Raw genomic sequence first — 56229 nt, forward strand, 5'->3', positions numbered from 1 at the left:
GCCGTCCGGCATCAACCCCTTGCCCTGGGTCGCGCGGATCGCGGTGCACAGGTTGGTCTTGCCGCTGAGGCACGACTTACATTGGCGGCATTCCGGCGTGTAGAGCGGGATGACATGATCGCCGGGCTTTACGCTGATCACGCCCGCGCCGACCTCGCGCACGATCCCTGCGCCCTCGTGACCCAGCACCGACGGGAAAAGCCCTTCGCTATCGAGCCCATCGAGCGTGTAGGCGTCGGTATGGCAGATGCCTGTCGCCATGATCTCGACCAGCACTTCGCCCGCTTTCGGGCCCTCGAGATCGAGCTCAACGATTTCCAAAGGTTGCTTTGCCTGGAACGCAACGGCGGCACGGGTCTTCATGGCATGTCCTGTGCGAATGAGAAGGATTGGCGATGACGCTGGCGACGGCAAAAGGCAAGGCGATGCGCGCTTGCCGGGGGAGCAGCCCTGTGCTGCATGTGCGCACGTGATTCAGGCCGCGCTCCATCATGTCACTTCCTACCGGTACGACCGGCCGATCATGCTGGGGCCCCAGGTCATCCGCCTGCGCCCGGCACCGCATAGCCGCACTGCGGTTCCCAATTATTCGCTGACGATCCTGCCCGAACAGCATTTCATCAATTGGCAGCAGGATCCGCACGGCAATTGGCTGGCGCGCATCGTCCTGCCGGAGCCGACGCGCGAATTCCGCGTGACGGTCGACCTGATCGCCGACCTGACCGTGATCAATCCGTTCGACTTTTTTGTCGAGGAATATGCGACCGAGCGGCCGTTCGACTATCGCGCCGACCTGAAGGCAGATCTCGCGCCCTATTTTGAGCTGGAGCCGCAGGGCCCCCGCTTCGAGGCGCTGTACGAACGCTTCCGCGACGTCCGAATGGGGACGATCGACTTCCTCGTGGAGATCAACCGCGCGGTCAACGAGACGGTCGGCTACGTCATCCGGCTCGAACCCGGCGTGCAATTCCCGGAACAGACGCTCGAAATCGGCACCGGATCGTGCCGCGATTCCGGCTGGCTGCTGGTGCAATTGCTCCGTAGGCTCGGCTTCGCGGCCCGTTTCGTGTCGGGTTATTCGATCCAGCTGACACCTGATGTCGTGCCGATTGAGGGGCCGAAGGGGGTCTCCCGCGACGTGTGCGACCTGCATGCCTGGGCCGAAGTTTACATTCCCGGCGCAGGCTGGATCGGCATGGATCCGACGTCGGGCCTGTTCGCGGGCGAGGGGCATATCCCGCTCTGCGCCACCCCGCATTATCGCTCGGCCACACCGATAGAGGGAATGCTGCTGGAACCGGCGCAGACCGAATTCGGCTTCGAGATGGACGTCCAGCGCATCGCCGAGGCGGTGCGGATCACCAAACCCTTTACCGACGCGCGCTGGTCGGCGCTCGATGCGCTTGGGCGCCAGGTCGATGGCGATCTGGCGGCGCAGGACGTGCGCCTGACCATGGGCGGAGAACCCACCTTCCTGGCGGCGGACGATCCAGAGGCGCCCGAATGGAATGCCGACGCGGTCGGCCCGACAAAGGCAGGCTATGCCGACCGCCTGATCCGCCGGATGCGGGACAAATTCGCTCCGGGCGGGCTGATCCACCATGGCCAGGGCAAATGGTATCCGGGCGAAAGCCTGCCGCGCTGGGGCTATTCCGTTTATTGGCGGCTGGATGGCGTGCCCGTGTGGCGCGATACCAGTCTGATCGCGATCGACGGCGGCCATGACGTCACCCAGCTCGACGTCGACGAGGCGGAGCGGTTTCTGAAGGAAATCGCGACCCAGCTCGACGTGCCGTCCGATTTCGTCCAGCCGGCGTTCGAAGATCCGGTGCAATGGTCGATCAAGGAAGGCGAATTGCCCGCCAACACCGATCCGACCGATCCCAAGATCGACGATCCGGAAGTGCGTGCGCGCATGGTCAAGGCGTTTGAGCATGGGCTGTCGCGCCCGGTCGGCTACGTGCTGCCGATCCAGGCGTGGCAGGCGGCGGCCGCGCCCGAGCCGCGCCGGTGGAAGAGCGAGCAGTGGCGCGTACGCCGCGGCCGCCTGTTCCTGGCCCCCGGCGACAGCGCGATCGGCTACCGCCTGCCGCTGGGCTCGCTGCCCTACGTTCCGAAATCCGATTATCCGTTTCTGCATGTGCGCGACACGACCGAGCCGCGCGGACCGCTGCCAGATTTCCGCGAACAAGGCCCGGCGCCGGCGGCGGCCAGCGACGGGCACCTTCAGCGGAGCGAGGCGGTGGCGGCGCTTCCGGGTGGCCATGCCGCGCAGGAACGGACCGAGCAGGTGATCATCGAGGGCGCGGTCCGCACCGCGATGACGGTCGAGCCGCGCGGCGAATATGTCGCGGTATTCCTGCCGCCGACCGAGCGGCTGGAAGATTATCTGGAGCTGATCGCCGCGATCGAACGTACCGCCGAGGCGACCCGCATTCCTGTGCGCATCGAAGGCTATGCGCCGCCGCCGGATCCGCGGCTGCAAGTGCTTAAGGTGACGCCCGACCCGGGCGTGATCGAGGTGAATATCCAGCCGACCGCGACATGGGACGAGACGGTCGATCTTACCACCAGCCTCTACGACATGGCGCGCGCGGAGAAGCTCACCGCCGACAAGTTCCTGATCGACGGCCGTTCGATCGGCACGGGCGGCGGCAACCATATCGTGATCGGTGGGCGATCGGTGAATGACAGTCCGTTCATCCGCCGGCCGGACCTGCTCAAGAGCTTCGTCCTCTATTGGCAGCGTCATCCCTCGCTCTCCTATCTCTTCTCCGGCCTGTTCATCGGCCCGACCAGTCAGAGCCCGCGGATCGACGAAGCGCGGCATGACGGGCTCTATGAGCTGGAGATCGCGCTGGCGCAGGTCCCCAATCCCTTCGCGCCCGGCGCGGAGACGCCGCAGGCGTGGGTGGTGGATCGGCTGTTCCGCAATCTGCTGGTCGACGTCACGGGCAACACGCACCGGACCGAAATCTGCATCGACAAGCTGTTCTCGCCCGATGGCCCGACCGGCCGGCTCGGCCTGGTCGAGTTCCGCGGGTTCGAGATGCCGCCCGAGGCGAAGATGAGCCTGGCACAGCAATTGCTGATCCGCGCGCTCGTCGCCTGGTTGTGGCGCGAGCCGCAGGACGGCGGGCTGGTGCGCTGGGGCACGACCTTGCACGATCGGTTCATGCTCGGCCACTTCGTCTGGGCGGATTTCCTCGAGGTGCTGGGCGATCTGCGGGCTGCCGGCTACGACTTCGATCCCGCCTGGTTCGAAGCGCAGCGCCAGTTCCGCTTCCCTGTCCATGGCACGGTCACCGCGGGCGGCGTCAGTCTGGAGATCAGCCACGCGCTCGAGCCATGGCCGGTCCTGGGCGAAACCGGCGCGATTGGCGGTACCGTGCGCTATGTCGACAGCTCGACCGAGCGGTTACAGGTGCGTGCGACCGGCCTGGTGCCCGGCCGCCACATCGTTGCCTGCAACGGCCGGCGCGTGCCGATGACGCCGACCGGGAGCCCGGGCGAGGCGGCCGGCGGCGTGCGGTACAAAGCGTGGGAGCCGGCCAATTGTCTCCACCCGCGCCTGCCCTCCAACGCGCCTTTGACCTTCGATTTGCTCGACAGCTGGAACGAGCGCTCGCTCGGCGGCTGCGTTTACCATGTCGGTCATCCGGGCGGCCGCAATTACGATCATGTGCCCGTTAATGATTATGAGGCGGAATCCCGCCGCAAGGCGCGCTTCGTCGAACATGGCCACACGCCCGGGCAGATCGCGATGCCGCCCGAGGAGCATGCGGGCGACTTCCCGATGACGCTCGATCTGCGCCGGCCAATTGGGCTGTGATGCATCCTCACAAACCCTGTATGATCTCCGCATTCGCAGACGGGCAGGAGTGGCAGACCCCCTCCTGCAAGCAGGGGGGAAGTTAGGATATGGCGCCGGGGGGCACCAACATGGCGCAGCTGCCGGGCATGCCCTCCTGGGGGCAGGGCTGGCTGGAATCCTACGTTTCGCAGACCAATGCGGGCGATGTGGTGCGCGACGATATGGGGCGGGGCGCACGCTGGTGGCACCATCTGTTCGATGGCGTCGCCGGCCTGACCGAAGGGCGGCTGCAGCGACTGCAGGATAGGATTGGCCGCCAGGTTGACGAGATCGGCACGGCCTTTCGGCTGCCGGGGGATCCGTCGGAGCGACCCTGGCCCTTATCTGCTTTGCCTTTGCTGATCGGCGAAGATGAATGGGAAAGCATTGCGCAGGGGGTGGCCCAGCGCGCCGAGCTGCTGGAGCGCGTGCTGGCTGATGTCTATGGCTCGGGCAGTCTGGTCGCCGACGGCCACTTGCCGGCATCCCTCCTCACGGGATCACGGCATTTCTGGCGTTCGATGATCGGGATGGAGCCGCTCGGCGGCCATCGCCTGCACATCTATGCCGTGGATCTGGGCCGAGGGCCGGATGGAGAATGGCGCGTCCTGGCGGATCATGTCCGCGCGCCGGTGGGCGCGGGATATGCGCTGGAAAACAGGCTGGCGGCGAGCCGCGTGATGGGCGCCCTGCAGACACGGCTCAACCTGCAGCGGCTGGCGCCCTTCTTCGCCGGGTTCCGTGAAGGGCTTGCCGCCGCCTGCAAGCGGTCCGATCCCCGGATAGGCCTGCTGACTCCTGGCCGCTTCAACCAGAGCTATCCGGAACAGGCGCATCTCGCCCGCTATCTGGGGCTGCTGTTGGTGGAGGGCGACGATCTCGCCGTGCGCAACAACCGCCTCTACGTTCGCACCATCGAAGGCCTGAAGCGGGTGGACGCCTTGTGGCGACGAATGGATTCGCGCCTGCTCGATCCACTGGCATTCGATTCGACGTCGCAGATCGGCGTTCCGGGTTTGATGGATGCGATTGCGTCGGGAGAGGCGGTCATCGCCAACGCCCCCGGTGTCGGCGTGATCGAATCCGCCGCATTCGCCGCTTTCCTGCCCGCGCTGTCGCGAAAATTGCTGGGCGAGCGGCTGAAGCTGCCGAACATCGCGACCTGGTGGTGTGGTCAGGAAGGGCCGTGTCAGCAGATGCTGGCGAACCTGGATACGCTGCTGATCAGCCCGGCCTTCGCCGATCCGGTCCTGGGTCTGCCCGGAGGTTCGTTATTGGGGGCAAGCCTGGACGCTGCCGGCCGGGCCGCCCTGGAGGTGGCCATGAAGATCCGCCCCGAAGATTATGTAGGACGCGAGGTGGTACGCCTTTCGACCATGCCGATGGCCGTTGATGGTCGCCTGGTTGCGCGTCCCTTCACCTTGCGCGCCTTTGCGGCGCGCGATGGCGATGGGCGCTGGATCGTGATGCCGGGCGGTTTTGCCCGATTGGGCAATGTGGCCGACGAACGCGCGACGATCATGGGGGAAGGGTCTTTCTCGGCCGACGTCGGGATTGTCTCGCTCCATGCGCAGGACCCGATCTCGCTCCTGCCGCAGCATGTCGCCGTCCGGCGCAATCCGGGCACGTTGCCAAGCCGCGCTGCCGACAATCTCTTCTGGCTGGGGCGCTATCTGGAACGCGGCGAGGCGACGTTGCAGCTCGTACGCGCCACTCTGGGTGGAACGATCGACGCGGACAGCGGGGCGAGCCTGGTGCCCGTCACGCTCGACCGCCTGGCGACGATGCTCATCTCCAGCGGCGCCGCACGGATCGACGAGGATCCCGATGAAGAGGATGACGACGAGGATGAGGATCCCGGCGCGATCCGGGATCTTGCCGAGCTGGCCGAAGCTGCGCTCGATGGCCGCGGCCTGGCCAGCATCCGCACGTTGTTCCACACGGTCCACGGCATTGCCCTTGGCATCCGCGATCGCCTGTCGGCCGATGTGTGGCGGCTGATCGATATGCCGCTGCCGGCAGGGCCTGGCGGCGATGCCACGGCCATGCTCACCCGGGTCGGCCAGTTGCAGGAGCGGTTCGCCGCACTCGCGGGATTGGCGGCGGAGAATATGGGGCGGACCGCCGGCTGGCGTTTCCACGATCTCGGGCGTCGGCTGGAACGCGGCCTCGTCGCCTGCCGGCTCACGCGGATCTTCGCGAGCGAGGCCGCGACGGCCGATGATCTGACCACCCTGCTCGACTTGATGGACAGTCAGATCAGCTATCGGGCGCGCTACATGACGGGGCTGGCGCTGGTGCCCGTGCGCGACCTTGTCATGCTCGATCCCTATAATCCGCGCAGCCTGAGCTTCCAGGTCGCGCGGATGCGGGAACATCTGGCCGCCCTGCCGTCCTTGCGGGACGATGGGCTGGAGGAAGATCAGGTATCCCTCGCCAACGAGCTGGCGCTGATGGTGACTACGGTGAAACCCGAATCGCTGTCGCCGGCCACCTTGCTCGGCATCGAGAATCGGCTGGCGGCGCTGAGCGATGCGATCGCCGCGCGCTTCTTCCTGCAGGGTGCGGAAACGGTGCGCGCTGCCGCGATGACATTGGCGTAACCGGCAGGGAAGATGCGCTACGCCATCACCCATCTGACGCGCTTCCGCTATGCCTTTCCGGTGCGGTTCGCGCGATGCAACCTGCGCCTGAAACCGATCGCCTGGGATGGTCAGCGCCTGGAGGATCACGCGCTCGTGATCCATCCCGCGGCGGCCGAAGATGCGGGGCGCGGCAGCGGCTATCCGGTCAACACGACGCGGATCGTGGTGATGAAGCCCTCCACTGAATTACGGATCGAGAGTCGCGCCCGTGTCCTGGTCGATCGGGTGGCCCCAGTCGCTGTGGCCGGAGATGTCAGCGTGGCCGAGGCAGGCCGCCTGGCGCGCGACGTTCGTGATCTCAGCCCGATCGCACCGGCCAATTATCTGTTCCCGTCGCCGCTGATCGCCGCTTTTCCCGAAATCGCCGCCTGGTGTGCGGCGGAACTGCGGCCCGATCGCGGCGTGGTTGAAGCGGCTCTGGCGCTCGCCAAGGCGATCAAGGGGCAATTCCGCTATGATGGCAGTGCGACCCAGCTGGATACGAGCCCGGCCGAGGCCTTCGCCAAGAAACATGGTGTGTGCCAGGATTTCGCCCAGATCATGATCTCAGGCGCTCGCTCTGCCGGCCTCGCTGCGGCTTATGTCTCCGGCTATCTCAGGACGCTGCCGCCGCCAGGGCAGGCGCGGCTGGTCGGGGCCGATGCGACCCATGCCTGGGTGCTGATCTGGTGCGGGCCCGATCGCGGATGGATTGGCTTCGACCCTACCAACGGTGTCGCCATGGGCGCGGATCATATCGTGATGGCGATCGGTCGCGATTATGCGGACGTGGCCCCGATCGACGGCATCTTCCTTGGCCGCGACGGCCAAAAGATCGATGTCGCCGTGGATGTCGAGCCGCTCGACTAGGCGCATCTTTTCCGGCGTTCCGGCCCATCATCGGCATATGGCAACCCCGCCGCGTGCTACGCGTTGTTGCCGTTCCTAGAGAAAGGGCTGTCCATTGACTCATTCGCCGCCAGTGCCGCCGGGTAACCAGTCTCCCTATCCGTTGCAGGAGCCGCCCCACGACACGTCGTCAGCAGCACCGACCGATGTGGCAACCACGCCGACGGATAAGCAGGACGGATCTGGGGTGAGTGGTGCCGCGCTCGGCATCGGGCTTGCCATCGGTCTGGGTTCGGCCGCTCTGCTCGCCGCCTGGTTCTTTTCGGGCAGCGAAAAGGCCAAGCCGCAGCGGGCCGCCGCGCGTAAGCCGCGCGCCAAAACGACCGGCGCCAGCCGCCGTACCAAGTCATCCGGTCGAGGGTCTTCAGGCCGATCGACGGCGACGCGACGTCGCAGGACGACCACCGATAAGTCGTAAGGGGCAGCCGGCGGTGCAGCGCGCATCGCCGGTCCTATGACGTCGCTTCCGATCATCGGAACTGCCGGCTGGTCCATCCCGGCTGCAGCGCGTGACGCCTTCCCGCCAGGGGAATCCGCACTTTCCCGCTATGCCGCGAGATTTGCGGGCGTAGAGATCAATTCTTCCTTTCACCGCCGCCATCGCCCCGCGACGTGGACGAGCTGGGCGGAAAGCGTGCCCGCTGCGTTTCGCTTCACCGTCAAGCTGCCGAAGGAAATCAGCCACCAGCGCAAGCTGGTGGCATGCGACGATCTCCTGGCATCTTTTCTGGCGGAGATCGCCGGACTGGGCGAAAAGCTGGCTACTCTGCTGCTGCAATTGCCACCCAAGCTTGATTACGAGCCGACGATTGCGGTTCCTTTTCTATCCCTTCTGACGCGTAGCACCGCGGCACGCATCGCCTGTGAGCCACGTCATCCGAGCTGGTTCGGCACCGAGGCCGATCGGATGATGGCGGACCTTGGAATAGCCCGCGTCGCCGCCGATCCTGCGCCGGTCGCCGCTGCCGCGGAGCCCGGCGGGTGTCCTCATCTGCGCTATTGGCGGCTGCACGGGTCGCCCGTTATGTATCGCTCTGCCTATGGCAGCGATCGGCTCGAGCCCTATGCCGCTCGGATGCGTGCGGAGGTCGGTGCCGCGCGCACGGTTTGGTGCATGTTCGACAATACCGCCTCGTCGGCTGCGGCGAAGGACGCGCTCATCCTGCGCGGCATGATCTAACGCAGCTCCCTCGTCAGCACGGCGATAAAGTGGCAAGGAGCCGGCGATTACAGGAAGACAGATATGATACGTTCGTTCATCGCAGCCGCCTTGATGGCGGCGCTTGCCGCTCCGCTCGGCGCCCAAACCGTCGATCAGGACGTGAAGTGCGCCGTTGCCAGCAACTTCTTCATGAAGGAAGAAAAGGATCCTGGCGGTCAGCAACTCGCCAAGGCGGCGTCCTTTTACTATCTCGGCCGCCTCGACACGCGGCTCTCTGTGCAGCAGCTGAATGCGGCGCTATTGGCGCAGGGCCGGACGATGAAAACCGCGGAACTGGCCCCGACCATGACAGCATGCGCGTCGCGCTTGGCCAACAAGGTTAAGGCACTGCAAGTCTCGGCGGGGCCGGCGCCAAAGCCCGGCGCGCCGAAGACGCCCACGCCCAAGGCCAAATAGCTGATCTGGAACGATGTTACATTCTGCCGTACCCCGCTTGCATCCACCCATCAGGATCGCGGCGCTCTATCATTTCACCCGCTTCCCGGATCCTGCGGCGTTGCAGGCGCCGCTCGCGCGGCTGTGCGAGGAAGAGGGCGTGAAGGGCACGCTGTTATTGGCTGGGGAAGGGGTTAACGGTACCATTGCCGGCCGCGATGCGGCGATCGAACGGGTGCTGGATCATGTCCGCGCGCTGCCGGGGTGCGCCGACCTCGCCTATAAGGAATCGCGCGCAGAGACGCTGCCCTTCCACCGCATGAAAGTCCGCATCAAGCGGGAGATCGTGACGATGGGCGAGCCGGACATCGACCCGGTTGCCAATGCGGGCGAATATGTCGCGCCAGAAGATTGGAACGCTCTGATCGACGATCCCGGAACGATCGTCATCGATACGCGCAACGATTATGAGGTTGCCATCGGCACCTTTGCCGGCGCGATCGATCCCCACACCCGCACCTTCCGCGATTTCCCTGCATGGTTCAGGGCGCATCGTGAAACCTTGTTGGGCGACACGCCGCCGAAGGTCGCGATGTTTTGCACCGGCGGCATACGCTGCGAAAAAGCGACGGCCTTTTTGAAGAGCGAGGGCGTCGACCAGGTCTATCACCTGCAAGGCGGCATTCTGAAATATCTGGAGACGATCCCGCCGGAGCATAGCCGGTGGGAAGGCGAATGTTTCGTGTTCGATCAACGCGTCAGCGTTGTGCACGGGCTGGAGCAGGGGGAATGCGAACTGTGCCATGCCTGCCGCATGCCGATCCGGCCGGAGGATCGCGCTTCGCCTTTGTATCAGGAAGGCGTGAGCTGCCCGGCTTGTCACGCAGACCGCACGGACGAACAGCGTGCGGGTTATGCCGAGCGCGAGCGGCAGACCCGCCTTGCCGCCGCACGCGGCGAAACGCATGTCGGCGCGACGCACCCGCAGGCGCGTGGCGACTGACCCAATCCTCTATAGCTTCCGCCGCTGTCCGTTCGCGATGCGCGCGCGCATGGCGCTACTGGTCAGCGGTACCACATGCGAGATCCGCGAGATCAAGCTGCGGGACAAACCGCCCGAGCTGCTTGCCGCGTCGCCCAAGGCGACCGTACCGGTGCTGGTGGCCGCCGATGGCGGCGTGATCGATCAGAGCCTGGATATCATGCGCTGGGCACTCCGCCGGAACGATCCGGAAGATTGGCTGGCTGGCGACGACCTCCCGCTGCTGGGCGCCAATGATGGTCCGTTCAAACATCATCTCGACCGGGCGAAATATCCGGGCCGCTACGAAGAGAGCGGCGATCATCGCGGGGAAGCGCTACGCTTGCTGGAGCCGTTGGAGACGCGGCTGCAGCGTACCGCTTATCTATGCGCAGATCGGCGCACGCTGACCGATATCGCCCTACTGCCTTTCGTGCGGCAATTCGCGCAGATCGACCGGCCTTGGTTCGATGCGCAGCCATATCCGGCCCTGCAGCGTTGGCTGCAGACATTGCTGGCCTCGCCTTTGTTCGAAGCGGCGATGATACGGCTGCCGGTCTGGCGGGCCGGCGATCCGCCGACCTTGTTCCCGGCCGCGTGAGAGGAGGATACCTTGGCTGACGACACGATCATCCAGACGCCCGATGGGCCGATGACCTGGGCGGAATGGAAGAAGAAGAACCCGCTTCAGGTGCCCTCGCGCCGAACCAAGGGCAAGGACCTGCCTAACAAGATCAAGCGGCGAACCGACGAAGGGTAATCAGGCGGGTTTCTTCGCCAGCCAGATGATGTGGCGCGCACCGCGCCCGGCATTGGTGCGCACGACCTGCTCTTCCACTTCGAAGCCTGCATTTTCCAGCCGCTGCGCGAACACCGCATGGGGCGACACCGACCAGACCGCAAGTATGCCGCCCGGTTGGAGCGCGGCCAAGGCGGTGCGAACGCCGCTACGATTGTAAAGCCTGTCGTTCGAGTTCAGCGTCAGCCCATCCGGGCCATTATCGACGTCCAGAAGGATGGCGTCATATTGGCCCCCGGCTTGAGCGATCAAGGAGCCGACATCGGTCAGGCGTACGTCGACCCGCGGATCGTCGAGGCTGCCCGCAAACAGTTCGGCCAGCGGCCCGCGCGCCCATTCGATCACCGCCGGCACGACTTCGGCCACCACGATCACCGCGCCCGGCCCGACGACGTCGAGCGCCGCACGCAGGGTGAAGCCCATGCCGAGCCCCCCGATCAGGATACGTGGGCTTTGGCCGCCGGGCATCCGCGCGGCCGCAAGGGTCGCCAGCGCCTCTTCCGAGCCTTTGACGCGGCTGTTCATCAGCTCGTTGCTGCCGAGCATGATCGAATATTCATGCCCGCGCTGCATCAGCCGCAGCGTGTCGCCCCCGGGGATCTGGGCGGTGTCGATCAGGGTCCGCGCGAGCATGACGCCTTCGAGGTCAGCCGCGACCCTGGCGTGCTTTCCGTGCGGCATAGCGCGCGTCGCGGGCGGCCTTCAGCTCCGCTTCCGTCTTCTGCGGTGCGAATTTGGCGGCAAGCCGCGCGGCATCCGCCTCCGCGGCGGCGCGCGCTTTCTCGGCCGCCCGGGCGTGGCGTTCGGCCTTCTCCTGTTCGCGCGCCTCGCGCTTCAGGCGGCTCTTCTCCGCTTCCGCCGCTGCGCGCGCCTCGGCTGCCGCACGCCGTTCCGCCACAACCGCATCATCAACCGGCGCCTTCGTCCGCAGCTTTTCGAGCGCCTTCATCTTGGCGTCGCGAGCAAGCGAGGCACGTTCGTGGAAACCGGGGTCTTTGAACGGAGGCATAAACGAGCAGAATCCTTGGTAACGGTGGAGGGTTGGGAAAGACGGCGTCGCTAGCAGAAAAAATCCGTGCCTGCAGCCGCTTCGGGTAAACTCTTCCTAAACCCTACATCAAAGTCCGCAAGGAGAGGATGAAACGCCACTTGCGCCTGTCTTCATAGAAGACCGGATTGTTGAAGCCGCGCGCCGCCTCCACCTGTACCATCGTGCGGTTTAGCAGCGCGATGCGGGCGCCCCCACCCCAGGATCCCAAATGGCTTTCGCTGGCGGCGAACCCGTTGCGGCTGCGATAGCGTACGCTGCCACGATCGACGAACATGTAAAGCTCGCTGCCATTGAACAGCTGCGGAACCTTGGTGGGATGGAAAGCGAGCTCGCCGGACACGCCGTAGCCGGTATCGCCCGAGATCAGCGCGGTCTCGTAAGCGCGCCCGAATTCATCGCCGCCGAGCGTGAATTGCTCGGTGGAGGGAAGGCGGTCGCTGGTAAGCTGAGCCGAACCGTTCAGGCGCAGGATCCATGTTTTGCCGATCAGCTTGTTGTCCGACAGGCGCAGGTTCGTCTTGCGAAAGCCCAGTTGCGATATGGTCGGGTCGAGCAAGCGGGCACCCAGCGCGTCGAGCCCGAAGCTCTGGGTCGCGCTGGCCGAAAATTGATTGGTCTGGCTGCTGAGCGTCAGCGATGCCGCGAGCCGCAGCGCACGCGTGCGCTCGTTCGAGAAGGTGAAGCCCAGGAAGGCGTTGTCGCTATTCACGCCGTCGAGCCCGGCGCTGAGCACGAGATTGGTATCGTAACTGCGGATCGCGGCGTAGCTCAGCTGCGCACCGCCGCTCGTCGCGGTACCCTTGAGCGGAAGGTCGCGCGGCCGCGTGCGCAATCTGCCTGCATTCAGTTGCACTGTCAGGCCATTGGCGTTCAGTGGCACCGAATAAGCACCGCTCAAGGACTGGTAATAAGGCGCTCGTACGGGGCGCGCATAGCTCAGCCTTACCTGATCGCCGCCCAGAAGAAGGCTATTGGCGTACAGATCGAGCTGTGCCTGGGCCTTTCCCAACAGCGCCGTACCGCGATTGTTGATCCCGAAGCCGAGCTGAAAAGGCTGCGGCTTGGCAGCAATGACCAGCTTCACGGCGCCGGGGCGTCCGCCGCGCTCGAAATCCACCGTCGGATTGAGGCCTGGAATATCCCGGATAAGCGATACGTAACGCTGGAGGCTGCGCTTCTGCAGCGGCTTTTCCTGCATCAGCGGTGCCACGTAGCGGCCGACGAGCCGTCGCATCTTGGCACCGGCGCCGCGGATAACGGCACTTTCGATATGGCCCTCCACGGCCGTCAGGCGCAGCACCCCCCCGGCATAATCCTGGTCGGGCGCGAGGATCGTGTACAAGGCGACGTCGGAGCGGCCATAAATCTCGCCGATGGCATTGATGATCGCCTGCATTTGCGTGGCATCCACCGGAGTGCCGATGAACCGGGCATAAGCCGGCGCGAGCTCGGCGGCGGGCAGGGTGGACCCTTCGATCGTCACAGCGGTCAGCGTGAAGCGCTGCACGGGGGCAACTTCGCGTTGCGGCGGCAGCTGTTGGATCGCGCGGCCGTGGCCGGGCCGTGCTGTCGGGCGTCGATCGGGACGATCCGGCGGCACGATGCCGCTGCGCGGATTGTCCTGCGCATGAAGAACGGCAGGCATGAGCAAGGCTGCAATGGCGAACAGACGAAGGTGCTGCATCGGCGCCTTAGCAGCAGCGCCGGCCGAGCGCCGCGGCGATCGTGGCTAGTACGGGATTGCTGGGGGTGCGCACGGAGGCCGCGGGAGGTGGAGCGACCGAACCGAGCACGGAGGCGACGGTTGTGAGCGATTGGTTGACCGCGGTCGTTACCGGCGCGCTAACGGCCGCAGGCGCCGGTAACGTAACGGCCGTCGTCAGCGCTCCCGATGCGACCGGTGCCGCTACCGAAGCCACGGGGGCGAGCGCCGTCGTGACCGGCGCCAAGGTCGAGGTCACGGGGGCAGCGATCGCAGTAACCGGCGCGAGTGCGGAGCCCGCCTGGGCGACAGCCGTCGTAACCGGCGGTGTCAAAGCAGGGGAATTGCTAGCGGCTAACCCGGGCAGCTCGGCACCCAGCGACAATTTGATCTGACCGGCCAGGTTCGCGTTCAGTCCGAGCTGCGCGGGCGATACCGCCAATGACGCTTCGCTTGGACCTAAGCTGGCGAGATTGGACACTGCGGCGAGCGTTGGCGCGGGCTTGACCGCGGACACGGGAAGAAGCGCATTTCCGCCGAGCAAAGCATAACCCGGCACACCCGATTGGATCGTGCCGGCCTCGGCCAGCGCTTGGACCGTGCCATCCTGTGCGGCGGCAATCTCATAGGCGCCATCGTCCGTCAGCACGAAGCTCAGCGGTGCCTGGGATATCGAGAGGCTGGAACCCGTCGCGCAGCCGGACAGCGAGACCAGAGCGGCAGCGAGGAGCGCAAGGCGTGGACGGGCAAGCATGATGATCATCGAGCGTTTCTTGCCGCGGCCGGAATGGAGCACGAGCCGCTCGATCTGTCGATCGGCGGCTCGCTCAATCCATTGGCCTTAATGGGGAAGCGCACCGGGCGCATTGCCCACCCCGGACAGGATGGGACGCTGGGTGGGGTTGCGCACCGAAATGCTGTTCGGACTATTCACCCCACCGGGGCCGTCGACGCCGACGATCCGGGCATTGTTGGCAACGCTGACCGACGCGGTCGAGCCGAAATGGTCGACCTTGCCCGATCCGACGCCGACACCCACGGCGGGACGCCCCTGCGACTGGACATCGACCACGGACGCACCCTGTTTCGTACCCGTGCCGACGGCCACGCCTGCCAGATTTTGCGTTGTACGCGCCGTCACGAGATTATTGGTCGCGGAAGCAAGTTGAGCGTTAGCTGAGCCGACCATTCCCACGCCGGCTATACAGCTGAGCGCCAACATCTTGTAAGAGAGAGCTTTACGCATCGAACATCTCCAAAGATTACATGCTCAAAACCTTTGTAAGATCAGTCACGTTCCGCATTTACTCCAAAAAATATGTCCATTTTGAAGAATTGCTGCGGTGCAAACTGAACATCGCCAGATTGTCGGGCGCGGCTGTTCCCAATAGGGCGGTTCATCGAAGGAACGGATCCCTGGATGCCGTTGCGGGATGGTAGAGCCCATAGGTTGAGTCCTGTCATCCTCTGGCAGCCGGATATAGGAAGGCTCCTGCTGGTCAGTAACAACCTGCCTGCAATGTGCGATATCTAGAGCAAAAGGAACGATGCTCCCTCTGCTCTTGCGGCGACAACACGCAACACTTCACGCGTTGCTGCGGTAGGAAATGCGCGCCGCTGGCGGCTCAGGCCGCTTCTTGTTCGGCGCGCTCGCGCTCTTCCCGACGGGCTGGAACCTTCGGTGCGATGTCGCCTTGGCCCGCCCGTTGCAGCAGCCGATTGATATAGTCGATCTTGGTGATGACGGTTGGCGACAGCTGGAAGGGATAGAGATCCGGCTGGCCCATGCTGCGATTCACTGCGTTCTCGGCAAAGGCGAACGGTCCCCATTCCTGCACGAGCTGGTTCGTATCCGCGCGATAGGGATTGAAGTCGACGGACGGTTCCTCTTCCTGCCACTTCCACTTGGTCATGCGCATGCCGAAGCCGTCCAGCGTCGCCAGCGCATCGATGATGTGCATGACATGGGCGAAGGTCTCGGCGAAATCTTCCCAAGGATGCATGGTGGCATAGGCGGAGACATAATCGCCGGACCAGCCGCCGCTGCCGCCATCGCCATAATGCTGTTTCTTCGCATCCTCGTAGCTGATCCGCTCGTCGCCGAAGAGCTTCCGGAAATTCTCGACTTCGTCCGTATCCTCGATCAGGCGCGAGAAATAATAATGGCCGACTTCATGCCGGAAATGGCCGAGGATGGTACGATAAGGTTCGCCCAGGCTGGTGCGCATCCGCTCGCGCTGGACGTCATCCGCCTCCAGCAGGTTGAGGGTGATCACGCCGGCTTCGTGGCCGGTCGTGATCTGAACCGTTCCGGTCTGCTCGCCGACGGGATCATACAGGAAGTCGAACGCCAGGCCCGGCGACGTGCCCTTCTGCGCGGCCTCGGCGATCGTGTCCGCGGGGAGGTTCAGGTGGAGCAAGGTGTGGAACAGCCGGCGCTTCGCAGCTTCGATCTTGGCCCAGCGTTCCGGGACGGTAGGGCCGGTGAGGTCCGGGATCGTGCGGTTATGCTTGCAGGCAAGGCACATGGGCTGGTTGCCCACAGCCGGCACCAGCCAATTGCAGATCTTGTAGATATTGTTGTTGGCGCAGACCACGACATCATGTTCCGCTCCTGCGGCATCGCGCCACGTCGTCGCGCCGTCGCCTAGGAACAGGAACTGGTCGCTCGCCGGATCATAGCCGAGCGTGAAGCTGCAATTGGGGCAGACGCGAACCTCGAAATGGTTCGGGCGCGCGCAATTGGGGCACGGATAGGGCTTCATAGGTCTTCCTGGGATCCCGCTGTTGCCCCCACAACGCACATCGGCGGCCGCAGTGCCCTTTTTTTCCTCTTGTCGAAATGGGCGTCACTCCGCACATCGGGGCCATGGCAGATCCCTATACGACGTTGGGTGTCGCGCGCGGCGCGGACGAAAGCACGATCAAGAAGGCCTATCGTAAGCTCGCCAAGGAGCTGCACCCCGACAAGAACAAGGATAATCCGAAAGCGGCCGCCCGCTTCTCGGAGGTGACACGCGCCTATGACCTGCTGTCGGATAAGGATAAGCGCGCGCAATTTGACCGTGGCGAGATTGACGAGCAGGGCAATCCCAAGGCGCCGTTCGGCTATGGCGGCCCGGGCGGTGGCGGTTTTGGTGGCGGCCGGGGCGGCCCCGGCGGCGGGTTCGAATTCGGCGACGCCGCCGCTGCCGATTTCGGCGATATTTTCGAAGGCATCTTCGGCAGCCGCCGCGGTTCTGCGGGTCCGTCGGGCTTTGGCGCGCGTGCCCGGCCGCAGCGCGGCGCCGACGTCGCCTATCGGCTGGCCGTCGATTTCGAGGATGCGGCCGCGCTGAAGCCGCAGCGGATCACCTTGTCCTCCGGCAAGACGATCGACCTGAAGATCACCGCCGACGCCGTTTCCGGCAAGGCGATGCGCCTCGCGGGGCAGGGGGAGCAGGGCGCTGCCGGTCCAGGCGACGCGACCGTGACCCTGGAAGTGATGCCCCACCGCTTCTTCAAGCGCGAAGGGGATGATGTCCGTCTCGATCTGCCCCTCCGGCTCGACGAGGCCGTGCTGGGCGCGCGCGTGCGGTTGCCCACCGTCGAAGGGGCGGTGATGATGACGATTCCGCCGGGCTCCAGTTCTGGCAAGATCCTGCGTCTCAAGGGCCGCGGTTTCCATCGTACCAACGGTACGCGCGGCGACCAGCTCGTCACGCTCATGATCGATATTCCGTCCGACGATGCGGCGCTCAAGCAATTCGTCGAAAATTGGAGCGGCGACACGGAACGCAACCCACGGACAGCTTTGGGCGTATAGCTGGGCAGGTCGCCCGGGGAGCCCGTCATTCAGGAAGTATCGCCCGAATCGCCTGAACGGCGTTGGGACCATGAACGGGCGGATCGACGCCATTCGCGCCTGTTCAACATTCTCAAGCGGATCGCTGTCGGCGTCTATTCCGATGGCTTCATCCATGCGGGCAACCTCGCTTACCTGGCGCTGATCTCGCTCTTCCCGTTCTTCATCGTGCTGGCCGCTTTGGCCCACGCGGTCGGCCACGGCTACGATACCGAAAATGCGGTCTACAGCTTCCTGCGTACCTTGCCGCGTTCGGTACGGGCCCTGTTGAGCCAGCCGATCGAGGATGTGCTGAAGCAACGCACCGGCGCCCTGTTGTGGGCAGGCGCGCTGGTGGGATTGTGGACGACCGGCAGCTTCATCGAAACGATCCGGGACATATTGCGCCGTGCTTATGGCATGCGCTTTTCCAAGCCCTTCTGGCATTATCGCTTATGGTCGGGCGTGCTGATCGTCGGCGCGGTGATGCTGATGCTGGCAGCCTTCACCGCGCAATTGCTGCTGACCGGCATCGCCAATTTTCTCGACCGCCTCGTGCCGGGTTCCGAGGAGATTACCGGGTGGATCGGGTGGGGCCGGCTGGCGCCGCTGGCTGCCTTGTTCTTCGCTTTGTACCTGATCTTCTATTCGCTCACGCCCAGCAAATATCGCTGGAGTAAATGCCCCAAATGGCCCGGCGCGGCCTTCACCACCGTCTGGTGGGCTTTAACCAGCGCGCTTCTACCATGGCTGCTGGGGTTGCTCGGCGGCTATGGACGGACCTATGGCAGCCTCGCCGGTTTCGTCGTCGCCTTATTCTTCTTCTGGCTGGTAGGGTTCGGCCTCGTCATCGGTGCCCACTTGAACGCAGCGCTGGCATCTACCCCGCACCACAGCGTAAGGGGCGAAGAGGCAGCATCAACGGAGGAATAATGGCCGGGCTGATGGAAGGAAAGCGGGGGCTCATCATGGGTCTCGCTAACGAAAAATCCCTCGCCTGGGGCATTGCCAAGGCTTTGAGCGCCCAAGGCGCAGAATTGGCGTTCAGCTACCAGGGTGCGGCGATGGAAAAGCGGGTTCGCCCGCTCGCGCAGGAACTGGGCGTGCCGCATCTCGTCGATTGCGACGTGTCGGACCCCGCCAATCTGGACCGCGCCTTCGCGGAACTGGCGGAGCGCTGGCCGACAATCGACTTCCTCGTCCATGCGATCGGCTTTTCCGACAAGAATGAGCTGCGCGGGCTTTATGTCGACACCAGCCTCGACAATTTCCTGATGACGATGAACATCTCGGCCTACTCATTCGTGGCGGTCACACGGCGGGCGCGGGCGATGATGCCGAACGGCGGCTCGATCCTAACTCTGACATACTATGGTGCCGAGAAGGTCGTCCCGCATTACAACGTCATGGGCGTCGCCAAGGCTGCGCTGGAAACCAGCGTCAAATATCTGGCGATGGATCTCGGGCCCGAGACTATCCGCGTCAACGCGATCTCCGCCGGCCCGATCCAGACGCTGGCCGCGCGCGGGATCGGCGATTTCAATTACATCCTCAAGTGGAATCAGCTTAACAGCCCGCTTCGCCGCAACGTCACGATTGAGGAAGTCGGCGGCGCCGGCCTCTACCTTCTGTCCGATCTCGCGAGCGGCGTTACGGGCGAAATCCACCATGTCGATGCCGGCTACAACGTCATCGGCATGAAAGCCGAAGACGCCCCCGACATCGCTTTGGCTTGAAAGATCCCTCTCCTCTTGGGGGAGAGGGTGCCCCTGCAACGCAGGGGCGGGTGTGGGTGACGCCGGATGCCGCAGACCCGCTACAACGAGGGCGATCAATCCGTCGCCAGATCGCGCCAACTTCGTCGGGATTCAACCCCCGCCGAACAGAGGCTCTGGTCGGCTCTGCGTGGTGCCTCGCTTGACGGTCGCAAATTCCGGCGCCAGCAGCGGCTCGGCATCTACTTTGGCGACTTCGTCTGCCAGTCGGCAAGACTTGTAATGGAAGTCGATGGTCGTACGCATGAAGGCCCAGAAGCCGCCGCGAAGGACGAGCGTCGTACGGCCTTCTTGGAGCATGAGGGATATCGCGTGGTTCGGTTTACCAACGCCGAAGTGATGAAGAACATTGAGGGTGTGGTTGGCGCGATCCGCGCTATGCTTTTGTCCGCCGCACCCTCACCCGCCCACGCTTCGCATGGACACCCTCTCCCCCAAGCGGAGAGGGCGGAATGAGCTACAACACGTTCGGGCGCGTCTTCCGTTTCACGACTTGGGGCGAGAGCCATGGGCCGGCGCTCGGCGCGGTGGTGGACGGTTGTCCACCGGGGCTCGACCTGACGGAAGCCGACATCCAACCTTGGCTCGAAAAACGCCGGCCGGGCACGTCGCGCTTCACCACCCAGCGGCAGGAACCGGATCAGGTCCGCATCCTCTCGGGCGTGTTCGACGGGCGCACGACCGGCACGCCGATCAGCCTGATGATCGAGAATGTCGACCAGCGCTCGAAGGATTATTCCGACGTTGCCAAGGCGTATCGGCCGGGACACGCCGATTATACCTACGATGCCAAATATGGCTTCCGCGATTATCGCGGCGGCGGCCGGTCCTCTGCGCGCGAAACGGCGGCGCGGGTGGCGGCGGGTGCGGTGGCGCGCTTGGTGATCCCCGAAGTGCGGATCCTGGCCTATCTGGTCGAGCTGGGCGGCGACGCGATCGACCGCGGCGCCTTCGCCGCGGCCGAGATCGAGAATAATCCCTTCTTCTGTCCCGACGCCGCAGCCGCAGCGCGCTGGGAGGCGATCGTGGATCGCGCGCGTAAGGACGGCTCTTCGGTCGGCGCGGTCGTGGAATGCGTGGCAGAAGGCGTGCCGGTTGGCTGGGGCGCTCCGCTTTATGCCAAGCTCGATAGCGAACTGGCCGCGGCGATGATGAGCATCAATGCCGCCAAGGGGGTTGAGATCGGCGACGGCTTTGCCGCCGCGCGCGCGACCGGGGTGGAGAATGCGGATGCGATGCGGCCCGGGCCAGATGGCAAGCCGTCTTTCTTATCCAATCATGCCGGCGGCATCCTCGGCGGCATTTCCACCGGTCAGCCGGTGGTGGTGCGCGTACCGTTCAAGCCGACCTCGTCGATCCTGACGCCGGTCGAGACGATCGGCAATGACGGCGAGCCGGCCGAGATCCGCACCAAGGGGCGGCATGATCCATGCGTCGGCATTCGCGGCGCGCCGGTGGTCGAGGCAATGATGGCGCTCGTGCTCGCCGATCAGAAGCTGCTGCACCGCGCCCAGATCGGCTGACCGGTACGACAGTGGGCCGGGGTCAGCGGATCAGGCGATACAGCCGACCGCGCGCCCGGCGGCAGCGAAAATGTCGATGATCTGCCCGACCTGGGCGTCGCTATGCTCGGCGCAGAGCGAGCAGCGCAGCAGGAAGGTTCCCGCCGGGGTCGCCGGGGGACGCGCCAAATTCACGTACAGCCCGCCTTCCAGCAGCGCCTGCCACAGCGCGACGGCGGTTTCCTGATCGGGCAGCATCACCGCGATGATCGCCGACTGTGCGGTTTCCGTCGCGATTTGATACCCCAGCTCCCGCAGCCCCTGGTGCAGGCGTCTGCTATTCTTCCACAGATGCGCGCGCTTATCCCCGGCATGCATCAGCTTGCGGATAGAGGTGGCGGCGGTGGCGACCACCGACGGCGGTAGCGAGGCCGTAAACACATAGGGCCTGCAGACGAGACGCAGCACCTCGAAATCCGGATGATTGGAAACACAGAAGCCGCCCACCGTGCCGACCGATTTCGAGAAGGTGCCGACGACGAAGTCGATGTCCTTTTCGACGCCCATCTCTTCATAGACGCCGCGACCATTGGGCCCGAAAAAGCCCATGCCGTGCGCTTCGTCGCACAGGATCATGGCGCCATGCTTCTTGGCGACCGCAACCATCTCGGGCAGCGGCGCGACATCGCCGAACATCGAATAGACGCCCTCGAGCACGACCAGCTTGCCCGCATCCTTGGGCAGGCGCCCGAGCCGCTTGTCGAGATCCTCGACGCTATTGTGCCGGAAGCGGACAATCTCGGCATTGCCGAGCCAGCAACCGTCATAGATCGACGCGTGGCTGTCGGCGTCGAGGATGATGTAATCGCCCTTGCCGGCGAGCGTCGAGATCACGCCAAGATTGGCCTGGTAGCCCGTCGAAAAGACGATTGCGTGGTCGGTGCCGTAAAATTCCTTGAGCGCGTCCTCGCACTCTTTGTGGCCTTGGTACGTGCCGTTGAGCACGCGGCTGCCGGTGGTGCCCGAACCAAATTCGTCCAGGGCCTTCTTGCCGGCGGCGACCACATCGGGGTCGAACGTCATGCCCATGTAATTGTAGGTACCGAGCAGGATCGTATCCTTGCCCTGGATCACCGCCAATGTCGGCGATTTAACCTCGGTCATCACGATCGAAAATGGGTCGCGAACGCCGGTGGCGAGCAATGCCTCGCGTTCGTTGATCAGCGGCTTGAACTTACTCAGCAGATCGTGCGCGCCGGCCGGGTTCGGCAGATCGGCCAGGCTTACATCTTCGGGCGTGTCGATGGCGTCGGTCATCAGTTCGGCTTCTTCAGCTTGGCGATCGTATCGACCAGCTGGCCGATCGTCTCGATGTCGGCCTGCATGTTCATCGTGATGAGAATGTCGAACTCGTCCTCGATCGCGGCGACGAAATCCATCACCGTCAGGCTGTCCCATTCCAGGTCGCCCGCAAAGGTCGTGTCGGTGGTGAGCGAGATGCCCTTCTTGTTGAAGGGCTCGATCTGCTCGGCAACGCGTTCGAAGATTTCGTCGTGATCGTTCATGATCCGCCTTTACGGAAGGTTGCGCGGCCTTGCCAAGCGATTGCGGCATGAAGGCGGCGTTTCTAAAGCCAACCCTCGGCGCGATACCATTGCGCGGTCGCTTTCAGCCCTTCCTCCGTGGAAATGCGCGGCGTCCATAGCTCGCTCGGGGGGCGCGCATGCGGCGCGGCCGTCCAATCCGGATGGCAGAAATAAGCGACCCGGTCCGGCGTGAGCTTGGCCTTCTCACCGCGGATCAGCCGGTCGAGCCGTACGCCGATCGGCAACAGGGCCTTGGGCATGGATAAGGGCACGACGCTTTTGCCGACCGCGCGTCCGATCGCCCGCGCCAGCTCGACGGTCGTCCAGCCGCCATCACGACCATCATCAGGCTCATAGGTGCGGCAAAAGCTCGTTTCCCTGCCGAGGCAGGTCAGAATAAGTGCGCACAAGTCTTGTACGTGGATGAGGGAAAGGCGCCCACCCGGGGGTAGCGGTAAGAGGCGACGCTTGGCGAAGCGAAACAGGTCCAGCATTTCGCGATCGCGTGGCCCATAGACGGCGGGCGGGCGAATGATCGTCCAGTTGCGCCCCGCCGCGATCACCGGCTCTTCGGATTCATATTTGGAGCGGCCATAGGTCGAAAGCTGCGGCTCGCGCGCGGCCAGCGACGAAATATGGATGAAGCGTGTGATGCCGGCGCCTGCTGCCGCGGCCAGCATCGCTTCGGTCCCCATCACATTGCCGGCATGAAAGGCTTCGGGCGAGCCGTTGATCACGCCCGCGACATGAACGACCGCATCGCAGCCGCTGCACAGACGCGCGAGGCTTTGCGGTTGATCCAGTGCGCCGTCGATCCAGGTCAATCCCAGCTGGGGCGGCTGGGGGCGACGCGTGAGCGCCCGCACCTGATGACCGGCGGCCAGCGCCTGTTCGATGAGATGGGAGCCGACGAAGCCGGTTCCGCCGGTGATGGCGATCCGCATTAGAGCAGCACCAGATGATCGCGATGCACCAGCGCCGCGCGCGGCGCATAGCCGAGCAAGGCGGCATGGGCGTCGCGCCGGTGGCCCACGATGCGTGCGGCATCCACCGCATCATATTCGCTGAGGCCCCGCGCCACCTTCAGCCCGGCCGGATCGGTAATCTCGATCACGTCGCCGCGGGCAAATCGTCCGTCCACCGCCACGGCCCCTGCGGCGAGAAGGCTCGATCCCTGCCGCAACGCGGCGACCGCGCCGGCATCAACCGTTACTCTGCCATGGGCGGTCAGCCGACCCGCAAGCCAGGCTTTACGGGCGGAGGCCCCGCCGGGGCTCACGAAGACGGTGCCACGTCCGCTCTCCGTAAACGAGGCCAAAGGATGGTCGGTCTTGCCCGAGATGATCGCGAGATGCGCACCGCCGGCTTGTGCGATTCGCGCCGCTTCCAGTTTCGATACCATTCCGCCCGATCCCATCCCCGAATCGGAGCCCGAATCGGCCATGGCTCGGATCCCGGCATCGATCTCGGTGACTTCCGGGATCAATGTGGCGGCGGGATCGCGGTTGGGGTTGGCCGTATAGAGACCGTCGACATCGGATAGCAGGATAACGCCGCCGGCGCCCGCCGCCTGCGCGATCCGCGCCGCCAGTCGATCATTGTCGCCGAAGCGTATCTCTTCGGTCGCAACCGAGTCATTCTCGTTGATCACTGGGATCACGCCGAGCGCGAGAAGCCGATCCAGCGTCGCTGCTGCGTTCAGATATCGGCGCCGGTCCTCCAGGTCGCCGAGCGTGACCAGCATCTGCGCGGCCGTGAGGTCTTGGCCCCCGAGCAGTTCGGCCCAGGCATGGCTGAGCCCGATCTGACCCGTCGCTGCCGCGGCCTGCGCATCCTCCAGCGTGGCACGTCCTCCTTTTTGGAGACCCAGGCGACGTGCGCCCAAGGCAATCGCGCCGGAGGAGACGATCGCGATCTGCTGCCCGGCGCGGGATCGATCCGCGATGTCGGCTACGATCCCGGTCAGCCATTCCCGCCGGATCGTGCCGGCGGGGTCGACCAGCAACGACGAGCCGATCTTGATGATCAGCCGCTGGCACATGCCGGGCGCGAAGCGGGCCGCGCCTAGATGGGCGACCATTCTTCGGCTTCCTCGGCCTTTGGTGTGACCGGCCCCAGCTCGGCGACGATGCGATCGAGCGCGACATCCACGCCTTCGCCGCTTGCGCCGGACAGAAGGATCGGCGTCTCGCCCGCGACCTTGGCAAGTTTCTTGGCCAGCTTCGCGACGTCCTTCGGATCGAGCGCATCGATCTTGTTGAGCGCCAGGATTTCAGGTTTGTCGACCAGGCCCGCACCATAAGCTTCAAGCTCGCCCCGCACGATCCGCCAAGCCTCGATCGGATCGTCACCGCTGGCGTCCACCAGGTGCAACAACACGCGGCATCGCTCGATATGGCCCAGGAACCGATCGCCGATCCCTGCGCCCTCTGCCGCACCCTCGATCAGGCCGGGAATGTCGGCGATGACGAACTCGCGCCCGAACCGGCTGGCAACCCCCAACTGGGGATGGATCGTGGTGAACGGATAGGCGCCCACCTTGGCACCGGCATTGCTGACGGCATTGATGAAGGTCGACTTGCCGGCATTGGGCAAGCCCACCAGTCCGGCATCGGCCAGCAGCTTCAGCCGCAGCCAGACATACATTTCCTCGCCCGGCCAGCCGGGGCCATGCTGCCGGGGCGCACGATTGGTCGAGGTCTTGTAGCTGGCATTGCCGCGGCCGCCGTCGCCTCCCTTCAGGAAGACGATTCGCTGACCAACCTCTGTGAAGTCTGCCAGCACCTGTTCCTTGTCGTCCGACAGAACCTGCGTTCCGACCGGGACCTTGATGACCAGATCCTCGCCGCCGGCTCCGGTGCGATCGGTGCCGGCGCCCGGGCTGCCGCGCTGTGCCCGGAAATGTTGCGTGTAGCGAAAGTCGATCAGCGTGTTGAGGCCGGGCACCGCCTCAAAGATGATGTCCCCGCCTTTACCGCCATTGCCGCCATCGGGGCCGCCATATTCGATGAACTTCTCACGCCGGAACGACACCGCGCCCGGCCCGCCGCTCCCGGAGCGGATGAAGATCTTGGCTTGATCTAAAAAATGCATCGCTGCCGCATAGAACCAGAATGGCCTCAGGCGAAGCGCTTTGCGCGATGCCCGCCTCCGGCGCCTCGCACATATTGCGCACTGCCTGAACGGTGCTTGCCGCCGCAGATCAGAAGGGCACAGCCTTCCGGTCTGCGGGCCGGCGTGGAATATCTGCCGGGTGAGCTAGGACGGCGGGTGTCAGGCCGCCATCGCTTTCGCGCGCTGGTCGCCGTCCCGCGCCAGCAACTGCATCTCTATCGGTTCCGTCCGCGCGTGGCTGGTCGCCCAGCCCGTGGCACCGGTCGGCACGAAGCCCAGCTTGCGCAATACCTTCCCTGACGCAGGATTGTCGGTGGCGTGGCTGGCGATGAGCCGGGGCAGCCGCAAGCTTTCATCGGCAAGCGCCACGACCGCGCGGCCTGCTTCGGTGGCATAGCCCTTGCCCCAATGATCCCGCGCGATCCAATAGCCCAGGTTCGGAATATCGTCCTGGATGCTGATGACGCCAATCGGCTCCGGCCGGTCGCGCAGGCAGATAAGGAAGCGCGGACGCCGCGGCTCCTGCGGCCGCGCAAGGAAGTGTTCGGCGTCGGCCAGGCCGTAAGGCCAGGGAACTCGCGACAGGTTGCGCACGATTCGCTCGTCGCTGAGCGCGCGGGACAAGGCTGGCGCGTCTTCGGCCCAGCCCGGTCTCAACAGCAATCGTTCGGTGATCGCGAACATGAATCGTCTCCTTTGTTCGCCCTGCCGCGGAAGCATGACGCCGCCGCGACACAGGCATCAGGGAGACACGAAAAAGGGAGGCGGGGCGACCCGTCTCCCTGATGATCCAGCGTACCGGATCTTCGGGTCGCCCTGTGGACGACCCGTTTTCACGTTCGTCCGTTACTCGGCCGCTTCCGCGGTAATCACGCTTACGTACGAACGACCCAGTTTGCCCGTGTGGAAGGCGACGCGGCCCTCGCCGAGTGCAAACAGGGTATGGTCCTTGCCCATGCCGACGTTCACGCCGGGATAGACCTTCGTGCCGCGCTGGCGGACGATGATGTTGCCACCGATGACGGTTTCGCCACCGAACTTCTTGACGCCAAGGCGGCGGCCTGCCGAATCGCGGCCGTTGCGCGACGAGCCGCCTGCTTTCTTATGTGCCATTGCTCGTTAGCTCCTGCTTACGCTTCGGCGGCCGCGGGAGCGGCTTCCGGAGCGGTCTTCTTGGCCGAGGACTTCTTTGCCGCAGCCTTGTTGTCGTCAGCCTTGTGATCGCCGATCGCGGTGATCTTCAGGACCGTGTGATACTGGCGGTGGCCGTTGCGGCGCCGATAATTGTGGCGGCGGCGCTTCTTGAACACGATCACCTTGTCGCCGCGGCCCTGGGCTAGGATCTCCGCCGAAACCGTCAGACCCTCGACCGAGCGCAGCTCCGAGCCTTCGCCCGCAAGCAGAACGTCGCCCAGCGTGACGGCCGCACCGGCGTCTCCATCCAGCTTTTCGACGACAATCTTATCTCCGGCGGCGACGCGATACTGCTTGCCGCCAGTGCGCACGATAGCGAACATGGCTCTCTCTTACTTTTGAATTCCGGATCGAAGGCCGTCCCGAAGGGGCCCGCGAAAGCGCGCCAGCTATGCGCTTTGACGTCCGCTGTCAAGGTAAAGGCGCAGGAAAGCCCCTTAGCGGGCGTTCTGCTCCAGGAACTTACGGAAACACCCGGTCTGCCCGTTGGAGCCGATCGGGGAGCAGCTGTCGGGCAAGCCCTCACGGCTGATATATTCCAGCACCTTGGCCGTGCCAGCCCAGCTGCCGTCGCGGGCGGCATTATATTGGCGTCCGCGAAACTGCTTGGGAATGCGATAGCGCTCGCTCTCCGGCTGCCTGGCGCAGACAACCACCTCGTCGGCAGTGCTGCGGGGGCAGGGATCGTCGCCGAAGATGACGAGTGTGGCGATTCGCTCCGTCGTCCCGCTCGCCGGCGCGGGCTTGGCCGCCATCGCGGCAGGGGCGGCGACGAGCGCCAGCAAGGGCAGGAGGAGTGCGCGCGTCATGCCTGTTTCATCCGCCTCAATCGATGAGCGCGCCCTGAACGACTCACTTGGGCAAGGGCGATTCGGCGATGGCGGCGGCGTCCTGCTTCTTTTCGGCTCGCGCAGCCCGCATCTGCTGGCCCCAACAGCCCGTCCAGCCGCCGGCACCGGTATTGGTGCAGCTGCCTGTGCCCGCCGCGCCGACGTTGGAAACGGACGCCGCGCGCTGCGACCAAGGCTGATCCTTGGGTGCGAGGGGCCCGGACCTTAGCGATTGGGGGATGCGATAACGCTCGCTTTCCGGTGCACGCACGCAGATCGTGCCTTCCGGGCAGGGGTCGCTGCCATAGACCACCAAAGCGCGGTCATTCTGCTGGGCGAATGCCGGCGCTCCGACAAGCGTAGCGAGGATCGCAGCCCCAGGGAGCAACATGTGCTTGATCATGGCCATTCTCCTCCAGTCTCGGGTCGAACGCGCAAGGCGCCCAATCATATCCGTTCGGATAGGCGGATTGCCGCGCGGCAGCCCATCCTGATCGCAGCCGACAGCAAAGGATAGGCCGGCGCGCGCTCCGCTCCTGCCGCGAGCGCCGTTTCGCGATGCTCGACTTCCTCTGCCTGGAACTCCGTGATGATCCCGCCCAGCTCGGGATCGTCATCACCTAATTGGGCGAGCTGTGCACCATAATGAAGGTCGATCTCAGTCTCGACCGCCGCGGTGCACGCCATCGCCGCCTCGGGCCCGATCAGCGCCGTGGCCGCGCCAAGTGCGAAGCCCGCGACGTTCCAGAACGGCTCAAGCAAGGTCGGCCGCACCCGGCGCTCGACCAGCAGCGCATCCAGCCGGGCGCGATGCCGCTCTTCTTGCGCTGCCATGTGGGAAATGGCGCGTGCCGTCGGATGGCGAGCGCCCATGACCGCCAATTGGCCGGCATAGATGCGGGTCGCGCCGAATTCCCCGGCTTGATCGACCCGCACCATGGCGGCGCGCTCCTTCGCGCTGCTCATGCCGCCCTCGGCTTGGTCAAAGCGAGCACGAGAACGGCGATTCCGCCCGCGATCGAAAAGAGCGCATTCCATCCAGCCAGGCTGATCTTGAACAGCGTCCATTGCGGGACGTCGCACCGGATCAACGGCTGGGCGAGGATCGACTTCAACAGATCGGTGCCCGTGCCGCGGGCAAAGCCGGTGCAATGCTCCGGCCCCTTCCACCAGCCATATTCGGCGCCGGCATGATAGACACCCAGCCCGCCGCTCGTCAGGATCAGAAGGGCCGCCAGGATCGTCAGCGGAAGGCTGAGCGCGGTCTTGCGGAGCAGGATCGCCAGCAGCGCGGCGACGATCGCCGCATAATGCGGCCAGCGTTGCCACATGCACATTTCGCAGGGGCTAAGACCGCCAAGATATTGCGACCCGAGCGCACCCGCCATGAGGCCGAGCGGGATCAACAATGCCAGCATACGGGCAGGCGAAAGCATCAGCGTTTGCCCTTCGGCTTCGGGGTAGCGGTGGCGCTGTTCATCGCCACCTGCACGGCCGGGCTGGCGAGCCGCGCGATCGTCTTGACCGCATAATCGAGCTGAAAATCGTCCACGCCGGCTTTCTTCAGGCTTTCCGGGGTCGCCGTAAACCGCGGATCGGGCGTGGTGTCGCTCTCCAGCACGCTATTGTCGACCTTGGCCTGGTTGAGCAGGTGGCGGCGTAGATCGGCTTCGCGCAGACGCGGGCGGGCCTTGTAATCGGGATCGGAAAGCTGCGGGACAAGGATGTCCGGCTCGACGCCGCCTTCCTGCACCGACCGGCCGGATGGCGTGTAATAACGCGCTGTCGTGAGCCGCAGCGCGGTATCGTCGCTCAGCGGCAGCAGCGTCTGCACCGATCCCTTGCCGAAACTGCGTTCGCCCATGACGATCGCGCGGCGCTGATCCTGCAGGGCTGCCGCGACGATCTCCGCCGCCGACGCCGAACCCGCATCGACAAGCACCACGATCGGCAGGCCGTGGGTCAGATCGCCGCGCACCTTGGACTCGGCGAAATAACGCTCGATGTCGCCCTTTTCGCGACCGCGCTGCGAGACGATCTCGCCATGGTCGAGGAAGATATCCGATACCTCGATCGCCTGATCCAGCAATCCGCCAGGATTGTTGCGAAGGTCGATGACATAGCCCAGCGGATGCCCACCGGTCTGGCGGTTGATGTCCGCAATCGCTTTTTCGACGCCCGGGCCGGTTGGCTTCGAGAAACCATTGATGTTGATGATGCCGACGCCGTTCTTGACCTCTGACTTCACCAGCTTGATCTCGATGATCTCGCGCGTCAGCGTCACGTCGAACGGCTTGTCGCGGCCGGGACGCACGATCGTGAGCTTGATCTTGGTCCCAGGCGTGCCACGCATCTTGTCGACCGATGCGTCCAGCGAATCCCCGTAGATCAAGTTGCCATCGAGGTTGGTGATATAATCGCCCGGCTTGATTCCGGCGCGATAGGCCGGCGTGTCCTCGCTCGCCGCGACGACCTTCACCGCGCCCTCGTCCATCTGCACGGTCAGGCCTAAACCGCCATAATTTCCCTCCGTGGTGGAGCGCATGTTCTTATAGTCATGCGCATCCATGTAGGAGCTGTGCGGATCGAGGCTGGACAACATGCCGTCGATCGCGCCCTTGATCAGGGCCTTGTCGTCGACCTTGTCGACATAATCCGCCTTCACCCGCTCGAACACGGCCATGAATTGATCGAGTTCCTTATAGTCGTCGGCATCGCTCGCCGCGGGCGCAGCGACCAGCGAGGACAAGACGAGGGCCGCGGCCACGAAGCCGCCGCCGCGGATCAGGATTTTACGCATCGGGACGGGAATCTTTCATCGGTTGCTGTCGCTGTAGACGCTTCGCGCCGCACGTGAAACCGCATTGCAACAGCATCCCTGTATAGAGGCTTGCTGGCGTCATTGCAGGATCATCGCCGCGACATCCACCGGCCGCCCGGCATGATGGAGCTCGATCGTGAGCCGCGGCATCGTGCGCGCCATATGCCCGACCGGCCGGCCGGCATCGACGATGTCCCCGCCGCTGGCCGTCACCAGCTCCAGCCCCGCCAGCAGCGTCGTCCAGCCATGGCCATGATCCAGGATCACGATGTCGCCATAGCCCCGAAACGGCCCGGCATAGGCGACACGCCCGCGTGCCGGCGCCGATACGGTCGCGCCAGGTGGCGTTTGGAGCGTCAGGCCTCGCGCCCGCACCCCCACATCGGATTGTTCTCCCATTCCCACCAGCACCGTTCCCGGCGCCGGCAGGCGGTATGCGCCGACCGGGCGTGGGTACTGTATGTCGGTCGACGTTGGTCCCGGCAAAGCCTTTAGCCGGTCGATCACGGCATCATTCTGCGCCGGCGCGGCGCGGAAGCGGCTGTCGAGCAAGGCGGCAAGCATCTGCTCGGTCTCCGCCCGCAACGCAGCGGTCTTCACGATGTCGCGGCGGAGCGCTGCCGTGCGGCGGCGGATCTCCGGCGCAAGCGCCGCGATCAGGGCGCGGGTGCGCACCATCTCGTCGATCGTCTCCGGCTTGGCCAACGCCATGGCCGGCGGACGCAAGGCCAGCCGTTGCGCCGTCGCCAGCAGGGCTGCCAGCGGCGCCTGTTGTGCCGCCAGTTGCGCTTCCTGCGCCCGTACCGCGCGATCCAGGTCGCGCAGTCGCGCCTCGACCGAAGCCTGGGACAGCGGGGCGGCGGCCAGGGCAAGCGCGACCAACATCACCCCTCGCGATGATAAGGGTGGCCGGCAAGGATGCTGCTGGCGCGCCACAATTGTTCGGCCAGCATGGCGCGGGCCATCATGTGCGGCCAGGTCATCGCGCCGAAGCTGATCAGCAGATCGGCCTGGGCGCGGGCGTCGTCGTCGAATCCATCCGCCGCCCCGATCAGGAACCGCGTCTCGCGCACGCCATCATCGCGCCAGCGGCCGAGCTGATCGGCAAAGGCGATCGAGTTCAGGCTCTTGCCTTTCTCATCGAGCAGGACGGTTTTGGCGCCGGTGGGCAGGGGCGGCATCTTGCCGCCGCGATCGGGCAGCTCGGTGACCTTCGTCGGCCAGGCGACGCGCACGAGGTAGCGATCAACCAGATCCGCCTCGGCGCTGCGGCCGATGCGGCCGCGCGCCACGATATGCAGCAGCACTTAGTTCGCGACAGCCTCGGGGCGCGGCGCCTCTCCGAACGACCACATACGCTCCAGATTATAGAAGCTGCGGACTTCCGGCCGGAACAGGTGAACGATGACGTCGCCGGCATCGATCAGGACCCAATCGGCGGTCGGCATGCCTTCCACCCGAGGAGACCGGCCGGTCAGGCCCTTGATCTTCTCGACCAGCTTGGCGGCCATCGAACTGACCTGACGGCTGGAGCGGCCGGACGCCACGACCATATGATCGGCGATCGACGACTTCCCGGCGAGCGGGATAGATACGGTTTCAACTGCCTGATCGTCGTCGAGCGAGGCAAGGACCAGCTGATGGAGCGCCTCGATACTGTCGGCCGGATCGGTCGGGTTGCTTGCTGCGGGCTCGGCAGCGGAACGTGGAACGTTGGCGGGCAAAGAACCTCCTACGAGAGCAGACGGCGCGACACGCGGTCGCGCAGGCCATGGGTTTTGATGGACGAAGACCAGTCGGGACGAAGGGCGCGCAGCCGCGTCGCTGAAGATGGATCGGGGCGGAAGCGCAGCAGCACGAGCGCCGGCGGACTCCAGATCGTCCAGTTTTTCAAATGGCTTGAGCGCCGGACGTAACGCCTGAGCCAGCCCATAGCCGGAGCGTTTTGGGCGAGCCCATCATACCCCGGACGGGCGATCACCGCAATCGGCATCGTGCGCGCAATGGTCCGCCAGTCGCGCCACCGGTGAAACTGGGCGAGATTGTCCGCGCCCATCAGCCATATGAAACGGCGATGCGGGTAACGTTTTACCAGCTTGCGCAACGTGTCGGCGGTATAGCGCGTGCCGAGTTGCGCCTCGATCGTGGTTGGGACGATGCGCGTGCCCCGCGCCATGCGGTTGGCCGATGCCAGGCGCACCGCCAGCGGCGCCATATCGCTTTTGCCCTCCTTCAACGGATTGCCCGGCGACACCAGCCACCACAGCGCGTCCAGGCCAAGTGCCTCCATCGCATGCAGGCTGATCCGGCGGTGGCCGGAATGGGCGGGATTGAACGATCCGCCGAGAATGCCGGTCGGTATCAAGGTCGGACTTGGCCTGTGCCTTTCACGCGCCATTTGTAGGTTGTGAGCCCCTCCAGCGCCACTGGGCCCCGGGCGTGCAGGCGGCCGGTCGCGATCCCGATCTCCGCGCCCAACCCGAACTCGCCGCCGTCGGCGAACTGGGTTGAGGCATTCCAGGCAACGATGGCGCTATCCACTTCGTTGAGGAAGCGTTCCGCAGTCGCCTCATCCTGCGTCACGATCGCGTCCGTGTGATGCGATCCATGCGTCGCGATGTGCGTCATGGCGCCCTCCACCCCATCGACCAACGTCGCCGACAGGATCGCGTCGAGATATTCCGTGTCCCAATCCTCGGCCGTAGCGGCCACCGCCCGCGGCTCGATCGCGCGAATTTCCTCCGTGCCGCGCAGTTCGCATCCGGCGTCGACGATCGCCGACAGGATGGGGGCTGGGTCGGCAAAGGCGCGGTCGATCAGCAATGTCTCGGTTGCTCCGCAAATGCCGGTTCGGCGCATCTTGGCGTTGAGCGCGATCGTACGCGCCATTTCGGGCTCCGCCGCCTTGTCGATATACAGATGCACGATGCCGTCGAGATGCGCCAGAACCGGCACCTTCGCCTCCGCCTGAACGCGTGCGACCAGGCTCTTGCCGCCGCGCGGCACGATGATGTCGATCAGCCCGGATGCAGCGAGCATCGCGCCGACGGCCGCGCGATCGGAGACGGGAACGAGCTGGATGGCGTCCTCCGGCAGGCCCGACGCGGCAAGCCCCTGTTGCAGCGCCTGGTGGATGGCGCGATTGCTCGATCGTGCTTCGGAGCCGCCACGCAGGATCGCGGCGTTGCCCGCCATCATCGCCAGCCCGCCGGCATCGGCCGTAACGTTCGGCCGGCTCTCATAGATGATACCTACCACACCCAGCGGCACCCGCACGCGCGAGAGGATCAGCCCATTGGGACGGGTATCGCGGTCGATTTCCTGGCCGACCGGATCGCGCAGGCGAGACACGGCTTCGAGACCGGCCGCAATGCCTTCGATCCGTTCGGGCGTCAGCTTCAGCCGATCGAGCATCGCGGCGGACAGGCCGTTCGCCGTGCCGCGCGCCATATCCTCGCCATTGGCGGAAAGGATGGCGTCGGTACTTTCCCGGATCGCCGCCGCCGCCGCCGCTAAAGCGGCCGCCTTGATCTCCGTGGGCGCCAGCGCAAGCTTGGCGGCGGCGCTACGCGCGCGCCGCCCCATCTCGATGATGAGCGCTTCGGGATCGATGGGAGCAGCCTCGGTCATGGCCAACTCCTAGCAGAATTCGTCCTGACGTCGAGCAAGAGCCTCTCGACGTGCGTCGCTCGCTGGGCAACAAGGACGCTCCAGCGGGGGCGGGGAACAGCAACATAATGGCAGGCACGGCAAGTATTGCGCATGGCGAGGGCGGACCTTGCGCCAATTGCGGGACCGAGCGGATCGGCCCTTATTGTCATGTGTGCGGACAATCCGGCCATCTTCACCGTAATCTGAACGCGCTGGTGCACGATATCGCGCACGGCGTCTTTCACTTCGAAGGGAAGGTCTGGCGCACCTTGCCCTTGCTCGCCTGGCATCCCGGCCGGCTGACGCGCCGCTACGTCGATGGCGAACGCGCCAAGTTCGTGTCCCCGATGGCGCTGTTCTTATTCTCGGTATTCCTGATGTTCGCCGTCGTCTCGAACCTGTCGAGCCATCGTGTCTCGCCTGGCGCGGCGGGCGCCCACATCAACAAGCCCGTGGCGGAAGAGCTTGCAAAGCAGAAGGCGGTGCTCGCGACCTTGCAAGGGGAGCGCGCCAAAACGGCGAACCCGGCGGAACGTGCCATATTGGACCGCCGGATCCAGGCGATCTCGGATGACATGCCGGGGCTGGAACGCGCGGCGCAGGTGGGCGCGATGATCCAGGATCCCCTGCATCCCGGCGAACATGGCATCCATATCAACACCGGCTGGTCGTGGTTTGACCAGAGCGTGCGTCACATGTCCGAAAATCCGGCGCTTACCATCTATAAATTCAAGACCTACGGCTACAAATATAGCTGGGCGCTTATCCCGATCTCGCTGCCGTTCATCTGGCTGCTCTTTGCGTTTCGGCGCGATGTTGGCCTGTATGATCATGCGATCTTCGCGATCTATTCGATCAGTTTCATGTCGCTCGGTGTCGTGCTCCTCACGCTGCTAGGGCGGCTGGGCCTCACGGCCCAATATATCGCCTTCCTCGCGATGCTCGTGCCGCCGATCCACATGTACCGGCAGCTGAAAGGCGCGTATCGGCTTGGTCGGTTCGGCGCCGCCTGGCGTACCTTCGCACTGCTGGTCATCACGACTATAACCCTGACGCTGTTCGTGGCGTTCCTGTTCTGGATGGGTAGTGATTAGGTGCCGGCGCGATGCTGGCGCCGCGAGCCTCTTGGCGCTAGGTGCCTAGAATCATGACGAATTTCCCCACGGATGGACAGGAGCCGGCGAGCGAATTGAGCGGCGATCGGCGATTTGAGCTGCTGGTCAATGCCGTTACCGATTACGCCATCTACCTCCTCGATACGCAGGGGCGCGTCGCCAGCTGGAATAGCGGCGCGCAGCGCTTCAAGGGCTATTGCGCCGACGAAATTATCGGCCGGCATTTCAGCCTGTTCTACACGCCGGAGGACCGCGCATCGGGGCTGCCCGCACGCGCGCTGCGGGCTGCGGCGGAAGAGGGCAAGTTCGAACAGGAAGGCTGGCGTGTCCGCAAGGACGGCACCCGCTTCTGGACCAGCGTCGTCATCGATCCGGTTCGGGATGCGGCAGGGTGCCTGATCGGCTATGCCAAGGTCACGCGCGACATCACCGATAAGCTGCAAGCGGCGCAGGCCCTGCACGCCAGCGAGCAGCGCTTCCGCCTGCTCGTGCAGGGCGTGCGCGATTACGCCATCTACATGCTCGATCCGGACGGGAATGTTTCAAACTGGAATGCCGGCGCGGCGCTGATCAAGGGCTATTCCGCCGACGAGGTGATCGGCACGCATTTCTCGCGTTTCTACACCGAAGAGGATCGCGCCGCGGGGGAGCCTGCGCGGGCGATCGCGACGGCGTTGTCCGACGGCAAATATGAAACCGAATCCTGGCGCGTCCGCAAGGATGGCACCCGTTTCCGCGCCAGCGTCCTGATCGATCCGATCCATGACGAGACCGGCACGCTGATCGGCTTTGCCAAGGTGACGCGCGATCTGACCGAACGGTGGAAGGCGCAGCAAGAGGTTCAGTCCGCGCGGGAGGCGCTGGCCCAATCGCAGAAGATGGAGGCGATCGGTCGCCTCACCGGCGGGGTGGCGCATGATTTCAACAATCTGCTCACCGTGATCCGCGCCTCGGCCGATCTTCTGGCGCGCCCTGATCTGCCGGAGGAGAAGCGCCAGCGTTACCTGCAGGCTATTTCCGAAACGGCGGAACGGGCCGCGCATCTGACCGGGCAATTGCTTGCCTTCGCGCGCCGTCAGCCGCTCCGGCCGGAGCAGTTCGATGTCGCCGCCCGGCTGCGCGGCATGGGGCAACTCATCCAGACGACGCTCGGCTCACCGATATCCGTGCAGTATGAGATTGACGATCAGGTCGGCGCCGTCGAAGCCGATCCTAATCAGTTTGAGACCGCCATCCTCAATATGGCGATCAACGCGCGTGACGCCATGCCCGCCGGGGGGGCGCTCCGGATCGGGGCAAAACGGGTCGATGGTGTGCCCGCGCTACGCCGTCACGCCGCCGTCAAGGGCCCCTTCGTGGGGGTCTGGATCGAGGATAACGGCACCGGCATCGATGATGCCACCCTGCTGCGGATCTTCGAGCCTTTCTTCACCACCAAGGACATCAACAAGGGAACCGGACTGGGGCTCAGCCAGGTCTATGGCTTCGCCAAGCAATCCGGCGGCGACATTGCGGTGGACAGCATGGTGGGGCGCGGCACGCGCTTCACCCTCTATCTGCCGCGCCTCCATAGCTTCTATGAGGAACTGATCCCCCCCATTGCGGAGCCGGAGCCGGCAACCATACAGCGTCGTGTCCTGCTGGTGGAGGATAATGAGGCGGTGGGCGGCTTTGCCCGCAGCCTGCTGGAAGAACTGGGCCAGCAGGTCACCTGGGCCACCGGCGGTGAACAGGCCCTGCGCATTTTGGAAGAGCGCCGCGATGCCTTCGACCTTGTCTTCTCGGACGTCGTCATGCCGGGCATGAACGGCGTCGACCTAGGCCGCGAAGTCCGCCGCCGCTGGCCCGATCTGCCGATCGTCCTGACCAGCGGCTACAGCCACGTCCTCGCCGAAGAAGGCAGCCACGGCTTCGACCTGCTGCAAAAACCCTACACAGTGGACGGCTTGCTGGGCGTGATCCGCGGCAAGGCGGGTGGCTGACCTTAGAGCGGCGCCGCGCCGGAATTCGGCTGAGATAATCAATAAGGCGTAATTGTTTATCTCTAGAATCGTAGATAACGCGGCAAGGTATAGGTTCATCTATATGAGAAATAGCTTAATGTAAGGCGATGCCTCACGCGAAATTGCTGTATTGTCATTAGCTATCTTTCCAATGTTGCGAGCTTGGAAGGCGCGTTAACAATCCATCATGACTAACAAATATCGGTCCATTACCAACCAGGGAATCAACCACATTACCAGAAAGGAAGAAATCGCGAGTATTATAAAAAAATAGCCATCCATTATTTTTTTCAATTGTCAAATTATCCAAGATGATAAAATCATCATTGTTTTCTTTGCCGAGGCGCTTCACCTCTTCGTCTGCTAGAATTCTCGCTTTTTCTAAAGAAATTTTCATCAATTTGTCCTTAGCAATCTAAAGCTGTCGAATCCACTTACATCGGCGGCTTTACCGGTTTGACCGTCTAAAAAGCGTACGATTCCTTTCTGATTTGTAACATTGAATACATGACCGACGTTAGTCCCGCGAGACCCAAAAACAATTCCTCGTGATCCTGGGCCTGATTCTTGCATGGCGGATGAAATATTTTGGATAGATGTTTCGGGTCCAAACTTATTTCCAAACTCTTTTTCTAAAACTGTTAGTCGAAACGGGCCTCCGCCGAGCGCTGAAGCTGGCCTACCGGCGAGGGTCGCATCTGTAGCTATTGCGCAATTGACGCAGTTCATGTCGCCGCCGACAGCATTTATGTTCCGGATCGTTCCTGCCTCTTGCTCTGCCGCAAGTACGTTGTTCGCGGGCCCCGCTCTGCCACCTCGGGCCGCTCCCCGCCCAGCAAGACCAACCATCATCGCGGATAGAGTAAGCTCTGCCGCAATTTGCTTGTCCGTTCCCTCCCCAAAGGCTGTGCCGCTGAGCTTATGCACAGCCTTGCCGATCGGCCCGCTCGCATACCAGCCGACCAGTGCAACTGCGGGACCAAAGAGAACTGCCGCACTACAAAGCCCGATGAGCTGCACCGTCTTGTGCATCCTGTCGGACACCTCGGGGGAGATGGTGTCCGTTGTCTTCGTCGGACCGCCGATAAAAACATTGGGTGAGCCTTCCAGGATCACCGCATCGCAGGCGGTGCGGTCGCCTTTCCGAGCGGCCGGCATGCCGTTGATGAATACCGTGAAGCTGCCTTGAGCCACCGGAGGATGGGCGGGATGCCATCGGCAATCGACCAAGTCCAAATGCGCACGGGCTGCTGGGCGGCCGTTTATGAACACATTGGGTGAACCGGGCATGGCAATCTCGCCCGTTACCACTTTCATAAAGGAGAAATGGCCCGCCAATTCTCCCATGCCTGCGCCGGTGGCGACGCCTAATCCGGCCGCACCCAGGAGGACGGGAATGGAAACCGGTGCGGTCACTATTGTCACCGCCCCTGCCACCACGCCGCCGACCACCGCGCCCACGATCAACATGCTGCGCGATCGCGTATGCTGGATCGGATCGCGCAGGCGGGCGGCGGCTTCTGCCATCAGTCGGACGAATCGTCTGGGGCGCGAAAACGCAGCGTCGCCAGCAGCTCGGTGAAACCCGCGACATGCCGTGGGCGGGCGTCGCTGGTTGCGGTTGCCGCAATCTGATGCAGTAAACGCCCGGAAAGGCCCTCATGTATCAGCGCTGCCTGCCGCTGAAACAGCTGCCGTCCTTCCTGAACCCATTCGAACTGCAGGATGACAGCGTCTTCGCCGGCGACCTTGTCCGGCTTGCGCAAGTTCAGCGTGAATGCGTCGAGCGACTGTTGAAGATCGTGGACGATGCGATCGACCATCTCGTCCAAGGTCTCGTCTTCGATCGGCACTTTCGAGACGACGACGCTGAAGGGACTGGGGCCCTCGGGCGCCACCGTGAACAGGTGGTAAGTGCGATCGAAAAGCCAGTCCGGCCGTTCGAAACCCAATTCGTTGGTTCGATGCCGCACACTTTGCTCCCCCCGGTGTCTCCGCCGCAATGCGCTGTGCAGCTTTCCGGGAAATGCGTAGCCGTCATATTGGTGGCAAGAAGACCAGGGGGTCATCAACCGTTTCGGATGAAATAGCCGAAGCGGGCGCAATCTCCGCTTCGATTTTACCTGGAATCAGTTCGGATTATCCTCGGCTCGGTCCCAGTGAACGAACAACGCCCGAGGCCTGAAGCCCCGGGCGTCGTTGGTTCATTCGTTCGGTATCTGCCAACGGAAGCGATCGACCCGACGTGCCGTCACGGCGTTACCGTCCGCGTCGAGCGCCGGCGTGAAGTGGGCGCGGCGGGCGTAGAGGCGGCAGGTTGTGTCATCCAGCATCTGGCTACCGCTCGATTGCGTGACCTCGCAGGATTGCACCTTGCCGTCCGCCCCGATGGTGGCGGCGATCACGACTGTGCCGCTGATGCCCTGGCGCAGTGCGGCGCTGGGATAATCCTGGGTCGTGATCCAGCGCAGGCGATCGGCGCCCGGCACCGCCGCGCGGCTTAGGTTTGGCTTGGGTGGATTTACGGGCAGCACGACGGGGCCACTCGTTGGGCCGGCGCCCAGGTCCACGGTGGTCACCGTCGGGACGATCGTTTCTTGCGGCCGCAGGACCTCTTCGTTGCGCACGGGAGGAAGGGTCGTTGGTTGAGGAGTGCGCGTCGTCTTCTGCACGGGCATGTCACGCGGTGGCGGTGGCGGGGGATCATCCGGCAATATTTGGCCGACGGTCACAATCGGGATATCCCGAATTACTTTCATCGCTAGGCCGCTTATAAGACCATAGGCGATGGCGACGTGAACGCCGATGACGGCGGCGATGGATGCTGGGCTGCTCCTCTTGGTCTGATCCGTATAGGACATGGCGCATTCCTCTCACGCGGGGCGCCGTGGGCGGATTACAGTGTCCGTCTTGCGGCACTCACCATGGAAGAAGCTCTGCCTGATGCAGGAACTTGTCAACTAACATTATCTGGCGTCTTCGACCCGGCCGGAAGCGTCAGGAAGCCGACGCAACCGGCAGCGATGGCCAGCCCCGCACCGATTAGCGCGGCGGCGTGGAACGCCGCGATCAGCCCCGTGCCGGATTGCGCGATCACGGCGCCGGCAAGCGCGGTCGCGATCAACCCGCCCGTGCGTGCGATGGCGCTGTTGAAGCCGGAAGCCGTGCCCGTATGGGCATCGTCGACCGACGAAAGCACGGCGGTCGTCAACGGCGCGACCGCACCCGCAAGGCCCAGGGCAAGCACCGCCATGCCGGGCAATATGCTGGTCCAATAGCTGGCCTGCGGTTCGACCCGCACCAGCAGCGCGAAGCCAAGCCCCGCCACGATCGGCCCGAGCGTGAGCGGCAGGCGCGGCCCCACGCGCTCGGCAATCCGCCCCATCAGTCGCGATCCGAAGCCGATCCCGATCGAGAAGGGCAGCAGCGCCGCACCCGCCTGCAAGGGCGAATAACCGCCCCCCACGATCAGGACGTAAGGCAGCAACAGGATGAGACCGCCGAGCGCGGCATATAACAGGAAGGTCAGTAGCGTGAGCCCGCCAAAGGCGCGCGAACCGAACAGCTGCAGCGGCATCATCGCACGTTCGCCACGCCGATGCTCGGTCCAGAGGAACAGCGCCATTGCGCTTAGGCCCGCCGCGATTCCGATCCACACGTTTGCCGAGAGCGCATGTGTGCTGGACCACAAGGTCAATGCCCAGGTGAGCGCGAACAAGGCGGCGGTGGCGAGGGCGGCGCCGGCCCAATCGAGCGGTTGACGGCCTTCACCGCTCTCGCGAACCGCCAGCAGTGCGATTGCGATCGCGGCCGTTGCCATGGGTACGTTGAGCAGGAAGATCGGCCGCCACCCGATCGTCCCGACCAGCCATCCGCCGAGCGCGGGTCCGATCGCGCCGGCAATGGCGCCTGCGGCCGCCCATGTGCCGATGGCGCGCCCTTTCGCTTCGCCGGTGAAGGCATTGCCCAGGATTGCGAGGCTGTTGGGCAGCAGGATGGCCGCGCCGATGCCCTGCACCGCGCGTGCGGCGAGGAGCAGGTTCAGCTCGCGCGCCAGGGCGCAGCCGATCGAGGCCAGCGTGAACAGGGTGATGCCGATCACCAGCAGCCGACGGCGCCCGAAATGGTCGCCCGCAGCGCCGCCCATCAGCAGCAAGGCGGACAGGGGCAGCATATAGGCGTTGATCGTCCACTGCAGCCCCGATGCATCGCCGCCCAGACTATGTCCGATCGCGGGGAGGGCGACGTTGACGACCGATCCGTCGATGAACGCCAGGCTGGATGCCAGGATCGTGGCCGCCAAGGTCCAATTGGGATGCCGCAAAGGCGGCGACCTGTGGCGACTGCTCGACGCTGGTGGCGCCATTCGTCTTTCCTCCTGTAACCAAGCCGCGCTAGCACGCATCATGCCTCTTTACAGCGCCACCCTGCCCGCCGCTGCCGATCTTTACGGAGACATTGAGCCCGCGCCCAAGGTGCGCTGGGTAAATTACCTCCCCGGTCTTTTCGTGGCGGCCCTGGCCTCGCTTGCCTCCGCCTATCTGGCCGAACATTACGGCGCGCCCCTTACGCTGATGGCGCTGCTGGTGGGGCTCGCGCTCAACTTCCTCAGCGCCGACGCGCGGCTACTGCCGGGTCTGGCCTTCGCATCCCGTACCTTGCTGCGTATCGGCATCGTGCTGGTCGGCGCGCGGATCACGCTGGAACAGGTGGCAGGGCTCGGCTGGACCGCGCTGGCCGCGATCGTCGCGATCGTGGCGGCCACTATGGCCGCCGGCATACTAATGGCGCGGCGTGGTGGACACGGCGCCGCTTTCGGGGCCTTGGCAGGTGGCGCGGTGGCCATCTGCGGTGCATCGGCGGCAATGGCACTCGCGACCGTGCTCGGCGAAAAGCGCGTCAGCCAGGCGCAACTCGCGCTGGTGCTGGTCGGCATATCCGCCATGAGCGCGGCGGCGATGGTTGCTTATCCGATCCTGTGCCATCTGCTCGGTTTCGATGATCGGCAGGCCGGCTTTGTGCTCGGCGCCGCCATTCACGACGTCGCCCAGTCGCTGGGTGCGGGCTATGCCTTCTCTCCGGTGGCGGGGGAGAATGCGACGATCGTCAAGCTGACGCGGGTCGCGTTGCTCGCGCCGGCGCTCGCCGTGACCGGCTATATCTTCCCGCAACAGGGCGGGAAGGGACCCAGCGCCTTCCGCATACCCTGGTTCGTGGTGGGTTTCTTCCTGTTGGCTGCCGTGAATTCCACCGGCATCGTGCCGGTCTCGGTCGGGCGGGGGGCGACCAATGTGGCGACGGCGTTGCTGATATGTGCGGTGACGGCGACCGGTATCCGGTCCCCGATGCAGTCCTTGCTGAAGAGCGGTCCGAAGCCGCTGCTCGTCATCGTTGCCGCGAGCCTGCTTGCACTCGGGCTTGCCTGCACGGCCGCGGCCACCTTGTTGTAAGTCTTCGGGCTACGGCCAATCGGGCCCGCCGCAGGGTAGGTTGCCGCCTAAAAAAGGCGGCCAGTGCGGCCGCCCTTTCTCTTCTGCTTCTGATCAGGCGTTGGCGGGGCGAGGCTCGCCCCAGCCGCCGGGGCGACGGCTCTTGGGAATGGCGGAAGCGCCAGCCGACAGCGCCCGGGGCGGCCGCTTGCTGGTATCCTCGCGGCCGATGTCATCGCCCTTGATGGCACGCTTGGCCTCGTCGCCATTCAGCGTCTCATATTCCAGCAGGGCTGCCGCCAGATGATGCAACTCATCGAGATGGTCAGTCAGGACCTGGCGGGCGGTCGCCTCGCCTTCCTCGACGATGCGGCGCACCTCCTGGTCGATCATGCGGGCCGTATCCTCGGACACGGTCTGGTTGCGCGAAACGGAATGGCCCAGGAACACCTCGTCCTGGTTGTCGCGATAGCGCAGCCAGCCGAGCTTTTCGCTCATGCCATATTCCATCACCATCGCGCGGGCCATGTCGGTCGCCTGCTGGATGTCGTTCGACGCGCCCGTATTGAGCTCGTCGGCGCCATAGATCAGCTGCTCGGCGATACGGCCGCCGAAGCAGAGCGCGAGGCGCGCCTTCATCTGCTTCATCGTCATCGAATAGCGATCGCGTTCCGGCAGGTTCCAGGTCACGCCCAGCGCACGGCCGCGCGGGATGATCGTCACCTTGTGGAGCGGATCGCAGCCGGGGACGTGCAGCGAAACCAGCGCATGGCCGGCCTCATGATAGGCGGTCGCGCGCTTCTCATCCTCGGTCATGACCATGGATTTGCGCTCGGCGCCCATCATGACCTTGTCCTTGGCTTCCTCGAACTCCTTCATCGCGATCAGGCGCTTGCCCTTGCGCGCGGCAAGCAGGGCCGCCTCATTGGCAAGGTTGGCAAGATCGGCGCCGGAGAAGCCCGGCGTACCGCGCGCGATCGTGCGCGGCTCGACGTCGGGTGCCAGCGGCAGCTTCTTCATGTGAACGGCCAGGATCTTCTCGCGGCCTTCAATGTCGGGACGCGGCACCACGACCTGGCGGTCGAAGCGGCCCGGACGCAGCAGGGCGGGGTCGAGCACGTCGGGACGGTTGGTCGCGGCGATGATGATGATGCCTTCGTTCGCCTCGAAGCCGTCCATCTCGACCAGCAGCTGGTTCAGGGTCTGCTCGCGCTCGTCATTGCCGTTGCCCAGGCCTGCGCCGCGATGGCGGCCGACCGCATCGATTTCGTCGATGAAGACGATGCAGGGCGCGGATTTCTTCGCCTGCTCGAACATGTCGCGCACGCGGCTCGCGCCGACGCCGACGAACATCTCGACGAAATCCGAACCGGAAATGGTGAAGAAGGGCACCTTGGCCTCACCCGCGATCGCGCGGGCGAGCAAGGTCTTGCCGGTACCGGGCGAACCGACCAGCAGCGCACCCTTCGGAATCTTGCCGCCCAGGCGCGCAAATTTGGTCGGATCCTTCAGGAAATCGACGATCTCCTGCAGCTCCTCACGGGCCTCATCGATGCCGGCGACGTCGTCAAAGGTGACGCGGCCATGCTTTTCGGTCAGCATCTTGGCCCGGCTCTTGCCGAACCCCATCGCGCCCGACCCTGCATTTTTCTGCATCTGGCGCATCACGATCCACCCGATCGTCACCAGGATCAGGATCGGCATCGCCTGGACGAGGATATACTGCCACAGGCTGGCCTGCTCCTGCGGCCGCCCACGCACCGTCACACCCTTGTTGGTCAGGCGCTGCGTCAGCGTGGCATCGGGGATGGAATAGGTCTTGAAGGCCGTGTCGTTGGTATATTTGCCGGTGATGACGCCGTCTGCGACCTCGGCTTCCTTGACCGTGCCGTTATCGACCGCCTTCAGGAAGTCGGAATAGGCCACGCTCTCGCCGGCACCGCCCTTGCTGCTGCCTTCGAACAGCGACACGACGAGGACGATCGCCAGCAATATACCCAGCCATACGGCCAGATTTTTCACCAGCGGATTGCCGGTCTGCGGTTCCTTGTCGTCCTTCATGGTCGCATCAGCCTTTCGTAGACCGCTAAAATAGGCATGCGCGGGTTAATGGCACTGGAACAGCGCAGATCAGTGCGATCGGCGCGGCGGCGCCTCACGGAAATGCCAGATCGTGCCCTTCGCCGAAGCGAGCACAATCGACTGCGTCGCCGAGCCGCCAGCCTCGAGCGCGTCCAGCAAGGGCTCGATATTGCTGGAATAACTCCAGCTTCCGGCACCGCGACCGCTCCCTTCAACGATGGCGTCGATCGCCAGGCGCGCAATATAGCGTTTCACGCCGCGCGGCAGCCCTGCCACGTCGAATCGCGATTCGCGATCCGGCGCCTCGAGGGCGCGGCTTTGCCAGAGCCAGCGGCTGATCTCGAAGACGTCACGATCGACCGCCGCCATATTCTCGGCCGTGCGGCCGATCTGGGCGGGATCGATCCAAGGGGCTTCCTGCAACCAGGTACGGAAACGGGCGCGATCGAAACGCGGGTCGTTGTTGCTGGGATCGTCGACCCACGGCAGTCCCATCGCTGCGGCCGCCGTGCGCAAGTCCGCGCGACGCCAGTGCAGCAGCGGGCGCAGGATGGTGAGCGGACGATGTTGCTCGGTGGCGGACGCGCCTTTTTTTTGCGCCTCCTCGCTATCGACCCGGGCACGGATGGCCGCCAGGCCCGAAAGGCCGGAGGCGCGAGCGGCACGCATGAGGAAGGTTTCGGCCTGATCATCGGCGTGATGCGCCGTGCACAATACGGCCGCATCGGCATCCATCGCCCATCTTTTCAGCAGTGAATAGCGCGCCTGCCGCGCCCAGGACTGGACATTATCGCGCGTCGCCGGGGGCGATTCGATGCGGAGAATGGCGTGTGGAACGCCGATTTCGGCGCATGCGCGCGCCACCATGGCGGATTCTTGCGCGGATTCAGGGCGCAAACCATGGTCGACGGTGGCGGCAATGACGCGGCCGGGAAAGGCCTTGGCGGCCAAACCCAGCATCGCCATGCTGTCTGGACCGCCCGAAACCGCGAGCGCGATCCGGTGCTCGGGCGGCTTATCGGCGCCGATAAGCTGGCAATAATCTGCCTGAAACCGCGCAATCAGTGCGTCGAGCGCGGCGTCCATCGTGTCATTTGCACTTGGCTTCGGTGCGTGCGGTCGCGACCTTTGCCTTCAACGAGGCGTCGATCTTGTCGCCATAGGCCGAGTTAAGCTCGGTATAAACGCGGCACGCGTCGGCCGGCTTCTTGAGTGCGACCAGCGACTGGCCCAGGAAATAGAGGCTGTCCGGGGCACGCTCGCCGCGTGGATTGGTCGTGTAATTGGCAGCGAAAGCCTCCGCCGCGCGGGCAGGCTGGCCGTCGTCCAGGTAGGCGCGGCCGAGCAGGTTTTGCGCGTAGCTGGCACGCCGATGCTTGGGATATTTCTTGGCGACCGCCGCCAGCATGGCCTCCGCCTGCGGATATTTCTTCTGCGTCCACAGCCGGTAGCCGGCCATATAGGCATCCTCGGCCGGGTCACCGCTGGCGGACGGGGTGGTGCTGGCCGTATCGGTGCTGTCGTCGGCCGCCGCCGGTGCAGGCTTGGCCGGCTTGGTGGTGCTCGGCGCCGGGCGGTCCGTCATGGTCGTGGTATCGGGCTTGGGCCGCGTCGATCCGGTAGCGCGCGGCGGCGCGACGGGGGCGCTATCCTCGTCGCTGGCTGGAGGCGTGGTGCCGACCGCGGGCGGCGGGGCGGCCGCGGTTTCCAGCGTCTTCAGGCGAACGCTGAATTCCTGCCGGTCCTGCGCCGCCTGCTGCGACAGCAGGTCGAGTCGGTGTTCATCCTGCTCCACCTGGCCGGTCAGCTGTGCCACTGATCGCTCCAGCGCATCGAGCCGCGCCGTCAATTCGTTGATGGGCGTTCCGGCGGGATTGCCCACGGTCGTGCGCACGTCCGGCGCTGCGATTTCGGGCTGCTGGAAAGCGGCGTCGCCGCCTGGGAAGACCTTGCGCTGGACGGCTTTCAGCTGCCGTTCGACGCGATCGACGCGCTGATCGAGCGATTGTGCGCTCTCGGCAGCCAGAGCGGGCACGGCTGCGGTCGCGAGCAGGGCGGCGAAAACGATACGAAGGCGGGTCATGCAAGCTCCGGAGATGGCTATGCCGCCCAGCATAGCGCAGGCAGCGCAGAGGAGAAGCGGGTTACGATCTTCAGACCGGACCCGCGGCATTTTCAACCGGCGCGGGCGCGTTTCCGGCGGGAGGCGGCGCGGCCCCGGCGGGCGCCATCCGCGCCAGCAGATCGGACGCCTTCAGCGAGACATTCTTGGCCATCCGATCCGGATCGCCCACCGGCGGGATCGTGGTCTGACCGACCAGGATGGAGGTCGCACCCGGGCGGCCTGTGGTCAATAACGGCGCAACGGCATCGGCGGGAACCTGAAAGCGATCGCCCGGATGCAGCATGCCGAGGAACAGCGTTTTGCCGCCATCGGCGACCTTGACCCACACATCCTGGGTGGCGCCGATCACGACCGGGCCGTCTGCCGTCGGTGCGGCCGCTACCGGCGCCGGGGCCGCAGCCGAGGGGCTGGGCTGTGCAGCGGCCGGTGCGGACGGCGAAGAGAGATCCGATGTGGCGGCCGCGATCTGTGCCGGCTGTTCGGCGCTGCCACGCCAGTAGAGATAGCCCAGCGCCAGGACGATTGCGGCCACGAGCCCCAGGATTGCGAGGCCGACCGGGGGCGTACGGCGCGGGTCGGCCGGCTCATAGGGCAACGTCTGCGTATGCTCGGTCTTCGTCCTGCCGATTTCCGAGCGGAATTGCGCCGCAAGCTGTGTGCCGTCCAGGTTCAGACGGCGCGCAAGCGTCTTGATGAAGCCGACGCTATACGTCGCGGCAGGCAGGCCTTCATATTCGCCGGCCTCAATCGTCCGCAGATGTCGCAGCGGAATGCTGGTCGCTGCGGCCATCTCCTCGATGGTCAGGCCCTGAGCTTCCCGCGCACTGCGCAATTGCTCGCCCACCGGTCGCAGAGGCCCATTTGCGGGAAAATCGTCTTCGCCGTTCACCCAATCTCCCCCGGCTGGCGGACGAAATAATCTCGTAAAGTCGTCACATAGTGGCGGCAAATGCCCATTTTGCAACGCGTTTTAGCTGATGCGCACGCCATTTGCCTTGGCCCATTGCTGCAGGGCCTCACGCATGTCGCGTCGAGGTGCGGCGAGCAGTTCTCCCATTGCGGTGCGCAGAGCCGAAAGGTCGAGCGACCGCACCATCGCCTTGACCGGCCCGATCGCGGCGGGGGTGATCGACAATCGTTCGATCCCGATCCCCATCAACGCCATCGCCTCCAACGGCTTCCCGCCCATCTCACCGCAAATGCCGACCGGCACATTGGCGGCCTTACCCTGGGCAACGACCCGCGCGATGAAGCGCAGGATGGCGGGTGAGAGCCAGTCATAGCGTTCCGCCAACTTGGGGTGCGCGCGATCCGCGGCGAACAGAAACTGGGTGAGATCGTTGGTTCCGATCGACAGGAAGTCGAGCCGCGGGAGCAGCATGTCCAAGACCTCTGCAAGCGCCGGCACTTCCAGCATCGTACCGTAGCGGATCGCCAGCGGGAGCGGCTTCCCCTTGGCAGCTGCCGCGGTGCGCTGCTTTTCGAACAGAGCGTGCGCTTCATCGAATTCCCACGGTTCGGATACCATCGGGAACATTACGTTGAGCGTCTTGCCGGCGGCGGCGGCGATCAGCGCGCCGGCCTGCGCCTTCATCAGCGCGTCGCGTTCCAGCGCAAGCCGGAGCGCGCGCCACCCCATCGCCGGATTTTCCTCATCAGCGCTGTCCGAATCGGAATTCATGTAGGGCAGCACCTTGTCGCCACCGACATCGACCGTGCGGAAGATGACGGGCTTCTCGCCGGCGGCTTCCATAACGTCTCGATACAGGCGCTGCTGACGCTCGCGCTTCGGCAATTCCGCGGAGACCAGGAATTCGAACTCCGTGCGGAACAGGCCGATGCCGTCGGCGCCGGTCGTGTCGAGCGCCGCGACATCGTCGCGCAGGCCGGCATTGACCATCAAGGTGATGCGTGTTCCGTCGGTGGTGACCGGCGGCAGATCGCGCATCGCGGCGAACTCGGCACGCCTTTTCTGGCCCAGGGCGAGCTTGGTATCGAACGCCTCTTCCATCGCCGCGGACGGGCGGACGGAAATGGTACCCTGCACCGCGTCGAGGAGCACCATGTCGCCCTCACCGATCGCGCGGCGTGCGTCACGGACGCGTCCGAGCACGGGGACGCCCATGGCGCGCGCCACAATCACGACATGGCTGGTGAGCGAGCCTTCCTGAAGGATCACCCCCTTCAGGCGGCGGCGATCATATTCCAGCAATTCGGCCGGGCCGAGGTTGCGGGCGATCAGGATGGAATCGTGGCGCAAGCCGATCTGCGCGGCGGTGCCGAGCTGGCCGGAGACGATCCGCAGGAGCCGATTGGAGAGATCCTCCAGGTCGTGCATGCGATCTGCGAGCAGCGGATCGTTGATCTCGCGCATCCGCATGCGGGTGCGTTGCTGGACGCGTTCGATCGCCGCTTCGGCCGTCAGGCCGCTGTCGATCGCCGCATTGATGCGGCGCGACCAGCCTTCGTCATAGGCGAACATCTTATAGGTCGCGAGAATGTCCTGATGCTCGCCGCCGGCGCCGAACTCTGCCTGGCTCATCATGCGATCGATCTGATCGCGCATCTTGTCGAAGGCAGAATAGACGCGGTGCCGTTCCGCCTCGATATCCTCGGCGACCGTATGTTCGACAACCACGCGCGGCTGATGAAATACGGCGAGTCCAGCGCCCATGCCATCGACCAGCCGCAATCCGGTCAGCCGCGCGGATCCTGTATCGCGCGTGTCGGCACCGCGCACGGTTGCCTCGTCGATCAGACCGGCACCGGCGATCAGCTCGGCTAGCACCATCGCCACCGTCTGCAGCGCCTCGATCTCGACATCGTCATAGCGGCGCGCGGATTCGTGCTGGACCGACAGGACACCCACCGCACGTTCGGCACGCACGATCGGGACGCCCGCAAAGCTATGATATAATTCTTCGCCCGTTTCCGGCTTGTAGGCGAAATCGGGATGGCTGGTGGCTTCGGCGAGGTTCAGCGTCTCGTTATGCTCGGCAATGGTGCCGACCAGGCCTTCCCCCAATGCGAGTTTGGTGACGTGGACGGCCGCCTTGTTGAGGCCGCGCGTTGCGAACAGTTCCAGCTCGCCCTCCCGCAGCAGGTAGATCGAGCAGACTTCGCTGTTCAATGCCTTGGCGATGATATCGACCACTTGGTCGAGCTTGGCCTGCGCTTGCCCGCGCGATGCCATGACGTCGTGTAGCCGCGTCAGTATCTCGCGCGCGGCGGAGGTGGGAGAAGAGGTACCCATTGGGATGCGTGGCTACCAGATCACAGGACGAGGTCCAATATGGCGTGCGTCGTATCGGTACTTTCCGTACGCCCTGTCTAAACCGCATGGTTTTTCAAAACGGTGCGAAGTCACCGAAATGGCGCAGCAGCGGCGTTCGTCCGCGTGCCGCCTGCACATGGCGCGCTCGGGATCGGCTGATGGCGCGATACTGCCGCCTCTATCGGCGACCCAGCGCCGCTTCCGCCTCGTCCAGCAGCGTCGCGATGATGTCGACGACGGGTTCCTCGCGGGTCACCATACCGACCGATTGTCCGGCCATGACAGAGCCATGTTCGACATCGCCGTCGATCACTGCACGGCGCAACGCGCCCGCCCAATAATGTTCGATCTGCAATTGGGCTTCCGCCATCTCCACCTTGCCCTCGTCGAGGAGGCGCGCAACTTCGCGCTGCTTGGCCGTGAACAATTCCCCACCGGCATTCTTCAATGCGCGAACCGGAATGACCGGAAGACGTGGATCGATCTGCACGCTGGCGGTCGCGTCGCGCGCAGAGGCACGGATGAAGGCCTTCTTGAAATTGGCGTGGGCGATGGACTCGTTGGCGCAGACGAAGCGCGTGCCGAGCTGCACGCCGGCCGCACCCATTTCGAGATAGCCCGCAATCGCTTCGCCGCGGCCGATGCCCCCGGCGATGAAGACCGGCAGCTGTTCCGCAATGGTCGGCAGCATTTCCTGCGCAAGCACGCTGGTGGATACGGGGCCGATATGGCCGCCCGCTTCCATCCCTTCGATGACGAGCGCGTCGACGCCGGAGCGGATCAGCTTCTTTGCCAGGGCCAGGGCCGGGGCGAAGCATAAGAGCTTGGCGCCAGAGCCTTTGATCCGCTCGATCGATCCCGCCGGCGGCAGACCGCCGGCCAGCACGACATGTCCCACCTTATGGCGCGCGCAGACGTCGATCAGCTCCGACAGGGCCGGATGCATGGTGATCAGGTTCACACCGAAGGGCTTGTCGGTCATCGACTGCGTCGCGGTGATTTCGGCATCGAGAAGGTCTGGCGTCATGGCGCCGCAGGCGATCACGCCGAATCCGCCAGCATTGGAGATAGCCGAAACGAGATGTCGTTCGCTCACCCACGACATGGCGCCCGCCATGATCGCATAATCGGTGCCGAGGAATTCCGCGCCGCGGCGCATGAGCGCCTCGGTCCGTGGATGCGATGCTGTCGGCGCACGGGCAGCGGGCGCGGCAGAGGAAAGAGTGTCGAGGGTCTGGGCCATTTCGGTCATCGCGCCGCTGTGCCCTGCGCAGGCCGCGCCCGCAAGCGGTCAGCCGCTTGCGCGCCGTGCCCGGATGTTGCCGACGTAGCCGTCGAACGCAATTTCTAGGGCCGCGTGGCAGGATCCCAATGCTCGTCCGCCTTGCCGTCGACGAAACGCCACATGTCGAACCAGGTCGTCATGTAGCGCTTGGTCGGGTCGCCGGCATTCTCCACCCGTGGATAGGCGACGATCACCAGGTCACCTTCCGCGACCACCGAGACAACGGGCGTCGTCAGCTTGGTGGGAATGGGCTTGGGCGAGACCTTCAAGGTCTTCGTGAAGAAATCGACGACGCCGGCGCGGCCCGATTTGGCGAGCGGATTATGCTGAATATAGCGTTCGGTCAGATAGCGGTCGGCCAGTTCCCAATGGCCCGCCTCCAGCAGGTCCTTAACGATATGATAGGCCGCCTGCTTGTTGATTTCGAGCTTAGGGTCAGCACTGTGGAAGAGGGCTTCCGCATCGGCTGCGGGAACCACCGGCGCCTGGGCGGCAGCTCCACCAGCGGCCAAGAGCGCCAGTGTCGAAGCAAGGGTCAAGCAAAATGGCTTCTTCACGCGCATTCCTTTCCCTGCCGCCATCGGCTCAGGCCGCCTCGTCCTCCGCATCCAGCCCATAGGCAGTGTGCAGCACGCGTACAGCCAGTTCGGTATAATCCTCATGGATCAGCACCGAAACCTTGATCTCGCTGGTGGTGATGGCGAGCACGTTGATGCCGCGATCGGCCAACGCCTTGAACATCTGGGCCGCGACACCGGCATGGCTGCGCATGCCGACACCCACGACCGAGATCTTGGCGACCGTGCTGTCGCGCACGAGGTCCTTGAAGCCGATAATCTCCCGCGCCTTTTCCAGCACATCGGTAGCCCGCGCCAGTTCGGCGGCCGGCACGGTGAAGGTGACGTCGGTCGACGCGCTTTCGTGCGCGACGTTCTGGACGATCATGTCGACGTTGATGTTGGCGTCGGCCAAGGGGGTGAAGATGGCCGCCACGGCACCCGGCCGATCCGGAACCGCCGTCAGGGTAACCTTGGCTTCATTCTTGTCGTGCGCGATGCCCGTGATGAGCTGGCGTTCCATCTTCTGTCCTTCGATTTCGTTTTCGTCCACGATCATCGTGCCGGGGGTCGGATCGTCGCCAGGCGCGTCGAACGACGACAATACCTGAACGCGAACCTTTTCCTTCATGGCGAGCCCAACCGACCGCGTCTGCAGTACCTTGGCACCGACCGAGGCAAGCTCCAGCATTTCCTCATAGGTCACATATTTGAGCTTGCGGGCCTTGGGCACGATCCGCGGATCGGTCGTGTAGACGCCATCGACGTCCGTGTAGATGTCGCAGCGGTCCGCCTTCATCGCGGCTGCGACCGCAACCGCGGACGTGTCCGATCCGCCGCGGCCAAGGGTGGAAACGCGCCCGTCGTCGGTCACACCCTGAAAGCCCGGAATCACAGCCACCTCGCCGCCCGACATGGCCTGCCCGATCTTTTCGCTGTCGATGGTGGCGATGCGTGCCGAGGCGTGGGCAGCCGACGTCGCGATCGGCAATTGCCAGCCGAGCCAGGATCGCGCCTTGACCCCCATCGCCTGCAGCGTGATCGCCAGCAAACCGCTCGTCACCTGCTCGCCCGAGGCGACGACGACGTCATATTCGCGCGGATCGTAGAGTGGGCTTGCCTCCCGGCAGAAGTTTACCAGCCGATCCGTTTCGCCGGCCATGGCGGACACGACCACGGCAACTTCGTGGCCCTGTTCGACTTCATGCTTCACGCGTGCCGCGACATTTCGGATGCGTTCGATACCGGCCATCGACGTGCCGCCGAACTTCATCACAATACGTGCCATCGAAAGTGATTTCTCGTAATTAAATTGCGGGAAAACGCGGGTTCGCGCTCGGCGCGCCTGCTAGCGGCGCAATTTCGTTAAAGCAAGCGGAGCCGTGGATCGCCGCGTTCATTCCGGCCTGAGCGGAGGTTCCGTCATGCGGCCAATCCATGCCGATTGGCTTTTGTGCCCCCGCCGCAGTCTGGTAGAGCCTTTGCATGTCCGCGCCCGCACCGACAATCAATCCGCTCGAAGCCGCCCATTTCGGAAAGCTGGCTGCCGAATGGTGGGATCCGAAAGGATCGTCCGCCATGCTGCACCGGCTCAACCCGGTACGGCTGGCCTATCTTCGCACCCGATTGGATCAGGCGTGGGATCTGGACCCTCGTGCGCTCCGTCCGCTGGCAGGCAAACGGGCACTGGATGTCGGCTGTGGGGCAGGGCTTTTGTCCGAGCCCCTGGCCCGATTGGGGGCGCAGGTGACCGGCATCGATGCCGCGCCCGAAAATGTCGACGTGGCACGCGCGCATGCAGCCGAGCAGGGGCTGACGATCGATTATCGCAGCGGCGAGGTCGAACAGCTTTCGGGCGAGCGGTTCGATCTGGTCGTTTCGATGGAAGTGATTGAGCATGTGGCCGACCCGGCGGGCTTCATCGCTGCCCTAGGCAGTGCGCTTGCCGACGACGGCTTGCTGATCATGTCGACCCCCAATCGGACGCCCCTGTCCAGGCTTGCGCTGATCACCATCGGCGAAGGCTTTGGCATGGTCCCGCGCGGGACCCATGACCATGATAAATTCCTGACACCCGACGAGCTGACAAAGCTGCTCGAAGACGCCGGCTTCGAAGTGATCGACACAAGCGGGCTGTCGTTCGATCCGCGCAAGGGGTTCGTTCTGTCGTCAGATCTGACGCTGAATTATTTGCTGACCGCACGGCGTCGCTGAAGGCGTTCCCAAAACTCTGCGCAGGCATCCGCCGGAACAGGAGCGGTATGCCGAGACCGTTCGCTTCCAGTAAATACGGCTCGATTGATTTCAGCTCATCTTTCGATGAGGAAATATGATCTCGGTTCAATGGCAGTGACGCGGCACAGGGGCCTCAACGAACCCCGGCCGCGGCCGTCATTGAGGACGCTCATCATGTTCCGAACCGCTCTTGTCGTTGCATCCTTCTGCCTGACGTCCGTCGGCGGCGCGGCTCTGGCCGCCCATCCGAACGCCGCGACCGATGGCATGGACGTGGCCGTCGAACATGTGTCCCTCGCTGGTCTGGATCTGAACACGGCTGCGGGACAAAAAGCGGGGCTGGCACGCCTGCTCCACGCCAGCGTGCGCGTCTGTTCCCGCGAGGTGGGTCTATCCGCCTATGGACAGTGTCAAAGCGACAGCGCGGCGCGGGCGGAAGATCGCCTGTCCGCGCTGATCCACCGTAACCAGGGGTAACAGGATGCGAGGCGGCGCGCCGGTCGCCCGTTCTCCGGCGCACAAAGTGACAATGCCGGCACCGGCTCGAGCCGCTTCATTACAGGCGTAGCGTGAGAAGGGGCGCGTACCTGCCGATCGGAGCGGGCGGCCGGTCGCGCGATGCTTGAGGGCGTAACGATCGTAGGATATCTGCTGCAGTGCAGCAGAAGGTCCGCATCATGAACCGAATTGAGTGCCTTGACGGCTTGCGCGGACTCGCGGCTTTGTGGGTGCTGGTCGGCCATTGCATGATCTTGACCGGCTTCTTCCTGCCGATCCTGGGCCAGCCCGATCTGGGCGTGGACCTTTTCATCTATCTTTCCGGTTTTCTGATGGTATTTCAATATCATCAACGGAAGGCGCGGGAGGATTGGAGCCTACCGAGGGTGTGGGCGACCTTTTGGGCGCGGCGCTTTTTCCGGCTGTCGCCGGTTTATTTCGTTCTGCTCGCCATCGCGCTGATGGTCGGCAAGGCAATTTATGCCGACCGGCTTCTGATCGACAGCTTCGTGGGCGGCGCGGTCCAGGCGCCGGAGCGCTACACCGACGGCAGCGCCACCAACGTCTTCATGCACCTCACCTATCTGTTCGGGCTGGTACCGAGCTATGCTTATCGAACGCCCTTGCCCGATTGGAGTCTGGGGCTGGAAATGCAATTCTACCTGGCCTTCCCGTTCGTCGTGCTGTTCGCGGCCCGGATCGGCTGGATGCGCGCGGCGGTGGGCACGGCAATCATCGCCGCCAGCATCGCGCTCGCGCTGAAGGTGGCTCATGTCGCTTTCCCGATGCCCGCCTTCCTTGCACTCAAGATGCACATGTTCCTGGCCGGCATGCTGATCGCCGCCGCGGGGGAGCGGAAGGGTGCCTATCTGCTGCTGGCAATGTTGCTGGCCGCCATTCCGATCGGCGGCGACCGCGATGTCGTGCACCTCGCTACGCGCGAACTGCTGCTCGTCCTGCTGTTTGGGCTGATCCACTGGCGCCATGTCAGCCTGATCGATCGCGTGTCGAGGCTGCTCGGCGCGCCGCCCTTCCACTGGCTGGGCGAACTATCCTACGGCGTCTACCTGATCCATCTGCTCCTTCTGCACGCCATTGCCGCATGGGCGATCGAGCGGTGGGGCCACGGCATTTCCGATGCAGTGCGATTCTGCATAGCCCTCGGGATCGCCGCGCCTTTGGCATACGGCAGCGCGCTCCTAAGCTATTTCGTGGTCGAGCGGCCCGGTCAGAAGCTGGGCAAGACCGTGATCCGTCTGTTCGCCGAGCGCCGCTATGGCGGGCAGACCCCGGCCGAGGAGATTGCCGCCCCCTGAGGGGGTATGGCCGCGCAGGGTGACAAACCCCATCTTCAGCCGACACAAAAATCGCTGTTCTTGTAATTCCTACCACTTCGGTGGGAAATTCACCTGGAATTAACCAGGGGGAATCGCGTGAAGGCCAAGACTGTTTTGCTCGTCGGTGCGGCGCTGTTCCCGCTGACGGCGTTGGTTGCGGCGCCAGCGCATGCTGCCGCGGCATCCGGTGCGGAGACCGCCGCTTCGGACGCGGCTGTGGCGGATGCCGCCGCTCCGGTCGCCGCGGCACCGGCAGATAGCGGCGCTTCGGCCGATGAAGTCGTCGTCACGGCCCGTCGCCGGACGGAGAATGTGCAGGATGTCCCGATCGCCATCTCGGTCGTGTCGGGCAAAACGCTGGATGCGCAGGGCACGTATAATATCGGCCGGCTGACGCAGCTGCAGCCGACGCTGCAATTCTACACGCAGAATCCGCG

At 64.5% G+C, this 56229-nt stretch carries 59 protein-coding genes (2 of these 59 running past the window's edge); 21 read left to right on the top strand and 38 right to left on the bottom strand.

Translation table 11 applies throughout. The features are described from left to right. Positions 1–363 carry the 5' end (the start) of an S-(hydroxymethyl)glutathione dehydrogenase/class III alcohol dehydrogenase gene (locus ACOJSI_RS18140; protein WP_420139716.1) on the bottom strand. Its footprint begins 750 nt before the window's first position, so 363 of the gene's 1113 nt are visible here — the first part of the coding sequence; it begins with the start codon at positions 361–363; its stop codon lies beyond the left edge, outside the window. 106 nt (positions 364–469) lie between these two features. Here ACOJSI_RS18140 and ACOJSI_RS18145 point away from each other — a divergent pair, with 106 nt between their 5' ends. The 9 genes from ACOJSI_RS18145 (at position 470) to ACOJSI_RS18185 (ending at position 10764) form a co-directional block, all read left to right on the top strand. Continuing rightward, on the top strand, positions 470–3832 hold the full coding sequence (locus tag ACOJSI_RS18145) for a DUF2126 domain-containing protein (RefSeq protein ID WP_420139717.1): 3363 nt from the start codon (positions 470–472) through the stop codon (positions 3830–3832). A gap of 89 nt (positions 3833–3921) precedes the next feature. Continuing rightward, a complete protein-coding gene (locus ACOJSI_RS18150) occupies positions 3922–6456 on the top strand; it encodes a circularly permuted type 2 ATP-grasp protein (RefSeq protein WP_420139718.1) in 2535 nt (844 codons plus the stop codon). A 12-nt stretch (positions 6457–6468) separates the two neighbouring features. Next, a complete protein-coding gene (locus ACOJSI_RS18155; RefSeq protein WP_420139719.1) occupies positions 6469–7347 on the top strand; it encodes a transglutaminase family protein in 879 nt (292 codons plus the stop codon). A 112-nt stretch (positions 7348–7459) separates the two neighbouring features. Beyond that, positions 7460–7804 (top strand): hypothetical protein, encoded by a 345-nt coding sequence (locus tag ACOJSI_RS18160; RefSeq protein WP_420139720.1) that lies wholly within the window; start codon positions 7460–7462, stop codon positions 7802–7804. 36 nt (positions 7805–7840) lie between these two features. Continuing rightward, positions 7841–8566: a DUF72 domain-containing protein gene (locus ACOJSI_RS18165; protein WP_420139721.1), complete on the top strand. Its 726-nt coding sequence runs from the start codon at positions 7841–7843 to the stop codon at positions 8564–8566. Positions 8567–8629: 63 nt separating this feature from the next. Beyond that, positions 8630–9004 carry a hypothetical protein gene (locus tag ACOJSI_RS18170; RefSeq protein WP_420139722.1) on the top strand — a complete coding sequence of 125 codons (375 nt, stop codon included), beginning with the start codon at positions 8630–8632 and terminating at the stop codon, positions 9002–9004. Between the two features lie 13 nt (positions 9005–9017). Then, a complete protein-coding gene (locus ACOJSI_RS18175) occupies positions 9018–9986 on the top strand; it encodes a rhodanese-related sulfurtransferase (protein ID WP_420139723.1) in 969 nt (322 codons plus the stop codon). Continuing rightward, a complete protein-coding gene (locus tag ACOJSI_RS18180; protein ID WP_420139724.1) occupies positions 9976–10605 on the top strand; it encodes a glutathione S-transferase in 630 nt (209 codons plus the stop codon). The genes ACOJSI_RS18175 and ACOJSI_RS18180 overlap by 11 nt, the downstream gene beginning before the upstream one ends. Before the next feature lie 12 nt (positions 10606–10617). Next, on the top strand, positions 10618–10764 hold the full coding sequence (locus ACOJSI_RS18185; protein ID WP_420139725.1) for a hypothetical protein: 147 nt from the start codon (positions 10618–10620) through the stop codon (positions 10762–10764). Here the strand turns inward: ACOJSI_RS18185 and ACOJSI_RS18190 are convergent, their stop codons facing one another. The 6 genes from ACOJSI_RS18190 to ACOJSI_RS18215 form a co-directional block, all read right to left on the bottom strand. Beyond that, a complete protein-coding gene (locus ACOJSI_RS18190; RefSeq protein ID WP_420139726.1) occupies positions 10765–11436 on the bottom strand; it encodes a spermidine synthase in 672 nt (223 codons plus the stop codon). A 13-nt stretch (positions 11437–11449) separates the two neighbouring features. Then, positions 11450–11812: a DUF6481 family protein gene (locus ACOJSI_RS18195; RefSeq protein ID WP_420139727.1), complete on the bottom strand. Its 363-nt coding sequence runs from the start codon at positions 11810–11812 to the stop codon at positions 11450–11452. Positions 11813–11915: 103 nt separating this feature from the next. Next, a complete protein-coding gene (locus ACOJSI_RS18200; RefSeq protein WP_420139728.1) occupies positions 11916–13538 on the bottom strand; it encodes a ShlB/FhaC/HecB family hemolysin secretion/activation protein in 1623 nt (540 codons plus the stop codon). Positions 13539–13545: 7 nt separating this feature from the next. Next, positions 13546–14319, bottom strand: a complete 774-nt coding sequence (locus tag ACOJSI_RS18205) for a hypothetical protein (protein WP_420139729.1) — start codon at positions 14317–14319, stop codon at positions 13546–13548. A 78-nt stretch (positions 14320–14397) separates the two neighbouring features. Beyond that, the gene (locus ACOJSI_RS18210) at positions 14398–14802 is read right to left on the bottom strand and encodes a hypothetical protein (protein ID WP_420139730.1); all 405 of its coding nucleotides are present in this window, start codon (positions 14800–14802) and stop codon (positions 14398–14400) included. Between the two features lie 379 nt (positions 14803–15181). Continuing rightward, positions 15182–16321, bottom strand: a complete 1140-nt coding sequence (locus tag ACOJSI_RS18215; RefSeq protein WP_420139731.1) for a zinc-binding metallopeptidase family protein — start codon at positions 16319–16321, stop codon at positions 15182–15184. A 104-nt stretch (positions 16322–16425) separates the two neighbouring features. On the opposite strand from ACOJSI_RS18215, the gene ACOJSI_RS18220 reads away from it, so the two are divergent. The 5 genes from ACOJSI_RS18220 (at position 16426) to aroC (ending at position 20677) form a co-directional block, all read left to right on the top strand. After that, on the top strand, positions 16426–17361 hold the full coding sequence (locus tag ACOJSI_RS18220; RefSeq protein ID WP_420139732.1) for a DnaJ C-terminal domain-containing protein: 936 nt from the start codon (positions 16426–16428) through the stop codon (positions 17359–17361). Between the two features lie 150 nt (positions 17362–17511). Further along, entirely contained in the window at positions 17512–18312 is an 801-nt protein-coding gene (locus ACOJSI_RS18225; RefSeq protein ID WP_420139787.1) for a YihY/virulence factor BrkB family protein, read from the top strand. Next, positions 18312–19115, top strand: a complete 804-nt coding sequence (gene fabI, locus ACOJSI_RS18230; RefSeq protein WP_420139733.1) for an enoyl-ACP reductase FabI — start codon at positions 18312–18314, stop codon at positions 19113–19115. Before ACOJSI_RS18225 ends, fabI begins: the two co-directional genes overlap by 1 nt. A 66-nt stretch (positions 19116–19181) precedes the next feature. Further along, positions 19182–19610: an endonuclease domain-containing protein gene (locus ACOJSI_RS18235; RefSeq protein ID WP_420139734.1), complete on the top strand. Its 429-nt coding sequence runs from the start codon at positions 19182–19184 to the stop codon at positions 19608–19610. Beyond that, complete coding sequence (gene aroC, locus ACOJSI_RS18240; RefSeq protein ID WP_420139735.1) at positions 19607–20677, top strand: chorismate synthase; 1071 nt, start codon at positions 19607–19609, stop codon at positions 20675–20677. The genes ACOJSI_RS18235 and aroC overlap by 4 nt, the downstream gene beginning before the upstream one ends. Before the next feature lie 30 nt (positions 20678–20707). On the opposite strand, the gene spt is transcribed toward aroC, so the two are convergent. The 18 genes from spt to ACOJSI_RS18330 form a co-directional block, all read right to left on the bottom strand. Next, a complete protein-coding gene (spt, locus tag ACOJSI_RS18245; RefSeq protein WP_420139736.1) occupies positions 20708–21973 on the bottom strand; it encodes a serine palmitoyltransferase in 1266 nt (421 codons plus the stop codon). Then, the gene (locus tag ACOJSI_RS18250) at positions 21973–22221 is read right to left on the bottom strand and encodes an acyl carrier protein (protein ID WP_420139737.1); all 249 of its coding nucleotides are present in this window, start codon (positions 22219–22221) and stop codon (positions 21973–21975) included. The genes spt and ACOJSI_RS18250 overlap by 1 nt, the downstream gene beginning before the upstream one ends. A 62-nt stretch (positions 22222–22283) precedes the next feature. Further along, complete coding sequence (locus ACOJSI_RS18255) at positions 22284–23186, bottom strand: NAD-dependent epimerase/dehydratase family protein (protein WP_420139738.1); 903 nt, start codon at positions 23184–23186, stop codon at positions 22284–22286. Next, positions 23186–24322 (bottom strand): glutamate 5-kinase, encoded by a 1137-nt coding sequence (gene proB, locus ACOJSI_RS18260; RefSeq protein ID WP_420139739.1) that lies wholly within the window; start codon positions 24320–24322, stop codon positions 23186–23188. The genes ACOJSI_RS18255 and proB overlap by 1 nt, the downstream gene beginning before the upstream one ends. Beyond that, a complete protein-coding gene (gene obgE, locus ACOJSI_RS18265; protein ID WP_420139740.1) occupies positions 24307–25335 on the bottom strand; it encodes a GTPase ObgE in 1029 nt (342 codons plus the stop codon). Before obgE ends, proB begins: the two co-directional genes overlap by 16 nt. A 180-nt stretch (positions 25336–25515) precedes the next feature. Next, positions 25516–26040: a GNAT family N-acetyltransferase gene (locus ACOJSI_RS18270; protein ID WP_420139741.1), complete on the bottom strand. Its 525-nt coding sequence runs from the start codon at positions 26038–26040 to the stop codon at positions 25516–25518. A gap of 162 nt (positions 26041–26202) precedes the next feature. Next, positions 26203–26469, bottom strand: coding sequence for a 50S ribosomal protein L27 (gene rpmA, locus ACOJSI_RS18275; RefSeq protein WP_420139742.1), 267 nt, complete (start codon positions 26467–26469; stop codon positions 26203–26205). A 17-nt stretch (positions 26470–26486) separates the two neighbouring features. Then, positions 26487–26873: a 50S ribosomal protein L21 gene (gene rplU / locus ACOJSI_RS18280; protein ID WP_420139743.1), complete on the bottom strand. Its 387-nt coding sequence runs from the start codon at positions 26871–26873 to the stop codon at positions 26487–26489. A gap of 114 nt (positions 26874–26987) precedes the next feature. Then, a complete protein-coding gene (locus ACOJSI_RS18285; protein ID WP_420139744.1) occupies positions 26988–27359 on the bottom strand; it encodes a hypothetical protein in 372 nt (123 codons plus the stop codon). A gap of 43 nt (positions 27360–27402) precedes the next feature. Next, complete coding sequence (locus tag ACOJSI_RS18290; RefSeq protein WP_420139745.1) at positions 27403–27783, bottom strand: hypothetical protein; 381 nt, start codon at positions 27781–27783, stop codon at positions 27403–27405. Between the two features lie 44 nt (positions 27784–27827). After that, positions 27828–28346, bottom strand: a complete 519-nt coding sequence (locus ACOJSI_RS18295; protein WP_420139746.1) for a demethoxyubiquinone hydroxylase family protein — start codon at positions 28344–28346, stop codon at positions 27828–27830. Further along, positions 28343–28816 carry a disulfide bond formation protein B gene (locus ACOJSI_RS18300; RefSeq protein WP_420139747.1) on the bottom strand — a complete coding sequence of 158 codons (474 nt, stop codon included), beginning with the start codon at positions 28814–28816 and terminating at the stop codon, positions 28343–28345. The genes ACOJSI_RS18295 and ACOJSI_RS18300 overlap by 4 nt, the downstream gene beginning before the upstream one ends. Next, on the bottom strand, positions 28816–30180 hold the full coding sequence (locus tag ACOJSI_RS18305) for a S41 family peptidase (protein WP_420139748.1): 1365 nt from the start codon (positions 30178–30180) through the stop codon (positions 28816–28818). The genes ACOJSI_RS18300 and ACOJSI_RS18305 overlap by 1 nt, the downstream gene beginning before the upstream one ends. A 99-nt stretch (positions 30181–30279) precedes the next feature. Beyond that, positions 30280–31086 carry a murein hydrolase activator EnvC family protein gene (locus ACOJSI_RS18310; protein ID WP_420139749.1) on the bottom strand — a complete coding sequence of 269 codons (807 nt, stop codon included), beginning with the start codon at positions 31084–31086 and terminating at the stop codon, positions 30280–30282. Then, positions 31086–31508, bottom strand: coding sequence for a 23S rRNA (pseudouridine(1915)-N(3))-methyltransferase RlmH (locus ACOJSI_RS18315; RefSeq protein ID WP_420139750.1), 423 nt, complete (start codon positions 31506–31508; stop codon positions 31086–31088). The genes ACOJSI_RS18310 and ACOJSI_RS18315 overlap by 1 nt, the downstream gene beginning before the upstream one ends. Then, entirely contained in the window at positions 31509–31856 is a 348-nt protein-coding gene (gene rsfS / locus ACOJSI_RS18320) for a ribosome silencing factor (RefSeq protein WP_420139788.1), read from the bottom strand. It lies immediately after the preceding gene. 77 nt (positions 31857–31933) lie between these two features. Beyond that, complete coding sequence (locus ACOJSI_RS18325) at positions 31934–32599, bottom strand: nicotinate-nucleotide adenylyltransferase (protein ID WP_420139751.1); 666 nt, start codon at positions 32597–32599, stop codon at positions 31934–31936. Next, positions 32563–33831: a glutamate-5-semialdehyde dehydrogenase gene (locus ACOJSI_RS18330; protein WP_420139752.1), complete on the bottom strand. Its 1269-nt coding sequence runs from the start codon at positions 33829–33831 to the stop codon at positions 32563–32565. The genes ACOJSI_RS18325 and ACOJSI_RS18330 overlap by 37 nt, the downstream gene beginning before the upstream one ends. 107 nt (positions 33832–33938) lie before the next feature. On the opposite strand from ACOJSI_RS18330, the gene ACOJSI_RS18335 reads away from it, so the two are divergent. After that, the gene (locus ACOJSI_RS18335) at positions 33939–34946 is read left to right on the top strand and encodes a DUF3667 domain-containing protein (RefSeq protein ID WP_420139753.1); all 1008 of its coding nucleotides are present in this window, start codon (positions 33939–33941) and stop codon (positions 34944–34946) included. 53 nt (positions 34947–34999) lie between these two features. After that, positions 35000–36949: a PAS domain S-box protein gene (locus ACOJSI_RS18340; RefSeq protein WP_420139754.1), complete on the top strand. Its 1950-nt coding sequence runs from the start codon at positions 35000–35002 to the stop codon at positions 36947–36949. A gap of 157 nt (positions 36950–37106) precedes the next feature. Here ACOJSI_RS18340 and ACOJSI_RS18345 read toward each other — a convergent pair whose 3' ends face one another. The 5 genes from ACOJSI_RS18345 to ACOJSI_RS18365 form a co-directional block, all read right to left on the bottom strand. Then, entirely contained in the window at positions 37107–37367 is a 261-nt protein-coding gene (locus tag ACOJSI_RS18345) for a YrhB domain-containing protein (RefSeq protein ID WP_420139755.1), read from the bottom strand. Continuing rightward, positions 37367–38497 carry a PAAR domain-containing protein gene (locus tag ACOJSI_RS18350; RefSeq protein ID WP_420139756.1) on the bottom strand — a complete coding sequence of 377 codons (1131 nt, stop codon included), beginning with the start codon at positions 38495–38497 and terminating at the stop codon, positions 37367–37369. Before ACOJSI_RS18350 ends, ACOJSI_RS18345 begins: the two co-directional genes overlap by 1 nt. Then, positions 38497–38943, bottom strand: a complete 447-nt coding sequence (locus tag ACOJSI_RS18355; protein WP_420139757.1) for a DcrB-related protein — start codon at positions 38941–38943, stop codon at positions 38497–38499. Before ACOJSI_RS18355 ends, ACOJSI_RS18350 begins: the two co-directional genes overlap by 1 nt. A 231-nt stretch (positions 38944–39174) precedes the next feature. Then, positions 39175–39831 carry an energy transducer TonB gene (locus ACOJSI_RS18360; protein ID WP_420139758.1) on the bottom strand — a complete coding sequence of 219 codons (657 nt, stop codon included), beginning with the start codon at positions 39829–39831 and terminating at the stop codon, positions 39175–39177. Positions 39832–39926: 95 nt separating this feature from the next. Further along, entirely contained in the window at positions 39927–41336 is a 1410-nt protein-coding gene (locus ACOJSI_RS18365) for an MFS transporter (RefSeq protein WP_420139759.1), read from the bottom strand. A gap of 40 nt (positions 41337–41376) precedes the next feature. Between ACOJSI_RS18365 and ACOJSI_RS18370 the strand changes: the two genes are divergently transcribed. After that, positions 41377–42420 carry a YeiH family protein gene (locus tag ACOJSI_RS18370; protein WP_420139760.1) on the top strand — a complete coding sequence of 348 codons (1044 nt, stop codon included), beginning with the start codon at positions 41377–41379 and terminating at the stop codon, positions 42418–42420. 93 nt (positions 42421–42513) lie between these two features. On the opposite strand, the gene ftsH is transcribed toward ACOJSI_RS18370, so the two are convergent. From ftsH to ACOJSI_RS18410, 8 genes are all read right to left on the bottom strand, one after another. After that, entirely contained in the window at positions 42514–44460 is a 1947-nt protein-coding gene (ftsH, locus tag ACOJSI_RS18375) for an ATP-dependent zinc metalloprotease FtsH (protein WP_420139761.1), read from the bottom strand. Positions 44461–44529: 69 nt separating this feature from the next. Continuing rightward, the gene (gene tilS / locus ACOJSI_RS18380; RefSeq protein WP_420139762.1) at positions 44530–45567 is read right to left on the bottom strand and encodes a tRNA lysidine(34) synthetase TilS; all 1038 of its coding nucleotides are present in this window, start codon (positions 45565–45567) and stop codon (positions 44530–44532) included. 4 nt (positions 45568–45571) lie between these two features. Then, positions 45572–46564: a tetratricopeptide repeat protein gene (locus ACOJSI_RS18385; protein ID WP_420139763.1), complete on the bottom strand. Its 993-nt coding sequence runs from the start codon at positions 46562–46564 to the stop codon at positions 45572–45574. Positions 46565–46634: 70 nt separating this feature from the next. Next, entirely contained in the window at positions 46635–47495 is an 861-nt protein-coding gene (locus tag ACOJSI_RS18390; protein ID WP_420139764.1) for a helix-turn-helix domain-containing protein, read from the bottom strand. Positions 47496–47576: 81 nt separating this feature from the next. Next, positions 47577–49859 (bottom strand): phosphoenolpyruvate--protein phosphotransferase, encoded by a 2283-nt coding sequence (ptsP, locus tag ACOJSI_RS18395; protein ID WP_420139765.1) that lies wholly within the window; start codon positions 49857–49859, stop codon positions 47577–47579. A 199-nt stretch (positions 49860–50058) separates the two neighbouring features. Continuing rightward, a complete protein-coding gene (locus tag ACOJSI_RS18400) occupies positions 50059–51039 on the bottom strand; it encodes an NAD(P)H-dependent flavin oxidoreductase (RefSeq protein WP_420139789.1) in 981 nt (326 codons plus the stop codon). 188 nt (positions 51040–51227) lie between these two features. Next, positions 51228–51722 (bottom strand): nuclear transport factor 2 family protein, encoded by a 495-nt coding sequence (locus ACOJSI_RS18405; protein ID WP_420139766.1) that lies wholly within the window; start codon positions 51720–51722, stop codon positions 51228–51230. A gap of 28 nt (positions 51723–51750) precedes the next feature. Beyond that, positions 51751–53010: an aspartate kinase gene (locus tag ACOJSI_RS18410; RefSeq protein ID WP_420139767.1), complete on the bottom strand. Its 1260-nt coding sequence runs from the start codon at positions 53008–53010 to the stop codon at positions 51751–51753. A 197-nt stretch (positions 53011–53207) separates the two neighbouring features. On the opposite strand from ACOJSI_RS18410, the gene ubiG reads away from it, so the two are divergent. From ubiG to ACOJSI_RS18430, 4 genes are all read left to right on the top strand, one after another. Continuing rightward, positions 53208–53936: a bifunctional 2-polyprenyl-6-hydroxyphenol methylase/3-demethylubiquinol 3-O-methyltransferase UbiG gene (ubiG, locus tag ACOJSI_RS18415; protein WP_420139768.1), complete on the top strand. Its 729-nt coding sequence runs from the start codon at positions 53208–53210 to the stop codon at positions 53934–53936. Between the two features lie 195 nt (positions 53937–54131). Further along, positions 54132–54434 (top strand): UrcA family protein, encoded by a 303-nt coding sequence (locus ACOJSI_RS18420; protein WP_420139769.1) that lies wholly within the window; start codon positions 54132–54134, stop codon positions 54432–54434. A 200-nt stretch (positions 54435–54634) separates the two neighbouring features. Next, a complete protein-coding gene (locus ACOJSI_RS18425) occupies positions 54635–55771 on the top strand; it encodes an acyltransferase family protein (protein WP_420139770.1) in 1137 nt (378 codons plus the stop codon). Positions 55772–55888: 117 nt separating this feature from the next. Further along, positions 55889–56229, top strand: partial view of a TonB-dependent receptor gene (locus ACOJSI_RS18430; protein ID WP_420139771.1) — the start only. The gene runs 2176 nt beyond the window's last position; the window shows 341 of its 2517 coding nt (coding positions 1–341); its start codon is at positions 55889–55891; its stop codon lies off the right edge, out of view.

This window comes from Sphingomonas sp. (assembly GCF_048595155.1).
Lineage (GTDB): Bacteria > Pseudomonadota > Alphaproteobacteria > Sphingomonadales > Sphingomonadaceae > Sphingomonas_I.

Bases quoted from the DNA above. Each gene is read 5' to 3' on its own strand.
- ACOJSI_RS18150 (WP_420139718.1), top strand. From the start codon at position 3,922: ATGGCGCCGGGGGGCACCAACATGGCGCAGCTGCCGGGCATGCCCTCC.
- ACOJSI_RS18155 (WP_420139719.1), top strand. From the start codon at position 6,469: ATGCGCTACGCCATCACCCATCTGACGCGCTTCCGCTATGCCTTTCCG.
- ACOJSI_RS18165 (WP_420139721.1), top strand. From the start codon at position 7,841: ATGACGTCGCTTCCGATCATCGGAACTGCCGGCTGGTCCATCCCGGCT.
- ACOJSI_RS18170 (WP_420139722.1), top strand. From the start codon at position 8,630: ATGATACGTTCGTTCATCGCAGCCGCCTTGATGGCGGCGCTTGCCGCT.
- ACOJSI_RS18175 (WP_420139723.1), top strand. From the start codon at position 9,018: ATGTTACATTCTGCCGTACCCCGCTTGCATCCACCCATCAGGATCGCG.
- ACOJSI_RS18190 (WP_420139726.1), bottom strand. From the start codon at position 11,436: ATGCTCGCGCGGACCCTGATCGACACCGCCCAGATCCCCGGGGGCGAC.
- ACOJSI_RS18195 (WP_420139727.1), bottom strand. From the start codon at position 11,812: ATGCCTCCGTTCAAAGACCCCGGTTTCCACGAACGTGCCTCGCTTGCT.
- ACOJSI_RS18200 (WP_420139728.1), bottom strand. From the start codon at position 13,538: ATGCAGCACCTTCGTCTGTTCGCCATTGCAGCCTTGCTCATGCCTGCC.
- ACOJSI_RS18205 (WP_420139729.1), bottom strand. From the start codon at position 14,319: ATGATCATCATGCTTGCCCGTCCACGCCTTGCGCTCCTCGCTGCCGCT.
- ACOJSI_RS18210 (WP_420139730.1), bottom strand. From the start codon at position 14,802: ATGCGTAAAGCTCTCTCTTACAAGATGTTGGCGCTCAGCTGTATAGCC.
- ACOJSI_RS18215 (WP_420139731.1), bottom strand. From the start codon at position 16,321: ATGAAGCCCTATCCGTGCCCCAATTGCGCGCGCCCGAACCATTTCGAG.
- ACOJSI_RS18220 (WP_420139732.1), top strand. From the start codon at position 16,426: ATGGCAGATCCCTATACGACGTTGGGTGTCGCGCGCGGCGCGGACGAA.
- fabI (WP_420139733.1), top strand. From the start codon at position 18,312: ATGGCCGGGCTGATGGAAGGAAAGCGGGGGCTCATCATGGGTCTCGCT.
- ACOJSI_RS18235 (WP_420139734.1), top strand. From the start codon at position 19,182: ATGCCGCAGACCCGCTACAACGAGGGCGATCAATCCGTCGCCAGATCG.
- aroC (WP_420139735.1), top strand. From the start codon at position 19,607: ATGAGCTACAACACGTTCGGGCGCGTCTTCCGTTTCACGACTTGGGGC.
- spt (WP_420139736.1), bottom strand. From the start codon at position 21,973: ATGACCGACGCCATCGACACGCCCGAAGATGTAAGCCTGGCCGATCTG.
- ACOJSI_RS18250 (WP_420139737.1), bottom strand. From the start codon at position 22,221: ATGAACGATCACGACGAAATCTTCGAACGCGTTGCCGAGCAGATCGAG.
- ACOJSI_RS18255 (WP_420139738.1), bottom strand. From the start codon at position 23,186: ATGCGGATCGCCATCACCGGCGGAACCGGCTTCGTCGGCTCCCATCTC.
- proB (WP_420139739.1), bottom strand. From the start codon at position 24,322: ATGGTCGCCCATCTAGGCGCGGCCCGCTTCGCGCCCGGCATGTGCCAG.
- obgE (WP_420139740.1), bottom strand. From the start codon at position 25,335: ATGCATTTTTTAGATCAAGCCAAGATCTTCATCCGCTCCGGGAGCGGC.
- ACOJSI_RS18270 (WP_420139741.1), bottom strand. From the start codon at position 26,040: ATGTTCGCGATCACCGAACGATTGCTGTTGAGACCGGGCTGGGCCGAA.
- rpmA (WP_420139742.1), bottom strand. From the start codon at position 26,469: ATGGCACATAAGAAAGCAGGCGGCTCGTCGCGCAACGGCCGCGATTCG.
- rplU (WP_420139743.1), bottom strand. From the start codon at position 26,873: ATGTTCGCTATCGTGCGCACTGGCGGCAAGCAGTATCGCGTCGCCGCC.
- ACOJSI_RS18285 (WP_420139744.1), bottom strand. From the start codon at position 27,359: ATGACGCGCGCACTCCTCCTGCCCTTGCTGGCGCTCGTCGCCGCCCCT.
- ACOJSI_RS18290 (WP_420139745.1), bottom strand. From the start codon at position 27,783: ATGATCAAGCACATGTTGCTCCCTGGGGCTGCGATCCTCGCTACGCTT.
- ACOJSI_RS18295 (WP_420139746.1), bottom strand. From the start codon at position 28,346: ATGAGCAGCGCGAAGGAGCGCGCCGCCATGGTGCGGGTCGATCAAGCC.
- ACOJSI_RS18300 (WP_420139747.1), bottom strand. From the start codon at position 28,816: ATGCTTTCGCCTGCCCGTATGCTGGCATTGTTGATCCCGCTCGGCCTC.
- ACOJSI_RS18305 (WP_420139748.1), bottom strand. From the start codon at position 30,180: ATGCGTAAAATCCTGATCCGCGGCGGCGGCTTCGTGGCCGCGGCCCTC.
- ACOJSI_RS18310 (WP_420139749.1), bottom strand. From the start codon at position 31,086: ATGTTGGTCGCGCTTGCCCTGGCCGCCGCCCCGCTGTCCCAGGCTTCG.
- ACOJSI_RS18325 (WP_420139751.1), bottom strand. From the start codon at position 32,599: ATGGCGCGTGAAAGGCACAGGCCAAGTCCGACCTTGATACCGACCGGC.
- ACOJSI_RS18330 (WP_420139752.1), bottom strand. From the start codon at position 33,831: ATGACCGAGGCTGCTCCCATCGATCCCGAAGCGCTCATCATCGAGATG.
- ACOJSI_RS18335 (WP_420139753.1), top strand. From the start codon at position 33,939: ATGGCAGGCACGGCAAGTATTGCGCATGGCGAGGGCGGACCTTGCGCC.
- ACOJSI_RS18340 (WP_420139754.1), top strand. From the start codon at position 35,000: ATGACGAATTTCCCCACGGATGGACAGGAGCCGGCGAGCGAATTGAGC.
- ACOJSI_RS18345 (WP_420139755.1), bottom strand. From the start codon at position 37,367: ATGAAAATTTCTTTAGAAAAAGCGAGAATTCTAGCAGACGAAGAGGTG.
- ACOJSI_RS18350 (WP_420139756.1), bottom strand. From the start codon at position 38,497: ATGGCAGAAGCCGCCGCCCGCCTGCGCGATCCGATCCAGCATACGCGA.
- ACOJSI_RS18360 (WP_420139758.1), bottom strand. From the start codon at position 39,831: ATGTCCTATACGGATCAGACCAAGAGGAGCAGCCCAGCATCCATCGCC.
- ACOJSI_RS18365 (WP_420139759.1), bottom strand. From the start codon at position 41,336: ATGGCGCCACCAGCGTCGAGCAGTCGCCACAGGTCGCCGCCTTTGCGG.
- ACOJSI_RS18370 (WP_420139760.1), top strand. From the start codon at position 41,377: ATGCCTCTTTACAGCGCCACCCTGCCCGCCGCTGCCGATCTTTACGGA.
- ftsH (WP_420139761.1), bottom strand. From the start codon at position 44,460: ATGAAGGACGACAAGGAACCGCAGACCGGCAATCCGCTGGTGAAAAAT.
- tilS (WP_420139762.1), bottom strand. From the start codon at position 45,567: ATGGACGCCGCGCTCGACGCACTGATTGCGCGGTTTCAGGCAGATTAT.
- ACOJSI_RS18385 (WP_420139763.1), bottom strand. From the start codon at position 46,564: ATGACCCGCCTTCGTATCGTTTTCGCCGCCCTGCTCGCGACCGCAGCC.
- ptsP (WP_420139765.1), bottom strand. From the start codon at position 49,859: ATGGGTACCTCTTCTCCCACCTCCGCCGCGCGCGAGATACTGACGCGG.
- ACOJSI_RS18400 (WP_420139789.1), bottom strand. From the start codon at position 51,039: ATGCGCCGCGGCGCGGAATTCCTCGGCACCGATTATGCGATCATGGCG.
- ACOJSI_RS18410 (WP_420139767.1), bottom strand. From the start codon at position 53,010: ATGGCACGTATTGTGATGAAGTTCGGCGGCACGTCGATGGCCGGTATC.
- ubiG (WP_420139768.1), top strand. From the start codon at position 53,208: ATGTCCGCGCCCGCACCGACAATCAATCCGCTCGAAGCCGCCCATTTC.
- ACOJSI_RS18420 (WP_420139769.1), top strand. From the start codon at position 54,132: ATGTTCCGAACCGCTCTTGTCGTTGCATCCTTCTGCCTGACGTCCGTC.
- ACOJSI_RS18425 (WP_420139770.1), top strand. From the start codon at position 54,635: ATGAACCGAATTGAGTGCCTTGACGGCTTGCGCGGACTCGCGGCTTTG.